Raw genomic sequence first — 55817 nt, 5'->3', positions numbered from 1 at the left:
CAAGTCCACGTTGCTTCAGTGCGCGGCCGGTCTCGACCGGCCGGACGGCGGGACCGTCACCGTCGACGGCGAAGAGCTGACCGGCGGCGGCGAAGCGGCGCTCACCAAGTTCCGGCGCACACGGATCGGGTTCGTGTTCCAGCAGTACAACCTCCTGGACACCCTCACCGTGGAGCAGAACACGGCCCTGCCGCTGCGACTCGCCGGGCGGCGCGTCGACCGGGCGCGGGTGCGCGAGATGCTGCGGCAGGTGGGACTCGCGGAGCGTCTCGCGCACCGTCCCGCCGAACTGTCCGGCGGGCAGCGCCAGCGCGTCGCGATCGCCCGTGCGCTGGTCGCCGAACCGGCCGTGGTCTTCGCCGACGAGCCGACCGGCGCGCTCGACACCCGCAGCGCCCGGGAGGTCCTCACCCTGCTGCGGGAGGCGGCGCGCCTGCACGGCCGCACCGTCGTGATGGTCACGCACGACCCGGTGGCCGCCTCGTACGCCGACACGGTGCTGTTCCTCGCGGACGGACGGCTCGTCGGGCGTCTCGACGCCCCGAGTGTGGACGCCGTCGCCGAACGGCTCGCGCACCTCGGGGACCGCCCGAAGGCGACCGCCACGACGAACGCCACGGCGAACGCCGCGCCCCACACCGCGATGGAGGTGTGAGCGCATGTTCTCCCTGGCCCTGCGGTCCGTGCGGCACCGCCCAGGACGGTTCGCCGCGACGCTGCTGTCCGCGTTCCTCGGCGCGGTGATCGTCATGTCCTTCGACTCGCTCTACGACACCGCGGCCCAGGCCGGCGTCGACGACACCAGCGCCGAGACACTCACCACGTCCGCGAGCGTGGTCGGCGGATACGGCACGCTCCTGGTGTTCTTCGCGATCGCCTCCACACTGACCGTGAACGTACGCCAGCGCGCCGTGGAACTGTCCCTGCTCCGCAGCTGCGGAGCGACACCCGCGCAGATCAAGCGCATGGTCGTCGGCGAGGCGACCGTGATCGGAGTCGTCGCGTCGCTGCTCGCCATCGGGCCCGCGGTGCTCGGCGGGCGCGCGCTCGTGGGTGCCTTCCAGGACACCGAGCAGGTCGCCCGCGGTGTCGATCCCGTGTTCGGCGCGGTCGCGGCGGGCAGCGGCGCGGCGGTGACGGTGCTGGCGGCGACCGGTGCCGCGTTCCTCGCGGTGCGCCGCGCCACCCGGCAGCAGGCCGGCGGGCGACGGCCGCGCGGACGCCTGCGGACCGTCGGCGGGACGGCGGCGCTCCTGCTCGGTGTCTGCTCGGCGAGCGCCACCTTCGCCTTCGACACCACCGATCCGGCGCTGATGGCGCTGCCCGCCTACGGCGCGATCCTGCTCTCCATCGGCTTCGCCGTGTTCGCCCCCACGCTGCTGCGCGCCGCACTCGCGGTGCTCACCTGGCCGCTCCTCTCGCTGACCGGAGCGAGCGGGTATCTGACGGTCCACAACCTGCGACAGCGCGCCAAGGACCTCTCCGCCGTGCTGATGCCGTTGATCCTGTTCATCGGCGTGGCGACGGCGACGCTTTCCATGCAGGCCGTGGAGAACGACGCGGTCGCGGCCTCCGGCCTCGCGCGCGGCGTCGACGACAAGAACCTCGCGACGCTCAACTTGATCGTCGTCGGCATCATCGTCGTCTTCGCCTGCATCATGCTGATCAACAGCCTCTACGCGGCGACCGTGCACCGGCGCCGCGAATTCGGCGGCCAGCGGCTCGCGGGCGCGACCCCGGGGCAGGTCCTCATGATGGTCGGCGCGGAGAGCGCGGTCCTGACGATCACCGGCGCGGTGGCGGGGACGATCGCGGCGCTCGCCGGGCTCGTGCCGTACACCATGGTGCGCGCCGACGGAGCGCTGCCGGGGGAGGCGCCGTGGATCTGGGCGGCCACGGTGGCCGTCGCCGTCGCGGCGACGTTCGGCACCGGCCTGGCCACGACACGGCGGGTGCTGCGCGCCCCGGCGGTGGAGGCGGTGGCCGTTGCCGCCTGAGGCGCCGGGGGCGGCCCGGCATAATCGGAGCGGAACGGGCCTGCGGGGCGGCGGACGGATCACCGACATGCACGTCACATCGATGACACGGATGACACGGATGACACGGAACGAACGGACCACACGGGTCGAACGGACCGCGCGGATCAAGGGAGCGGCACTGGCCGGGGCCCGCGGCCTCGCGCTGTCCCTGTTGGCGCTCGCCGGTTCCCTCACCCTGCTGGTGGTGTGCGTCGTCTCCATCGTCTGCACCGTGGTCGGCGTCGGCCTGTTCACGACCCCGCCGCTGCTGCGGCTCGTCCGCTCCCACATCGACGTACGGCGCACGCTGGCGGCGCGCTGGTGCGGTGTGACGATCCCGCGGGCCGTATACCGGCGCCGGCCCGGCGACCGCCTGCCCGGTCCGCTCGGGCAGCCGGACGCGTGTCTGCGGATGCTGCGCGACCCGGCGACCTGGCGGGACCTGCGCTGGCTGGCCGCCGACATGATCGCCGGCTTCGGCACCGCGCTGCTCCCCGCCGCGCTCGTCGTCTACCCGATCGAGGGGTACGCGCTCGCGGCGGGGCTCTGGCGCGTCCTCGGCGAGGGAGCGTGGTGGTACGGCTTCATCCCGGTCAGCGGCCAGGGCACCGCGCTGGCCGCCGCCGTACTCGCCACCCTCATCGCCGTCGCCGCCTACTACGCGGCGGAGCCGACGCTCCGCTTCCACTTCACCCTCACCGGCCGGCTGCTGGCCCCGCGCGGCGCCGAACTGCGGCACCGCGTCGAGGAACTCGCCCGGACCCGGCACGACGCCGTCGACGCCTCCGCCGCCGAACTGCGCCGCATCGAACGGGACTTGCACGACGGCGCGCAGGCCCGGCTCGTCGCCATGGGCATGCACCTCGGCACCGTCGACGCACTCATGGAGAGCGACCCGGCGACCGCCCGCGCCCTGCTCGACAGGGCCCGCGCCGACTCCGTCCGGGCGCTTGAGGAACTGCGCGAACTCGTCCGCGGCATCTACCCGCCCGTCCTCGCCGAACGCGGCCTCTCCGACGCGGTCCGCGCCCTGGCCCTGCGGATGCCCGTCACCGTGGAGCCCCGGACCGAGCTGCCGGGCCGCCCCGAGGCCGCCGTCGAATCCGCCGCCTACTTCGCGACGAGCGAGGCGCTGACGAACGCCGCCAAACACGCCGCCGCCACCCGCGTCCTCCTCCAGCTCTCCCACCGGCACGGCGTCCTGCGCATCGACGTCACCGACGACGGCCGCGGCGGCGCCGACCCCGCGGGCTCCGGCCTGCGCGGCATCGCCCGCCGCCTCGACGCCTTCGACGGCACCCTCACCGTGCACAGCCCCGACGGCGGGCCCACCAGCGTCACGATGGAGATCCCGTGCAGTCTGCTCCCGCCCGGTAGCGTGGCGTGAGCCGATTGCCGAGAGCCCCGCGGGAGCCAGTGTGCGCGTAGTGATCGCCGAAGACCTCTTCCTGCTGCGTGACGGACTCGTCCGCATGCTGGAGGCGTTCGGCTTCGAGGTGCTCGCCGCGGTGGACAACGGACCGGACCTCGCCCGCGCGCTCGAGGAACCGGACCTGGAGGTCGCCGTCGTCGACGTCCGGCTCCCGCCGACCCAGACCGACGAGGGCCTGCGGTGCGCACTCGCCGCCCGCCGCGCCCGTCCAGGCCTGCCGATCCTGGTGCTCTCCCAGCACGTCGAGCAGCTGTACGCGCGTGAACTCCTCGCCGACGGCAGGGGCGGCACCGGCTACCTCCTCAAGGACCGCGTGTTCGACGCCGCGCAGTTCGTCGACGCCGTACGCCGCGTCGCCGCGGGCGGCACCGCGATGGACCCCGAGGTCATCTCCCAGCTCCTGGCCCGCAACTCCACCCGCGACCGCGCCGTGAATCGCCTCACGCCCCGGGAGACCGAGGTGCTGGAACTGATGGCCCAGGGCCGCTCCAACGCCGCCATCGCCGAGAGACTCGTCGTCACGGAACGCGCGGTGTCCAAGCACACCGCCAACATCTTCCAGCGGCTGGAGCTCACCCCGTCGGACGACGACAACCGGAGGGTGCTCGCGGTCCTGGCGTATCTGGACCGGGGGTGAGGCTTCCTCCGAAAACTGGATAATCTTTCGCCCATCGAGCGTGTCGCCGAGCGAGAGGAAGACCCCGTGTCCCTGTCCGCTTTCGACCTTGCCTACGACGAACTCCTCGCCCGCTGGCCGGAGTTGACGGAAGAGCGCGATGTCCCCACGCCGTACGGGCGCACCCGGGTCCATGTGTACGGGCCGGCCGACGGCAGTCCGCTCGTGCTGCTGCCCGGCGGCTCGGCGACCGGCCTGGTCTGGTACGCCAACGCGCCCGCCCTCGGCAAGCGGTACCGGATCCACGCGGTCGACCTGCTGGGCGACGCGGGCCGCACCCAACGAGGTGGCACGCCGCTCAAGAACGCCGACGACCTGACAGCCTGGCTGGACGCACTGCTGTACGGGCTCGGGCTCACCCGCACACACCTGTGCGGCCACTCGTACGGCGCCTGGCTGGCCGTCAAGTACGCGCTGCGCGCGCCGCGGCGCGTCGACCGGCTCGCCCTCGTCGACCCCACCCAGGTCTTCGCCGGCTTCCGCCCCGGATACCTGCTGCGCGCGCTCCCCACCCTGCTCCGCCCGAGCGAGGACCGCGCCCGGGCGTTTCTTGCCTGGGAGACGGGGGACGCCCAGCCGGACGAGGCCTGGCAGCGTCTGTACGCGCTGGCCGACACGGTCCCCGGCCGCAAGCTCATCGCCGGCGGCCGAGCCCGGGCCGCCGGCCTCCGCATGCCGGTGCTGACCCTGCTCGCGGAGCACGGCCGCGCCCACGCCGTCGACAAGGTCGCCGACAAGGCCCGCCGGACGCTGCCACAGGGCGAGGTGACCGTACTCCGCGGCGCCACACACCACTCCCTGCCGCTCACCGCGCCACAGGAACTGAACGACCGGCTGACGGACTTCCTGGGGTGACGGTGCGGCCTGCTTCACCCTTCCCGTGCCGTCAACTGCTCCACCACCGCGCTCAGCAATCCGGCCGGTACCCGCAACGCATGCAGTGCCGAGATCTTCGAGGTCAGCGGCCCGGGGGTCGTCACGATGCGCCACATCTCCAGCTTCGTGGGGTTGTCGAACTGGGCCGCCGCGAGGATGCCCTGGATGGTGACCCGCGTGCGGTCCGGGTGGAGCGGCGCGGCGAGCTTCACCTCGACCGTCGTGGCGGATGAGGTGGCCGCGACCTCGGCCGTGACGCTGAAGCGGCCCGGCCCGCCTGTGACCTCCGCCGGTTCGCCGTCGATGAGAGTCGGGCCCGTGGGGAGGTCTGCCAGGAAGGTGACCGTCCAGGTGCGGGCGGCGGGGACGATGCCGTCGGGGCCGGCTGCCGGGCCGATGCGCAGGGTGCCGGACTCGGCGTTCCACTCCAGGGGCGTGGTGACCGTGCGCAGGTTAGTGCCGTCGCCCTGGCCGTCGTCCTCGATCAGAGTGAACGTGCCGCTGTCCGAAGGTGCGACGAGCAGTTCCAGGTGGTCGGGATTGCGGGTGGCGTCCAGGTCGTCCGGGCCTGCCAGCGGGAGGATGCCGCCGCCGCGCAGCAGGGCCGGCACGCCGTCGAGGCCGCGGTGCAGTTCGATGTGGCGGTCGCCGTCGTACACCGTGCCGGTGAAGATGTCGGTCCACGTGCCGGGCGGCAGCCAGGCCGATGTGGAGGAGAGCAGTGTCACCTCGTCCCGGCGGGTGGTGATGGGGGCCACGATCAGCTCGCTGCCGAAGGTGAACTGGTTGGGCACGTCGTACGCCTCGTGGCGCTCCGGCTGGACGTGGTACATCGGGCGCACCAACGGCGTGCCGGTGGCCGCGCGATGGTTCATGGTGTGCAGGTACGGCACGAGCCGGTGGCGGAAGCGCAGGGCCTCACCCATCGCCTGCCGGGGCTCGGAAGGGAACTGCCACGGCTCCTTGCGGATGAACGGGTTGTTCGCCGAGTGCAGGCGGAGGATGGGGGAGAAGACCCCCAACTGGAGCCAACGCGTGGCCAGTTCGTCGTCGCGGACGCCGCGTGTGTGGCCTCCGATGTCGTGGCTCCACCAGCCGTAGCCGATATTGGCCGACGATGCGGTGAACTCGGGCTGGAAGGCGAGGGATTCCCAGGACACCACCGTGTCTCCGGAGAAGCCGACACCGTAGCGCTGGCTGCCGGGACCGGCGTAGCGGGAGAACGCCATCGGGCGGCGGCCCTCGCGTCCGGAGTCCAGGAAGTGGAAGTGGTTGAGGAGCCAGAGTGGGTCCACGTCCGGGATGCGTGATGTGCTGCCTTGCTGCCAGTCGACCCACCAGAAGTCGACGCCCTGGTCCTCCAGCGGGTGGTGCAGGAGACGGAAGTAGGCGTCGAGGAACGCCCGGTCGGTGAGGTCGAACGGGATCGTCGCGTCGGAGGCCGGGTCGACACCCACCGCCCGAGCCATCTGCGGGTACGCGTCCTCGAAGGGGCGGACTCCGTCGGCGGGGTGCAGGTTCAGGGTGGTCCGCAGGCCACGGCGGTGCAGCTCGGCCAGGAAGGCCTCCGGGTCGGGGATGAGCTCCCGCTCCCACGAGTAGCCCGTCCAGCCGGTCCCGTACTTCGGGGGCACCGAGCCGACGCGGTGCCAGTCCATGTCGATGACGGCCACGGAGAACGGCAGCTTCTCCGCGTCGAAGCGGTCGAACAGCTCCAGGTACGTGTCGGTGGTGTACGCGTGGTAGCGGCTCCACCAGTTGCCCAGCGCCCAGCGTGGCAGCACCGGCGGGCGCCCCGACAGCGCGTACAGCGCCTCGACCGCCTCGGTGTAGTCATGGCCGTACGCGAAGACGTACAGGTCGAGGCGGCCGGGCTCGCGCGATGCGACCCAGCCCTCGTCGTCGAAGAGGAACGACGCCGAGTCGTCGATGGCGGCGATCCCGTCGCGGGCGGCGACACCGTCCTCCAGCGGGATGCGGCCGTCCGCGTCGTCGAGGGTGCGGGCCGTGCCGCCCAGGTTGTCCGGGCGCCGCTCGCCGAAGCGCCAGCGGCCACCGGACGGGGACGTGACGACCAGACCGTTCGCGCTGAACTCCCGGCGGTCGTACAGGAGATGGAGGCGGCTCGTCGACACCTCCAGGGCGTCGTCGGTCTCCCGGACCGTGAACTCGGGTGTGGGTCGGTCGCGGTGGAGCGCGAAGCTCGACGCGCGGTCCTCGAACCCGCCGTCCTCGGACCACTCCAGACGAAGCAGCCCCTCTGTGAGCACGGTGACACGCCAGCGGTCGCCGCGCAGGACCGAGGCGTCCTGGGCGCGGGGGTGGGACGGGATCCTGCTGAGCGCGGTGTCTGTGGCTGTGCGTGTGTCTGTCGTTGTCATGCCTTGACTGCCCCTTGGGTGACTCCGCTGATCACCCAGCGCTGGGAGAACAGGTAGACGAGTACGGTCGGTGCCATCGCCATGAGATACGAGGCGAAAGCGACGTTGTAGTTGGTGTCGAACTTGCTCTGGAAGATGCTCTGGAGGACCGGCAGTGTCTGCAACCCCGGATCCGATGTGATGAGCGAGGGCAGCATGAAGTCGTTCCACGAGGCGAGGAACGCGAAGATGCCGACGGTCGCGTTCATCGGCCCGAGCAGCGGCAGGATGACGCGCCGGAAGATCTGTCCGGTCGTGGCCCCGTCCATGCGCGCGCTCTCCTCCAGCTCCATCGGGATCGAGCGCAGATACGCGGTGTACAGCAGCACGCTGAACGACAGCTGGAAGACGATGTGCAGCAGGGCCACGCCCACCGGACTGTCGATGCTCAGCAGCGCGGTCAGCTTGATCTGCGGCAGCGCCACCACCGGGAACGGCAGGAACATCGCGCCCAGCAGATAGAAGAACGACCAGCGGAAGACCCGCCGGTCCCAGTTGCGGGCGATGGCGTACGCGGCGAGCGAGCTGAGCGCCAGCGTGCCGAGGACCGAGGCCGCGGCCACCGCAACGGAGATCGTGAACGAGACGGGGAAGTCCGTGATGCGCCAGGCGTCGGCGAAGCTGCTCAGGTCGATCGGCCACGGCAGCGCGAAGGCATCGCCCTCGGCCGCCTGGGCGGAGGACTTGAGGGCCATGGACACGGTGACGTACAGCGGGACCAGGACCGTCAGCGAGGCCACCACGAGCAGCAGGGTGACCGGCCGGCTGGTGGCGTCCTTGCCGCGGCGGCGGGCGCGCGCGACGGCCTGCCGCAGTGGTGGTGTGTGCCGTGTGGTGTGCTCGGACGGCGGGAGAGTGGTGGTCATGAAAGCCGAAGCCCCCTTCCGCGGGTGGCCAGGAGTTGCAGCAGGGACACCACGACCGTGAGCACGAAGAAGACGGTGGCGTTGGACATCTGGTAGGCGTAGTCGCCGCTTGAGTACCCGGTGAAGATCTTCATGGCGACGCTGTTGGTCGCGGTGCCGGGACCGCCGTCCGTGAGGCCCTTGATGATGTCGTAGGCGTTCAGATAGCCCTTGACACCGAGGATCGTGTTGATGACGAGGTACCCGGACACCAGGGGCAGCGTGATGGACCGGAACCTGCGCCAGGCCGAGGCCCCGTCGATGGAGGCTGCCTCGTACAGCTCGCCGGGGATCGACAGCAGACCGGCGATGTATATGAGCAGCGCGCCCGGGATCGTCTGCCACGCGGAGACGACCATGATGGAGATCCAGGCCAGGTCGGGATTGCCGAGGATGCTCTCCTCCAGCGGACCGAAGCCGAGCGAAGTGGCCAGCGAGGGAAGGGTGTTGGCGAAGAGATAGCTGAAGACGTACGCGGCGACGATCCCGGAGATCACCATCGGGATCACGAAGACGCTCCGCAGGGCCGTCAGGAACCGCACGCGGCTCGTCAGACCGAGCGCGAGCGCCAGCGCGACGCTCTGCGCGAGCAGCACGGTCACCAGGGCGAGCCCGAGGGTGAACTTGTACGAGTCCCAGATCGCCGGGTCGGAGAAGAGCGCGATGTAGTTCGTGAAGCCGGTGAACTGCCACTCGCCGAAGCCCACGTAGTCGGTGAAGCTGTAGAAGATGCCGACCAGGGCGGGCCCCAGGACAAGCCCCGTGAACAGTACGAGAGTCGGCAGCAGGAACCAGTAGTAGATGGGTTCGACCCGGCGCCGCCTTCGGGAGGGTGGCGCGGCGGACGCACCTCTTGGGAGGGTTGGAGGCACAGCCATGAGGTCTCCTACTTCGTGGAGGAGCGGATCGCGATCCGCCGCCAGTCGGCGTCGAGCTGCCGGAGCATCCCGTCGAAGTTCCCGGTGGCGATCGCGGTCTGGAGATAGTTGCCCACGGGGATCGACGGCGGGATGAAGGTGCCCGCGCCGAGGTAGAAGGCCGCCGAGTCGACGTAGGGCTGCAACCCGGAGAGCCGCGGGTCCTTGGCCGCCGGCGCGTCCTTGGTGACTCCGTACGCGAGGTTGTCCCGGTTGTAGGCGTCGATGATCTCGGGCCGCATGAGGAAGTCGACCAACTCCTTGGCCTCGTCGGGGTGGTCCGCCCCTGTCGGGATCCACAGCGCGAGGTCGATGTTCACGCGCGCCTTGCGGTCGGCGGCCCGCTCCGTGACGGGCAGCGGGAAGGTGCCGATGTCGAGGCGCGGATCGACCGCGGCGATCTGTGTCAGTGCCCAGGGCCCCTGGAGATACATGGCCGCACGGCCCTTGCCGAAGGCTAGGTTCCCGTCCGGGTACGAGCGGGTGGCGGCGTCCCGGTTGTAGAACTTCGTGAGCGTACGGGCCCGGTCCATGGCCTCGGCGAAGTCCTTCTGGAACGAGACGGGCGAGGACGCGCCGACGTCCGTGCCCTGCTCCCGCAGCTTGCGGAAGAACGCCGCGGTGTCGACGAGCCCACCGGCGCAGTAGTCGAAAAGGCCCTGCCAGACCGTCCACACCTCCTTGCTCGTCGCGTAGATCGGTGTGACCCTCGCGGCCTGCAACTCCTCGCAGACGTCGACGAATTCGGACCACGTCGTCGGCACCGGAAGGCGGTACTTCGCGAAGATCTTCTTGTTGTAGATGACTCCGGCGGCCGCCAGCGAGTACGGCAGGACGCTGGTCCGTCCCGGGTACGTCGCGTACTGCTTGGCGAGCTGGGCGACGCTGCCGGTGATGCGGCGGGCCGCGGGCCGGTCCGACACGTCGGAGAGCACGCCGCGCTCGATGTACCGGGCCAGTTCCAGGTTGTTGTTGAAGCAGCCCACGTCGGCGGGCTGGGCACGGACGAACTGCGGCGCGATGGCATCCGTCGTGTCGTGCACCACCCGCACCCCGGGCCGGCTTCGCTCGAATTTCCCCAGCACCTTGTCGAAGTAGGCGATGACCTCACGCTTCTGCAGATAGAAGCGCATGGTGGTCCGTGACTGCCCGGCCGCGTCACCCCCGCAGCCGGTGAGCCCGAGGGCGCCGAGCGCGGCTCCGGCCCCGGCCGCGGCGAGGAGGCCGCGCCGGCTCGGACCGCGGGCACCCCGGATCGTGGCTCGCTCTGGTCCGATCGTCACCTCGTCGCCTCCTGAGAGTGGTGTCACGCGACCTCGGGGCGTGCGGGCCCCGAGGCATGTGCGTTCAGTTACGAGCAGAGCGCGGCGAACTTACAGCGCTGTAAATTTGGGTGTCAACAGATAAGGTTCGGCGTGCAGTTCGGCGGAGTGTCCCACCAGGCGCGGACCCCGCGTCAGTCCACGCGGTCCCCGCGCAGGTCCACCAGGAGGCGAAGTGCCCAACGTCCGTCTGAGCGATGTCGCCCAGCACGCCGGCGTCTCGACGAAGACGGTCTCGAACGTCGTCCACGGCTATGTGCACGTCCGCGAGAGCACCCGCGTCAAAGTGCAGCGTGCCATCGACGAGTTGGGCTACCGGCCGAACCTGCGCGGCCGCAGCCTCGCCACCGGCCGCACCGGAATGATCGCGCTGGCCTTCCCCGACCTGCGTATCCCGTACTTCGCCGAACTCGCCCACGTTCTGTCGCGAGCGGCCGGTGAGCGCGGGTACCGGCTGCTGCTTGAGGAGTCGGGCGACGCCCCGGACGTCGAGCGCGCCATGCTGTCCGCGCAGGAGGCGGGTGTCGTCGACGGTGTGCTTCTGCAGCCGTCCTGGCTGAGCTCCACGGAGATCGCCCAGCACCGCAGGGGAGTTCCTGTCGTGCTCCTGGGGGAGAGTCCCGCGCCGCTCACCCTCGATCACGTACGGATAGACAACATCGGCGCGGCCGCGCAGGTCGTCGAGCATCTCGCCGCACTCGGGCGCCGCCGCATCGCCTTCCTGTGCGCCGAGGAATCGGCGCCGAGCGAGACCTCACGCCAGCGCCTCATCGGCTACCAACAGGGCCTGGAGGCCTGCGGGCTTCCGGTCGAGACCGCCCTGATCGTCACCGGGCGGGTGGCCGACGCGCACTCCGCCGCACGGACCCTCGGGGCCGCGCTCGACGACGGCATGGCGCCGGACGCCGTCTTCTGCCGCGACGACCTGGTCGCGCTGGGTGCGCTGCGGGCGCTCGGGGAGCGGGGGTTGCGGGTGCCGGAGGACGTCGCGGTCACGGGCTGGGACGACAGTACGCTCGCGTCGGCGGTGCGGCCGAGCCTGACCTGCGTACGGGCCGACGAGGCCGAACTGGCCCGGCGCGCGCTCGACTTGCTGATCGAGCGCATCGAGGGCTTCGACGGGCTCGGACGCCATGAGGTCGTCGCGCACTCGCTGGTGGTTCGGGAGAGCGCGCCGCAGCCGGCTGTCTGAGCGGTGCGTGCGGCGGGCGGCCCGGCAGTTTCTCCGGTTCTCATTTACAGCGATGTAAAACGGTGCTGAGATATGCGTCGGCACCCGTCATGACGACCCAGGAGAGTGCATGCGCCAGGACCTTCCCCGCCCGGAGTACCCGCGCCCCGGCTTCGTCCGCACCGACTGGCTCAACCTCAACGGCCCGTGGCAGTTCGCCCGGGACCCCGGCGACAGCGGTCTCGAACGCGGCCTGGTCGACGCCGAGTTGCCCGAGCGGATCACCGTGCCGTTCTGTCCGGAGTCGGAGCTGTCCGGCATCGGTGCCACGGACTTCCACGCCGCCGTCTGGTACCGCCGCACCGTGCGGGTGCCCGCCGAGTGGGCCGGGCGCAGGGCCGTGCTGCACTTCGGTGCGGTCGACCATGACGCGACGGTGTGGGTGAACGGGCAGGAAGTGGCCCGGCACAGCGGCGGGTTCACCTCGTTCAGCGCCGACCTGGGCGATGCGGTGCGGCCCGGCGAGGATGCCACGATCGTCGTGCGGGCGAGGGACAGTGCCGAGGGCCCGCAGGCGCGCGGCAAGCAGTCCGACCGCTACGCCAACTACAGCTGCCTCTATACCCGTACGACCGGTATCTGGCAGACGGTGTGGATGGAACCGGTCGCCGACACCCACCTCGGCCGCCCCCGCATCACCCCGGACCTCGCCGCGGGCTGCTTCCACCTCGAACTCCCGCTGTCCGGGAGCCGCGCGGGCCACCACGTCCGCGCCCGCCTCACCGACGCACAGGGCGCCGTGTCCGAGGCCTCGGTCGCCGCGCACCTCGACCTCGCGCCACGCCTCGTGCTGCCCATCCCGCCCGATCGGCGCAGGAGTTGGTCGCCCGAGGACCCGCACCTGTACGAGATCCACCTCGACGTCGTCGACGCCTCCGGCGCGGTCGTCGACTCGGCGGTGTGCACGGCGGGCCTGCGCTCGGTCACCGTCGACGGCAAGCGGGTGCTGCTCAACGGCGACCCCGTCTTCCAGCGCCTCGTCCTCGACCAGGGCTGGTACCCGGACGGCCTGATGACGGCCCCCGACGACGCCGCGCTCGTCCGCGACATCGAACTCTCCCTCGCCGCCGGCTTCAACGGGGCACGGCTGCACCAGAAGGTCTTCGAGGAGCGCTTCCTGCACCACGCCGACCGCCTCGGCTACCTGGTGTGGGGCGAGTTCGGCGACTGGGGCGCGAGCACGGGCCCCGTGAGCACCGACAATCAGCGGCCCACCAGCGGCTTCGTGGCGCAGTGGCTGGAGGCCGTCGAGCGCGACTACTCCCACCCGTCGATCATCGGCTGGTGCCCGCTCAACGAGACACGCCAGCGGCTCTCCGACCGGCAGGGCGTCCTCGACGACGTCACCCGCGCGATGTTCCTCGCCACCAAGGCCGCAGACACCACCCGCCCCGTCCTCGACGCCTCCGGGTACGCACACCGCGTACCGGAGACGGACATCTACGACTCGCACTGCTACGAGCAGAACCCGGAAGTCTTCGGGAAGCTGATGAGCGGCCTGGCCGAGGACGAGCCGTTCGTCAACCCGCAGGACGAGGCACCGGACGACACCTGGTCCGTCCCCTATCGCGGACAGCCGTACTTCTGCAGCGAGTTCGGCGGCATCTGGTGGAACCCCGACGAGGCGCAGGCCGCGGGCGAGGACCGCGAGGTGTCATGGGGCTACGGCCAACGCCCGCGCGACGAGGAGGAGTTCCACCACCGCTTCGCCGGGCTCACCGGCGTACTCCTGGGCGACCCGGACATGTTCGGCTACTGCTACACGCAACTCACCGACGTCTTTCAGGAGCAGAACGGCATCTACCGCTTCGACCGCTCCGAGAAGCTGGACGTGGCGCGCGTGCGCGCGGCGCAGGTGCGGCCCGCCGCCATCGAGGGGGACGGGCCGGCCTGAGTCGGCGAAGTCGGCGGGCGGCGCATGCCACCCCAGAAGAATGTCGCAGTCATCCGGATGACTGCGACACTTTTCTGAGCAGGCTCCGTTCTGCGGGGCGGAAGGCTGAATTCGCCGACAGTGTCCTTGGAGGCACCGCGTGACCGGAACACCCATGCAGATCACCGCCCTCGTCGTCGACGCCGAGGACCCCGAGCGGCTCGCCGCGTTCTGGTCCGAGGTGCTCGGGCGGCCGATCGAGAGCCGGCCGGGCCCGTACGTCTGGCTGCGCCGGGAGGGCGGCCTGGTGTTCGGGTTCCAGCGGAATCCGCACCCCACGCCCGGCAAGGACCGTATGCACGTCGACCTGACCTCGCCCGATCTGGCCGCCGAGCAGCAGCGGGTCGAGGCCCTCGGCGGGCGGCGGCTCGAAGAGTACGACGAGGGCGGGTTCCTGGTGATGGCGGACCCGGAGGGCAACGAGTTCTGCATCCTGCCCGAAGGGTCCGTGGACATGGACGACGACGGGCGTGCCCACTACCTGGAGTGATCCGGCTCGCCGGCGTGTTCACCCGGTTCGCGAGCGGCCGGGACCGCTCCCCGCACCGCCGTACTGTCCGGCAGGGTCCCCGCCGTCTCGTACCGCCGGGCCCCGAACCGGTACACCACCACCAGCACCGCGAAGAACGGCAGGCCCGCCTTCCAGGAGTCGTCCAGGCCCTCGATGAACACGGTGGAGACCAGGATCGCCGCCAGGGCGAGGGCCGCCGCGACGGTGGTGAAGGGCGCGCCGCGCAGCCGGGCCGGTGAGGCGGGCAGGCCGTGCCGGGTGCGATGGCGGCGGAAGGCCAGGTGCGTGGCCAGGATGAGGATCCACACCACCAGCGCGCCGAACACCGAGATGCCGAAGAGCAGGATGTACGCCGTGTCCTCCGAGTGGACCGAGAGGAGCGCGGCCGCCGCCAGGCCGATGCCGGAGACGGCGAGCGCGCGGTGCGGGACGCCGTGCGCGCTGACCCGTGCGAACAGGCGCGGCGCGTGCCGGTCCACCGCCAGGGAGTGGATCATGCGGGTGGCCAGGTAGGTGTTGGCGTTCGCGCTGGAGAGGGCCGCGGTGAGGACGACGAAGTTCATGATGCCGGCCGCCGCCGGGATGCCCGCGACGTCGAAGAGCTGGACGAAGGGGCTCGCCGTGACGTCGCCGCCCTTCGCCGTGCGCGTCCACGGCACGACGGTGACGACGATCGCCATGGCCAGGACGTAGAACAGCGCGAGGCGGACGACCATCCGCCGGGCCGCACGGGGGATGTCCCGTACCGGGTTCTCGGACTCGGCCGCGGTCACCGCGATGATCTCGGTGCCGATGTAGCTGAAGATGACGAAGACGAAGGCGGTGGCGAGGCCGCTCATGCCGTGCGGGAGTAGTCCGCCATGGCCGGAGAGGTTCGAGGTGCCGACCGCGGGGTGTCCTGGCAGGCCGAGGAACACGTACGCGCAGCCGAGCAGGACGAAGACGCCGATCGCGGTGATCTTGATGGTGGAGAACCAGTACTCCAGGCGGCCGAACACCCCGACGCTCAGCGCGTTCGCCGCGAGGAGCAGGAGCGAGAACGCCACCACGGGGAGCCAGAGCGGGAGTTGGGGCCACCAGAAGCGGATATAGATGCCGGCCGCGATCACCTCGCCGCCGATCGCGATCACCTGGATCGTCCAGTACGTCCAGCGGATCACGAAGCCCGCGAGCGGGCTCAGATAGCTCCGCGCGATGCTGCCGAAGGAGCCGGCCGCCGGGTGCACGGACGTCATCTCGGCGAGCGCCCAGCCGATCACCAGGGCGATCAGCGCACACACCACGTAGGCGATCACGGTGGCCGGGCCCGCGGCCGAGATGGCGAGACTCGAACCGAGGAACAGGCCGGTGCCGATGGCGCCGCCAAGCCCCATCATGCTGAGCTGACGCCCGGTCAGGGACCGTTTCAGGCCGTGGTCTTGCGGTGGCACCGAGTCGGTGCGCGGGTCGTCGGGCATGTCACTCGCTCCGTGGTGGGTGCGGTGTTCCTGGAGGTGCTGCTACTTGGCGCGTACCTCGCCGAGCGCGGCGATCAGCGCGTCGACGTCGGAGAGGGTGTTGTAGTAGTGGAACGAGACGCGGAGCAGGGTGCCGCGCGGACTGGTGACGATGCGGCGCTCGGCGAGCGCGGCGGCCAGCGTGTCCGGGGCGGGGTCGGTGATCGCCACCTGCGGTCCGCGCAGTTCGGGGTCCGCAGGCGAGGCCAGGGTCTCGCCGGCTTCGGTGAGGCGCTGGTGTGCGTACGCGGTGAGTTCGCGGATGTGCGCCTCGACGTTCTTGGCGTCGACCTCCGCGAGTGTGCGGAGCCCGGCCGCGGCGGCGTACGCGGAGGGGATCGACGGCGTGCCGGTCTCGAAGCGCCGCGCGGTGTCGGGGAAGTCGAGCGTACGGGGATCGAAACCGAAGGGATCGACCCGCCCGAACCATCCGGTGAGCTGCGGCGCCACCTCGTCGCGCACGCCGCCCCGCACGTACAGGAAGGCGATGCCGGGGACTCCCAGCAGATATTTCAGCGCGCCGCACACGAGGTAGTCGCAGTCCAACTCCCTTACGTCGACGGGGAGTACGCCGAGGCCCTGATATGCGTCGATGAAGACGCGGGCCCCTGCGGCGCGCGCCGCGCGGACGGTTTCGGTCACCGGCAGCCGGACGCCGTTGCGGTACGACACCAGGGGGATGGAGACGAGGTTCGTGGTGGCGTCGATCGCGGACGTGTATCCGGCGGCGGGGACGATCCCGTCCTCGTCCGCAACGTGCCGCACCTGCGCGCCCCGGCCGCCCTGCGCCAGCCACACATGCGCGATGGACGGAAACTCCATGTCCGTCGTGACGAGCCCGGGGCGGCGCGACCAGTCCAGCGTGGACGCCACCTGGTACGCCCCTTCGGAGGCGCAGCTCACCACCGCGATCTCGTCCGTGGAGGCACCGATGTGTGCGGCGAACGCGGACCGCGCGGCGTCGACCTGCACCATCCACTCGCCCCATGGAGCGCCGTGGCTGCGCATGGACCACTGGAATTCCTGGAGCGCGGTGAGTACGTGCTCGGACGCCGCTCCCTGGCTGCAACTGGCCAGGTGGACCGTGTCCTTGAGGGAGGGGAACCGGGCGCGGAAGCGTTCGGGTGTGTCCAGTGTGTCGATCGGCACGGGGGCGACTCGCATTCAATCCCGGTGAACGTGTTCAGTGCGGGTGATCGAACCAGTCCAGTGCGGGCCGCGTCAATGGGTGCGCGGGCACGGGTACTTGTGAGCAGCGGTCACCGGCTCGGCGGCGTCACGCTCACCAGGAACCGCGCGGTCTCGCCGCCCTCGTTCACGTAGCGATGCGGGACGCGGGAGTCGAACGTACAGCTGTCGCCCGGTCCCAACTCGTAGCGTTCGTCGCCCGCTTCGACGACCAGGCTGCCGGTCAGCAGCAGCACGCACTCCTCGGACGGATGGCTGTAGCGCGCGTCGGAGGACGCTCCGCCCGGCTCCAGCGTGCCTTCCAGGACTTCGAGCCGCGCCGACCCGGCCGACACCCGCGTGTACTCGATCCCGCCCTGGGGCGAGCGCACCTGGATCCGGCGCTCCCGCCGCACCACCGCGACCTCCTCCGCCTCGTCCTGCCGGAACAGGTCGAACAGCGGAAGCCCGAGCGCGGCGGAGAGCCGGCGCAGCGTCTCCAGGCTGGGGTCGGTGAGCCCGCGCTCGACCTGGCTGACCAGCCCGGTCGACACACCGGCCGCCGCCGCCAGCTCCCGCACGGTCATCTTGTGGGCCTTGCGCAGCTCACGTATCCGATTGCCGATCACGGGGCGAGGTTAGACCACCGCGGCTCGTCCTCCGAGAGGCCGGTCAATTGATGTGCCGCGCAGTGCCTGCCCATGCCTTCTCCCGCAGTACGTACTTCTGGATCTTCCCGGTCGAGGTCTTGGGGAGGTCGGCGAAGGTCACCGACTTCGGGGCCTTGAAGCGGGCGAGGTGGGTGCGGACGTGGTCGATGATGTCCGCGGCGGTCGCCGAGGCGCCGTCCCGGAGGGTGACGTACGCGGCCGGGACCTCGCCCCAGCGTTCGTCGGGGACCGCGATCACCGCCGCTTCCAGGACCGCGGGGTGGTCCATGATGGCCTGTTCGACCTCGACCGACGCGATGTTCTCGCCGCCCGAGACGATGACGTCCTTGGAGCGGTCGCGGAGTTCCACGTAGCCGTCGGGGTGGACGACGCCGATGTCGCCGGTGCGGAACCAGCCGTCAGGGGCCGCGGCCGCGGTCGCCGCCGGGTCGTCCAGGTAGCCGAGCATGACGTTGTTCCCGCGCAGCGCGATCTGGCCGGTGGTCGTGCCGTCGGCCGGGACGTCGGTGCCGTCGTCGGTGATCACGCGGGCCGTGCAGGAGATCATGTTGCCCACGCCCTGGCGGGCCTTGAGTCGGGCCTGCGCCGCGCCGTCCAGGGTGTCCCATTCGGGGCGCCAGTCGCACAGCATCGCGGGGCCGTACGTCTCCGTGAGCCCGTACAGGTGCGTGACGTCGAAGCCCAACTCGCCCATCCTGCGCAGGATCGCGGGGGAGGGCGGGGCGCCGCCCGTCGCCATGCGGATGGTGCGTCCCTCGGGCAGCGGGCCCGCCTCCGGGGCGTAGGCGATCATCGAGAGGACCGTGGGCGCGCCGTTGAGGTGGGTCACGCCCTCCTCGCGGATCAGCCGCCACACCTCGGCGGGGTCGAGCTTCGGCAGGCACACGTGCGTGGCCGCCGCCGCGGTCACCGCCCAGGGGAAGCACCAGCCGTTGCAGTGGAACATCGGCAGGGTCCACAGGTGCACGGCGGATGGGGTGAGTCCCGTGTGGCCGACCATGGCGACCGATTGCAGGTAGGCGCCTCTGTGGTGGTACATCACGCCCTTGGGGCGGCCCGTCGTGCCTGACGTGTAGTTGACGGCGAGGAGGGAGCGCTCGTCGGACGGGGTGTGGTGGAGGGGGGCGGCGCCGGTCAGCAGTGACTCGTACTCCTCGCCGGCCCTGATGCGGCGGGGCGGGGTGTCCAGGCGGGCCAGCGCGTCGTCCACCAGGACGTCGAACGACGGGTCGTGGATCAGCACGGACGCCTTCGAATGGCTCAGGATGTACGCCACTTCGGCCGCCGCGAGCCGCGTGTTCACCGCTACGAGAGGAACGCCCGCCCACGGCACGCCGTAGTGCGCCTCAAGGAGTACGTGGGTGTTCGGCGCGAGCACCGCCACCGGACGCCCGTCGGCCAGCGGTGCGAGAGCGCCCGCCAGACGGGTGCAGCGGTCGTGCAACTCCGCGTAGGTCCACCGCCGTTCACCGTCGACGACACCGATCCTGTCGCCGTGCGCCGAGGCGACACGGTCCAGATACGCGGTGGGGGTCAGCGGCTCGAACGACAGGGCGTCGAGCCCGGTGACGGCTTCCGGCATGGCGGCCTCCTGGGGGGAGCGGGTTCCCGAACCGGCTCTACCCCGTCCGATGCCCGCCAAGTCGTGGGAACAGCGCCCGCCGCGCCTCTCCCGCGAGGTCGTGCACGAGCGGCGCCAGCTCCTTGAAGTCGACCGCCTGCTGGTCCCCGCACAGGGACAGCGCCGCCGTGGCCGGGCCGCAGCCGCGCAAGGGCGCGGCGATGCAGCGGATGCCCGACAGGGTCTCCTCGTTGTCGACGGCCAGGCCCTCACGCCCCCGGACCCTGGCCAGTTCCTGGCGCAGATCCGCGGCCGTGCGCAGGCTGCGCGCGGTGCTCTGGGGGAGCGGGCCGCGGTACGCCGAGTCGACCAGGCCGGGTTCGAGGGTGGCGAGGATGGCCTTGCCGACGGCCGTCGTGTGTGCGGGCAGCCGGGCGCCGAGCCGGGTGGGGAGCCGGGCGGCGGAACGGCCGCCCGCCTTGTCGAGGAAGACCACCTCCCGCCCGTCGAGGACGGCGAGGTGCCCGGCGAGTCCGGTGCGCCGGCACATCTCGTGCAGCAGCGGCGTGACGATGTCCCGGATCTCGCTGTGCCCGGCGGCCCGCCCGCCGAGCTCCAGCGGGCGCATGCCGAGGCGGTAGCCGCCGGTGGAGTGGGTGAGCCAGCGCAGCCGGATCATCTGGTCGAGGATGCGGTGCAGCGTCGAGCGTGGGAGCCCCGTGCGGTCGGCGAGGTCGAGCAGGGACAGGCTCGGGGTGTGCGGGTCGAACGCGTCGAGGATGACCGTCATGCGTTCGATCATGGAGATCGGGGCGGGGGACGGGCCGCCGGGTTCTCCTGTGTTCGTGTCTACCGTCGCCGGTGTCGTCATGGTCGCCTCCCTGGTGGGTGTGCTGACCGGGATCGCCAAGTGTCGACCGTACGCGGGGGTGCGGGGGAGTCCCTTGCGGGGCTCCTGCCACGCATATACAGAATCCTCACTTCTTCACAGGCCCCGCCCGGGTGCGGTCGTCCGTCGGTGAGTCCCACTGAGCGGGAGTGCCGGGCCCGGTGAGCGGGATGCGGCCGTCGGCCCCCTTCCGGGTGGGGCCGCGCGCCCACAGAGTGCGGCAGGTCAGTCGAATCTGACGGTCTGTCAAATACGGCTGAGTCAGAAGGCCATGTCTACGTGAAGGGCATCGATGACCGTGCGAGGATCCCACGCCGTCCCCCGGCGGACCCGCGCGCTCTGCGGGGCGGGCACGGCCGCGCTTCTGGTGCTGCTGCCCACGGCGGCCGGTCCGGCGGGCGCCGCCGAACCGGAGGCGGCCGAGGGCGAGGACTGCCCGGTGACCGCGATGGCGCAGGGCGTGCAGGTGACCGTCAGCGCGAGCAACGACACACTCCTGTCCGCGCCCGCCGGGGTGGGCATCCCGGTGGCCAAGTCCTGTGTGAACTACGCCGTCGGCGAGTCCTCGGGGTGGGCGAGCAGCCCGTACCCCGGAGAGACGGTCATCTCCGCCCCCGCGCTCATCGGCAGTCAGACCGGGCAGAAATTCCCCGACTACCCGCTGTACGCGACCTCCAAGTACCCGTCCGAGGGCAGTGCGAAGACCGGCCAGGACCCGCACGTCATGCGGGCGCGCAGCGCCAAGACATCCACCGAGGCGCAGGCCAGTACGGTCCTGGGGCAGGACGGGACGGGGGCCTCCACCAAGGCGACCGCCGACTCGTCCGTCGACCCGGACGCGCTCACCGGCAAGGCGGAGGCGAGCGCCGACACCCGGCCCTGGTCCGTCAACGGCGTCCTGGAGATCGGCCGCATCCTCAGCTCGGCCGGCGCCGCAGTCGACCGGTCCGGCAAGGTCGTCCGCGAAGCCGAACTCACCATCGGGCGCACCGAGATCGCGGGCCAGGGCGTCGAGATCACACCGGACGGACTCAAGGCCGCGGGGCAGGCACTGAAGCTGCCCGGCGGTGGCGGTGGCGGATCCGACCCGGCCGAGGCGCTGACGCAGGCCCTCGCGAAGGCAGGCGTCAAGATCCGCTACCTGGACGAGAAACGCACCAAGCACGGCATCGTGTCCGCCGGACTTGAGGTGCGGGCCCGCCAGCAGGACACCCGGTCCGGGTCCGTCTACACCGTCACCTACGTCTTCGGCCGCGCCTCCGCCACCGCCGGCCGCGTCGAGGCACCTCCCGGCAGCGGCGACATGCCCCCCGCCCCGGCCCCGCAGGCCCCCTCCGGGACGGGAAGCGGCGAGGGCGCGGGCGCCCCCGCACCCGGCGGCGCCGGAAGCGGCGCCGACACCCCGAAAACGCCGCCCGACAGCGGCGGAGCGTCCCGCCCCACGGACACCCGGCCCGTCCAACTCGCCACCAATCCGACCGACATGGGCGTCACCGGCCTCTACATCGTGCTCGCGTTCGGCGCCGTGGCCACGTTCGCCGCCGGCACCCTGCTGCGCCTGTTGGGAGTGAAGACTCGATGGACCTCGTGACCCGGATACGCAGCCAGTGGGACCGGCTGACCGCCGCGCTCACCGCGCTCGCGGGCGCCGTGACCCTCGTCCTCGGCTGGCGCGGGGTGAGCGGCACGCCGTATCCCGCCGAACAACTGCCGTACGTGGTCAGCGCCGGGCTCGGCAGCCTCTTCCTGCTCGGCCTGTCCAGCGCGCTGTGGCTCTCCGCCGATCTGCGCGACGAGTGGCGCAAACTCGACCGGATCGAACAGGCGCTGCGCACGGGCGGCGGGGCGACACCCGGCGCCGGGCCGTCCGCCGAGACCCCTGGCGGCGACGAGACACCGGCTCCCGCGGCTCCCGTGCCCGAAGGGAGCCTGCGATGAACGGCGTCGACGCACGCACCGTGCCCTGGCGCGACCGCGACGTCGTCACCGTCTGCGGCACCAGCCTCGCCGGGCTCGCCCTGATCGTGACCGCGTGGTTCGGCGCGAGCGCCACCGTGTCGACCGCGCGGCAGGCGGCCTGGCTGAACCTCGGTGTCGCCGGATTCGCGGTCGGCGCGGGCGGGCTCTGCCTGTGGCTGCTGCGGGCACGCCGCACGCTGGGGGAGCGGCGCGTCCAGCTGATCGCCCTCGCGCCCGCGGACGACGCCGAGGACACACGAACCAAGCCCACCCGTCGCACCCGGAGCACGGACGACACGCTCGCCCTGCCCCTCGTGCGCGCCGAGGGCATGGACCGCCCGCACCAGCCGGACTGCCCGTTGGTCGCGGGCAAGGAGGTGACGCCGGCGCCGGTCGGCGCGGGTGAACCGTGCGGGGTGTGTGCGCCGTGAACGAACTGCTGCCGTTCCTGGTCGTCGGCGTCACCACCGGATCCGTGTACGGACTCGCCGCCATGGGCCTCGTCCTCACCTACAAGACCTCGGGCATCTTCAACTTCGCGCACGGAGCCATCGCCGCGATCTCCGCGTTCGTGTACTACGACCTCCGGGAACTGCGGGGCCTGCCCTGGCCCGTGGCGCTCGCCGTCGCCGTGGTCGTCGTACCGCCGATCATCGCGCTGCTCATGGAACGCGTCACGCGGACGCTCGCCGCGGCCACGGTGGCCACGAAGGTCGTCGCCACCGTCGGGCTCCAACTCGTCGTCACGAGCGCGCTGATCGCCGGATACGGCAGCTCGGCCCTCGACTTCCCAGGCTTCCTGCCCACCGACACGGTCACGGTGATCGGCGTACACGTCGGCATCGACCAGCTGACCTCGGCGGTCGTGGCGGCGGCCGGGGCGCTCGGGTTCTTCGTGTTCTTCCGGCTGTCCTCGATGGGCGTACGGATGCGGGCGGTCGTCGACGACGCGGACCTGCTGGAACTCTCCGGCACCAGCGCGTTCGCGGTACGCACCCGGGCCTGGCTCATCGGCTGCTGGTTCGCCGCCGCGTCCGGCGTCCTACTGGCCCCCCAACTCGGCCTCGACGTCCTCCTGTTGACGCTCCTGGTGGTGCAGGCGTACGGGGCGGCGGCCGTCGGCCTCTTCTCCAGCCTCCCCCTCACCTACGCGGGCGGACTGCTCATCGGCGTACTCTCCGCCCTCGCCACCAAGTGGGTCTCCACGTCCGAGACACTCTCCGGCCTGCCGCCCGCGATGCCGTTCGTGGTGCTCTTCGCCGTGCTGCTGCTCGTCGGCCGGGGCAGGCTCGCCGAGATCGGCGGACACCGGCCGGCGCCCGCGTCGAAACCACTGGTGAGCCGCGCGACCGGCCGGATCGTGGCCGTGGTCGCGGTGGTGCTCGCGGGCTGCGTACCCCTCGTCGCGGCGTCCAAACTCCCCGTCTACTCCTCGGCGTTGGTGTACGTCCTGGTCTTCGCCTCGCTGCAACTCCTCGTCCGCACCTCCGGGCAGGTCTCGCTGGCGCACGCCGCGCTGGTCGCCGTCGGCGCCTCGACGTTCTCGCATCTCGCGGTCGGCGCCGGACTCCCGTGGCTGCTCGCCGTGCTCCTCGCCGGGGTGGTCGCCGTGCCGGTCGGCATGCTGGTGGCGATCCCCGCGATCCGGCTCTCCGGCCTCTATCTCGCCCTGGCCACCTTCGGGTTGGGCCTGCTCCTGGAACGGGCGATCTACGGCACGTCCTGGATGTTCGGCAAGACCAATACACTGCCCGCGCCACGCCCCGGCCTCTTCGAGGGCGACGAAGCGTTCTACTACGTCCTGCTGGCCTTCGCCGTCGCGGGCTCCCTGCTCATCGCCCTCGTCGCACGCAGCCGCCTCGGACGGCTGCTGCGCGCGATGGCCGACTCACCCACGACGCTCTCCACGCTCGGCCTCGGGGTGAACGTCACCCGTGTCACGGTCTTCACCATCTCGGCGTTCGTCGCCGGCGTCGCGGGCGCCCTGTACGCCTCCCAGGGCCGCTCGGCGACGGGCGCGCCCTTCCTCTCGTACACCTCGCTGACCTGGCTCACCGTCCTGGTCCTGTGCGCGGGCCTGCGCTCGGCGGGACCGCCCCTGGCCGCGGTCCTGGTCGCGGTCGTCCCCGCCTACCTCACCAACGACACCTTCGCCCAGGCCCTCCCGGTGGTCTTCGGCTTCGGCGCGCTCCTCGTCGCCCTGTACGAGGCGGGGGCATCGAAACGCCACGGCACGGGAGCGCCCCCGGCCGCTGAGCCGCACGGCTCACGCTCCGACGAACGCCTCGGGTCACCTGGCCCGGCGGCGCAGCGCCTGACGACGGCGCGGAAGTCGCGGGCCGCGCGGACGGCACCGGCGCGGGTCCGGGTCGGATCGGGTCTGAGGAAGGAGACGGCGCGATGAGCACGAGCAATAGCCAGGGCCGGGACGGACCGGGGACGGACCCGACACGATCGTCTGCCAGGGAACCGTCGGGCCCGGACGGCGGTGCCGAGACGACCCCGCCGCCCGGCGGCGCCGAGAGGAACCCGCAGGCCGTGGACTCGTCGGCCGCACAGTCCCGGGGCCCGGCCTCGGACCCGCTCTCTCCCCCGGATCCGACCGGCCCGTGGGCCGACGTCTCCACGGCCCCGCACACCACCACCCCCGCCGGCCTGGAGATCGGCGGCCTCACCATCCGGTTCGGTGGGAACACCGCCGTCGACTCCGTCACCTTCGCCGCCCCGCTCGGCCGCGTCACCGGGCTCATCGGGCCCAACGGCGCCGGGAAGACCACCACCTTCAACGCCTGCTCCGGACTGCTGCGGCCGTCCCAGGGGCACATCCGGCTCTTCGGCAAGGACATCACCGGGCGGCCGCCCGCCGCTCGCGCCCAACTCGGTCTCGGGCGGACCTTCCAGCGCATGGATCTGTTCGACTCCCTCACGGTCGAGCAGAACATCGCGCTCGGACGGGAGGCGGGCCTCGCCCGCGGCAACCCCCTCAAACAGCTCCTGGCCACCCCCGCCGAGACGAGGGCCGTGCGGGCCGCCACCGAGGAGGTGCTCGAACTGTGCGGTCTTCGCGCCCTGCGCCACGAGATCGCCGGCTCGCTCTCCACCGGCCAGCGCCGCCTCGTCGACCTCGGCCGCGTCCTCGCAGGAGACTTCGGACTGCTGCTGCTCGACGAGCCGTCCTCGGGCCTCGACACCGCCGAGACGGAGAAGTTCGGCGCGATCGTCACCAGGGTCGTCGCCGAACGCGGCTGCGGCGTGCTCCTCGTCGAGCACGACATGGGTCTGGTCATGTCGGTCTGCGACCACCTCTACGTACTCGACTTCGGCCAGATGATCTTCGAGGGCACCCCGGCCGAGGTGCGCGCGAGCCCCGCCGTGCGCGCCGCCTACCTGGGATCGGAGGCCGCGTAGTGCTCGAACTCGACGACATCGACGCCGGATACGGCGGCGCCCGCGTCCTGCGCGAGGTGAGTGTGTGGCTGCCGCCGAAGTCCGTCGTGGCGCTGCTCGGCACCAACGGCGCCGGAAAGACCACCCTGTTGCGCGTCGCGTCCGGGCTCCTCGCGCCCACCTCCGGGCGCCTCGCCATCGACGGCAAGGACCTCACGGGCAAGCGTCCGCACGCCCTGGCACGCGCAGGTGTCTGCCATGTCCCCGAAGGGCGCGGCGTGTTCCCGACCCTGACCGTCAAGGAGAACATCCTCATCCAGGCGGCGGGCGGCAACATCGACGAAGCCGTCGAACGCGCCGTCACCGCCTTCCCGATTCTCGGTCAGAAACTCGGCCAGCTCGCGGGCTCGCTCAGCGGCGGCCAGCAGCAGATGCTCGCCCTCGCCCGCGCCCATGTCACCGACGCCGACTACGTACTCCTCGACGAGGTGTCGATGGGCCTCGCCCCCGTCGTCGTCGACGAGATCTTCGAGTTCCTCGGCAGGCTGGCCGAGGACGGCCGCGCCCTGCTCCTCGTCGAGCAGTACGTCTCCCGCGCCCTCGAACTGGCCGACTACGTCTACCTGATGAACCGGGGCCGCATCGAATTCGCCGGAGAACCGGGCGAGTTGGACAGCGACCGGCTCGTCGCCCAATACCTGGGCTCCCACGCCTGACCCGCGCACACCCGCTTCGTACCTGCTCCGGAGGAGAACCATGACCCCAACCCGTACACGCGCCACCCTGGCGGCCGTGGCGGCGCTGAGCCTGGTGCTCGCCGCCTGCGGCAGCCGGGTCGACCACGACACCGTCGTACGTTCCGTGGGCAGCGGCGGGAAAGTCGCCACCGACGCCGCGGGCTCGGACACCGGAGTCGGCGCCGACGGCTCGTCCGACACCCCCGCACCGGGCGACGAAGGGAAGACCGACGGTGAGCCCGGCAGCGGCACCGGAACCAGTGTCGGTGGTGGCTCCGCCTCCGGCGGCGGAGGCGATGGCGGAAAGACGGGAGGTGGCAAGTCCGGCGGTGGACCCATCGTCATCGGCAGTGTCGGCACGACATCAGGACCCGGCGGCGTCGCCTTCGCCCAGGGCCCGCGCGCCCTCCAGGCCTGGGCGGCGAGCGTCAACGCGGCCGGCGGCATCGACGGCCGCAAGGTCCAGGTCCTCGTCATGGACGACGGCGCCGACGCATCCAAGGGCCGCAGCCAGATGCAGGAGCTGATCGAGCAGCGCAAGGTCGTCGCGATCGTCGCCTCGTTCACCACCACGCAGACCATGAACGCCTGGAAGAGCTACGTGGAGAAGAAGCAGGTCCCCGTCATCGGCGGCGACTGCTCGACCACCGCGTGGACCGCGAGCCCAATGCTGTTCAGCGAGTGCCCCGGCACCAACTCCGCGCTCGACGGCCTCGCCCAGATCGGCGCGAAGTACGGCAAGGGCAAGAAGCTCGGCGCCCTGTTCTGCACCGACTCCGACGCCTGCACTCATGTGCACGAGCGGTTCTTCGGCAGCGGGAACGCCGCCAAGCGCCACGGCCTCGACCCCGTCTACAACGCGAAGATCTCCGTCACCCAGCCAGACTTCACGGCCGAGTGCATCCAGGCGCGCAACGCGGACGTCGACCTGATGCTGGTCACCGGCGACCCCAACACCGTGAACCGGGTCGCCTCGTCGTGCAGCCGGCAGAACTTCACCCCGCAGTTCCTGCAACCGGGCGCCACCGTCGACGGCACCACCGCCTCCAAGCCGGGCCTGAAGAACGTCCTGGCGGCGACCCCGGTGTTCCCCTTCAAGGGATCGTCGGCGGCCGGCTTCGGCCAGTTCGACTCCGCCTGGAACAAGTACGGCGGCGGCAAGGCGCCGGGCCCCTCGGCCGCGCAGGGCTGGGCCTCGGCGAAGGTGTTCGAGAAGGCGGCGCGCGGCGCGGGCGACATCACGCGGGCCGGACTGATCAAGGAGCTTCGCACCTTCCGCGGCCAGCGCCTCGACGGCCTGACCGTCCCGCTGACGTACACCAGCAAGGGCTCGAACGACACCAAGTGCGCCTTCGGGATGCGCGGTTCGGGCGGCCGGTGGACGGCGATGTCCGGTGGAAAGGCGTTCTGCTGGTGAGCCGCCGCAGTCTGCTCTGGAACCAGATCCTCACCGGGGCGGTCGCCGTCGCGGCGACGGGCGGCATGGCGACGGCGACGGTCTGGCAGCTGGCGGACATGGCACCGGTGTCGGCCACGAGCGCCCCGCCGCCCGGCTCGCAGGCGGGCGGCGGCAGCCCGCCGCTGTACCCGCAGACGCCCACGGAGATACCTGGGACGCGACCGGTGCCGTTCAAGAGCGAGAAACGCGACGGCGGTCAGGCCCCGAATGCGCTCCCGGCCCTCCCGACGACGCACGGGATCCCCGGCCGTGTCCTCGCCGCCTACCGGGCCTCGGTCAAGGACCTCGCGGCCGAGTCACCCGAGTGCGGGGTACGGATGCCGCTGCTCGCGGCGATCGGCCGGGTGGAGTCCGGGCACGCACGCGGCGGCGCCCTCGACGGGACAGGACGTACGCGAACTCCCATACTCGGCCCGCGACTTGACGGCAGCCCGGGCGTGGCCGCCATCCATGACTCGGACAACGGCGCCTGGGACGGCGACCGGACCTGGGACCACGCCGTGGGCCCCGCCCAGTTCATCCCGTCCACATGGCGCCGTTGGGGCAGCGACGGCAACGGCGACGGCGTGCGCGACCCGCACCAGATCGACGACGCGTGGCTGTCGGCGGGCCGCTACCTGTGCTCGGCGGGCGGCGACCTGACCCGGGACGCCGGAATCCGCAGGGCGGTGCTCGCGTACAACCACTCCGATTCCTACCTGGAGTTGGTGCTGAGCTGGATGCGGGTCTACGGGGACGGCGCGGTGCCGACGGCGGGAGCACCGGGAAGCGGCGACAGGCCGGGCGAGCCCGGGACCTCCGAGAGGCCGGACAAGGGCAAGGGCAAGGAGAAGGGAGGCGGCAAGCAGAAGGGGGACGGAGGCAAGGGGGACGGAGGCAAGGGTGGCAAGGAGTCGGGCTCCCCCTCGTCCACGCCCAGCCCCTCGCCGTCGGAGCAGCCGTCGGACGGTGGCAAGCGCCCGTCGAAGCCCAAGCTGCCGAGCCTGCCCACCTTCCGGCTGCCGACCTCCGGCCACACACCCTCGCCACTCTTCCCCTCACACAAAGCCGGAGCCGAAGCCGAGGCCGAACCCGACCGGACGTGAGGTCAGGCGTCGGCGAGCTCCGTGTCCAGCGCCGCGAGGAGCCAGTCGTGGGCCGTGCCCGGAGTCGGCTCAGGGCGGGCGCCGTCCGGGGTGGTCAGCTCCGCCACCAGGTCCCAGTACCGGTCGAGGCGCGGATCGGCCGCGAGCTGCCGGGCGAGGCCGCGGCGGAAGGCCGGTGTGTCGCGGGACCCGGTCACACTCGCGTACGTCGTGACGAAGCAGTCGAGCGCCTCGCCCGGAGCGGGGGCGCCGCCCGCCCGCATCGGCTTGGCCGCCAAGTCGTACGACTCGGCCAGCCCCGCGTACAGGACAGCGGATTCACGCGCGCCCACCGTGCTGTGCGCGGCGGGCTGGGTGGGCGCGGCTCCCGGCGTACACGGGCGTGACACCAGCGCGCACAGCCGGGCGAAGGCGAGCACCTGGGCCGGGGACGGGGAGTCGGGAGGGGCCGGAACGGTCGCCTCCAGGAAGGCCGTTCGAGACGCGACCGGCATTCTCGGCGGCAGCCAGGCCCGCCAGAACCTGGCCAGTGGCGCCGTGCTCGGCGGCGTATCCAGAGCGCCGACGAGCCGCAGCCGGTCCGCCCGCTCCTGCGGCGGGCACTCCTGAACGAGGCGCAGCGCCGCCTCCTGCCAACGCAGCGCGCTGAGCCGGGAGCCGAGCGTGCGCAACTGCCCCGCGACAGCGTCCTCCAGCGCCCCGTCCGCCCCCGCCCGCTCGTCGACGATGCGACGCACCTCGGGGACGGGCAGGCCCAGACCGCGCAGCGAGCGGATCATCCGGAGCCGCTCCAGGGCGTCGGAGCCGTACCGGCGGTGCCCGCCCGTGCTGCGGGCGCGCTCCGGGAGCAGACCGTTGTCGGAGTAGAAGCGGACGGTCTTGACGGTCGCGCCCGCCTGCTCGGCGAGCTCACCGATGCTCCACAGTCCGTCGGATGGTGCTGTCCCGGGCACTTGAACCTCCCTCAGGGGGAGTTCCTAACGTACCTCCCACCACCGACAACCACAGATGGAGGACGTGGAGATGACGGAGTTCGTGCTGGTACCTGGCCTGTTCACGGGCCCGGACGCGTGGCGGGAGACGGCCGGGAAACTGACGGCCGAGGGCGCGAAGGTCCACGTGGTGGACCTCGGCGCGGCCACGGACCTGGAAGCGCATATCGCGAGGGTCGTCGCGGCCGTCGACACCATCACAGAGGGGCAGGACATCGTCCTCGTCGGACACGACTACGGTGCGTATCCGGCGGTGGGCGCGGCGGACCGGCGGGCCGAGCGGATCGCACGGATCGTGTACCTCGACACGGGACCGGTGCAGGACGGCGCCGTCGCCCTCGCCGCGGTCCCCGACCAGGAGCTGCGCGAGCGCCTCGCCGAGGAGGGGGCAGGCGGGGGAGAGCTGGCGGCCCCCTCCCGTTCCCGGGAGGAGTGGCGACGGTGGGGGAGCACCGCAGGTGTGTCGGACGAGGCCCTGGACCGGCTGGCCGCGCTCGCCTCGCCCCAGCCGCTCGCCACCCTGCTGCAACCACTGCGTCTGACCGGCGCGGGGAAGGGCCTGCCGACAACAGGGGTGCTCTGCGCGGACAGCGGAGCGACCATCGACACTCTCCGCATGCTGCTCAGCTTCGGCGACCCGACGATCAAGGCGCTCGTCCGCCCGGACGTCACCTTCTTCGAACTGCCCACCGGGCACTGGCCGATGCTGTCCTGCCCGGACGAGCTCGCCGACGTGCTCCTGCGGGCGGCGGCCGACGAAGGCACCCGGCTCGAAGCCGTGGACGAGGAGGAAGCGGCGCAGCCCGGATACCTCGGGCCGTTCCTCCTGGACGTACCGGAGATCCCGCGCGAACGGCGCGGTGCCATCGACCTGTACGTCCCCGAGGGCGCGTCGGCGGAGCCCCGCCCGGCGGTCGTGATCGTGCACGGCGGGCCCGTGCCGGAGGACGCGCGACCGACACCGCGTGACTGGCCGACCCTGATCGGGTACGCCCGCCTCGCGGCATCACGAGGCGCGGTCGGCGTCACCCTCGACCACCGGCTGCACGCGGTCACCGCGTATCCGACGGCGGCCGAGGACGTGGCCGCCGCGGTGGCCGAGGTGCGCGCCGATCCGCGGGTCGACGCGGACCGGATCGCGCTGTGGTTCTTCTCCGGCGGCGGCCCGCTGACGGCGCCCTGGCTGAGCGAGGCCCCTGCGTGGCTGCGCTGCCTTGCGGCGGGCTACCCGATCATGGCGCCGCTGCCCAACTGGGGCGTGAACGACCCCCGGTTCCGGCCTGCGGACGTGGTGGCGCGCGGGGGGACGCCGCCGTTCGTCCTCGTCCGGGTCGGCCGCGAGGCCCCCGCGGTGGCGGCGACGGTCGCCGAGTTCGTCCGGGCGGCAGAGGCGGGCGGCGCGCCGGTCGAGGTGATCGACGTACCGGACGCGCCGCACGCTTTCGAGGGCCTCGACCACAGCGACCGCGCGCAGGAGGCGGTGCGGGAGGCGATGGGGCGGGTGCTGGGGCGCTTGGGACTGGAGTGAGACTCGGGCGCGCCCGGGGTCAGCCGCCGTACAACTCGCCGAGCAGCGCGATGGCCGCGTGCGTACTGGGATGGGGGTCCCGCTCCTTCCATATCACCCGCACCGGTACCGGATCCGCGCCCGACACCGGGCGGAAGACGACGCCCTCGCGCCGGTACTGGGCGACGGTGGCCTGCGGGGTGACCCCGACGCAGCGGCCGGTGGCGATCGCGGCGAGCCAGTCGTCGACGTCGGCCGTGTACTCGACGTCGCCGTGCGGGTCGCCGGGCCACAGGTCGGTGGTGGTCGTCCCGGTGCGCCGGTCCACGGCGACGGTGCGTTCGCGGATGTCCGCGAGGGGGATGCGGCGGCGCCCGGCCCAGGGGTCGTCGGTGGCCATGACGGCGTAGCGGGGTTCGTGGCCGACGACCGCCGAGGCGTAGCGCCTGCGCAGGTCGGCCCGGTGGCGTACGACGGCCAGATCGCAGGCGCCCTCGGCGAGCCCGCCGGTGGGGCTGTTGTGCCGCACCAGGAGCAACTCGACGTCGGGACACCGCTGGTGCCAGCGGCGCTGGAACTCGGTGGTGTGCCGCCCGAACGCTCCCCAGGCGTGCCCGATCCGCAGCCGCGTGTGACCCGTGGTGGCCTCGCTCACGAGGTTCTCGGCCTCGGTGAGCAGTTGCCGGGCGCGGTGGACGACGCGGATGCCGGTGGTGGTGGGTGTGACGGTGCGGCTCGTGCGGTGCAGGAGGCGTACGCCGAGCACGGTCTCCAGCGCGTGCAGGGTGCGGGACACCGAGGCCTGGGAGACGCCGAGCTGGATCGCGGCGTCGGTGAAGCTGCCCGTGTCGACGATCGCGAGCAGACAGCGCAGATGCCGCAGCTCGAGCCCGGCGAGGCCACGTCCTTCATCCATACGCCCAGCGTATCCGAGCGACACCGTATGCATTTTGCGTATGCGCCGGCCGGGTCGAACCTCACACCATGTCGACCCCACCCCACCCCTCCTCCTCGCAGCCGACCCGCTCCGCCGGTGTCGCGCTGATGCTCGGCAGCGGCCTGTCGAACCAGGCCGGCGCGTCCCTGGGAGCCCTGGCCTTCCCCGTACTCGGTCCCGCGGGCGTCGTGGCGGTACGCCAATGGGTCGCCGCCGTGGTGCTGTTGACGGCGGGCCGCCCGCGCATACGGAGCTTCACCGCCTCGCAATGGCGCCTCGTCCTCGCCCTCGCCGCGGTCTTCGCCACGATGAACCTGACGCTGTACGTCGCCATCGACCGGATCGGCCTGGGCCTCGCGGTCACCCTCGAATTCCTCGGCCCGCTCACCGTCGCCCTCGCCGGAACGCGGCGCCGCCTCGACCTGCTCTGCGCCCTGGCAGCGGCGGCGGCCGTCGTCGTGCTCACCCGCCCGCGGCCGAGCACGGACTACCTCGGCATCACGCTCGCCCTGGTCGCAGCGATGTGCTGGGGCTGCTACGTCCTGCTCAACCGCGCCGTGGGCCACCGTCTCCCCGGCCTCCAGGGCTCGGCCGCGGCGGCCGGTGTCTCCGGCCTGCTCTACCTGCCGATCGGCATCACGGTCCTGTACCTGCACCCGCCGACCCTCACGGCACTCCTGTGCGCCCTGGCGGCGGGCATCCTGTCCTCGGCGGTGCCGTTCCTGTCCGACCTCCTGGCACTGCGCCGGGTCCCCGCCCGCTTCTTCGGCGTCTTCATGAGCGTCAACCCGGTCTTCGCGGCCCTCGTCGGTCTCCTCGTCCTGGGCCAACACCTCGACCACGCCGCGTGGTTGGCGATTGCCGTGATTGTGGGGGCGAACGCGGTGGTGGTGGGGACTTCCACCACTCGTACGTAGGTTGCTCAACGGCCATCAATGGGAGGAGGAGGGGCGGACGCCGGGCAACTCGTCCCACGCGGCCGTCACGGCAGCCCGCTCCCGCCACTGCCGTGCACCCGGCCCGTCCGCCTCCCACCGCTCGCAGAACCGACGGAGCTCCTCGCACCAGGCCAGATCCTCCACCGGAGTCCCGAAGTGAGCGAACTCCCAGTCGACCACAGCTGTGGCCTCGAAGGTGCCGGGGTCGAGGAGCAGGTTGTTGGGGCCGAAGTCGCCGTGTACGAGGACCTCGCCCGCTCTGCGGGTGCCCAAGTCCCTTACGGGCGGCGTGAGTGCCTGGATGCGGCGCAGGAGCTTCCCGCAGCTCGCCATGACCTCCGCGGCGTGCCCGGCGTCCAGCAGTTCCTGGCCCGGGGTACCGGCCAGGAACCCGAGTTTCAGGGTGGTCGCGGTCGCGCCGAGTACCGGAGGTGCGGGCAACTGGTCCTGGAGGTGGGGGAGAAGCGCGCGCTCGCGGCGCAGTCTCAGTGCGGCGTCGGGGCCGGCGTAGGACTTCTTCACGACCGTGCCGTCGGCGAGCGTGCGGTTGGTGTAGCCGTGTTTCAGCGGACGCATGTGCAGATCATCCGCCAGAGGTGGTGCGTCGGCCACGGGATTGTGGCGGGTCAGTTGATGTCTCGCATCTCGCGTTCCAGAAGCGCGCGGAAGCTGCGCGGGGGACGTCCGGTGATGCGCTGGACGGTGTCGGTGGTGCGGTCCTCCGCTCCCTCGGCGATCGCTCGGTCCATGGCGGCCAGCATCGCGGCGAACTCTTCCGGGATCTCCGTCGCGAGGCGGTCGCGCTGCTGCTCGTAGGAGAGTTGACGGTGGGTCACAGGGTGGCCGGTGACCTCGGTGAAGAGGGCGGCGACGTCACCGTAGGCAAGGGACTCGGGGCCGGTGAGTACGAGATCGGTGCCGGGCGCGGCGTCGTCGGTCAGGGCGCGGACGGCGACGGCCGCGATGTCCTCGGCGTCGACGAAGCCGACCCGGCCGCTCCCGGTCGCGGTCCGGATGACGCCCTCCTCGCGGATGCTCACGGCGTGGGCGTGCGTGCCGGTGAAGTTCTGCATGAACCAGGAGGGCCGTAGCACCGCCCAGTGGTCGAAGAGCTTGGGCAGCTCCTGGTGGACCGCGCCGACCGCCGGTCCGCCCTCGGGGATGGCCGAGGAGCTCAGCAGCACCGCGCGGTGGACTCCGGCGGCGCGGGCCCGATGGAGGAACGGCAGCATGACCGCCGCCGGGTCGGGCTCGCCCACCGGCGGTACGAGGTAGACACGGTCGACTCCGTCGAGGGCGGCGTCGTGGGTGGTGGGCCGGTACCAGTCGAAGGCGACCGGCTCCGTGCCGGGGACCGGGGTCGCGCGACGGCTGGCGGTCTTGGTGCGGTGGCCGGCAGTTGTGAGGTGCGCGGCGACGCGGCTGCCGGTCGTGCCGGTGGCGCCGATGACCAGTGTGGTGGCGGTGGCGGTGGTCATCGGGCGCTCCCGGCGAAGTCGGCGCCGTCCTGTTGGACGGCGAGGGGGTTCCAGTAGTCGCGGTAGGACGTGATGTGTCCGTCCTCGACCGTGACGACGGCGATGTAGGTCATGTCGAAGGGGCCGTCCGTCTCCACCAGGCGTCCGACGCCGCGCATCTCGACCACGATCGTCCGCGGGTCGGTGGTCTGGAGGATGTGCAGTTCGGGGAACTCGTGCAGGTCGATGTGGTCGGGATAGTGGCGCATGTACGACGCGACGGCCTCCCTGCCGTCCAGTCGCCGCGGCCAGCCCGGGGGAGCGAAGGGGAACTCCATCACGCCGTCCTCGGCCCACAGGCCGACCCAGTCGGCGATGTTCTTGTCCAGGAGCAGTTTCAGGCTGTGGCGGAAGAGCTCCGCCGGAGCGGTCGGTGCGGACATGGGTGTCTCCGTCTCATAAGCTCGTAGAATACGGACCGGGGGTCCGGTTTCAATGTAGCGGACCGTGGGTCCGTTTCGCAATGAGAGGAAGAAGCGCATGCCCGAGCGCAAGCCACGCAAGGATGCCGCCCGTAACCGGGAGGCCGTTCTTGCGGCCGCCGACGCGCTGTTCGCCCGGGGTACGAGTCCCGAGGACGTCACCATGGCCGACATCGCGGCGGAGGCCGGCGTCGGCAAGGGCACGCTCTTCCGGGCCTACGGCGACCGGTCCGGGCTGCTCCGCGCGCTGTACGAGGCGCGGCTCGAACCGGTCACCGAGGCCGTCGAATCCGGCCCGTCGCCCCTCGGCCCCGACACCCCGCCGCAGGAGCGGGCCCTTGCCCTGCTCGACGCCGTGCTGTGTTTCAAGCTGGACAACCGGCGCCTCGCGCTGGCCCTGGAGGGAAGCGGAAGCGGCAGCCCGTACCGGGCAGTGCACTACGAGCGGTGGCACGGCCTGCTCCAAGCCGTGCTGGAGGAGATTCCGGGGCTGAGCGGGGCCGGTGACTTCACCGCCCACGCCCTGCTGGCCGCCACGCGGGCCGACCTCGTCGAGCACCTGGCCGGACAGGAGCACGTGGAGCGTGAGCGGATTCGGACCCAACTCGCGGACTTCGTCGCCCGCGTCACGGCCGGCGCGTCGAACGGCGGCTGAGGCGCGGCCGCCGTCTCAGCGCAGCGCCTGCGCTCCTATGACGGACAGCAGTTGCAGCTTCTCGTGGCTCTCGCTGCCAGGGACGGCCGTGTAGACGAGGAGCAGGTGCGACTGGCCAGGGTCGACGAGTGTCTGGCACGTCAGTTCCAGGGCGCCGACCTCGGGGTGGACGAAGTGCTTCACCTCGTGGGGACGGATGCCGACCTCGTGGTCGTCCCACACCCGGCGGAACTCCTCACTCTGCGCGAGCAGCAGGTCGGCGTAGTGGGCCGCGCGGGAACCTGGCCCCCGGAGCGTCGCCACCCCGCGCAGGCCCGAGACGAACATGCGGGTGAGGAAGGCGTGCTCCTCGGGGGCGTAGAGCTGCCGGGTGGTGGGGTCGGTGAACCAGCGGTAGCCGATGCTGCGGGCCGGGCCCGTATAGGCGGTCTGGTCGCCGGTGAGTGCGATGCCGAGGGGGGTCTGGCGCAGTGTCTCGCCGAGCTCGGTGACGATCTCCGCGGGGGTGTCGTGGAGGCGGTCGAGGACGCGCAGCAGGCCGGGGCCGATGTGCGCGCTGTCCGCGCCGCGCGGTGGCGGGGTATGTCCGGCGAGCAGGAACAGGTGGTCGCGCTCGTCGAGGGAGAGGTGGAGGCCCTGCGCGATGGAGGCGATCATCTGCTCGGACGGATGGGGCCCGCGTTCACGCTCAAGGCGTGCGTAGTAGTCGGTCGACATGTGGCACAGCGCGGCCACTTCCTCCCGCCGCAGACCGGTCGTCCTGCGGCGTCGTCCGCGCGGGAGGCCCACGTCCTCGGGCTGCAGCGACTCCCTGCGGCGCCGGAGGAACTCCGCGAGGCCGGTCCTGTCGATCACCCGTGCCTCCGTCGCCGTGTGTGACTGTCCTGACCTCCCTTTCTACCGTCCGCACGGCGCGGTAACCACGGATTGTCGATCCCCCCTTCACCGGTTGCCGTCACCGCGGCGCCGGTCGAAGCTCTGGGCATGCCACGCAAACCCATCGACATCACCGTCCCCGACCTGTCCGGCAAGCGCGCCGTTGTCACCGGAGCGAGCGACGGCATCGGGCTCGGCCTCGCCACGAGGCTCGCCGCGGCCGGCGCCGAAGTGCTCCTGCCCGTGCGCAATCCGCGCAAGGGTGAGGCCGCGCTCGCCACGATCCGCGAGAAGGCCCCGCACGCGAACGTGTCGCTGCGCGAACTCGACCTGTCCTCGCTCGAATCCGTCGCGGCCCTCGGCGACATCTTGCGGGAGGAGGGCCTGCCGATCCATCTCCTCATCAACAACGCCGGCGTCATGACCCCGCCCGACCGGCAGACCACCACCGACGGCTACGAGCTGCAGTTCGGCACCAACCACCTCGGCCACTTCGCGCTGGTGGCCCACCTGCTGCCGCTGCTCGGCGCCGGCCGGGCACGGGTGACGTCACAGGTCAGCGTCGCGGCCAACCAGGGCGCCATCAACTGGGACGACCTGAACTGGGAACGCTCCTACGACGGCATGAAGGCCTACAGCCAGTCGAAGATCGCGTTCGGTCTCTTCGGCCTCGAACTCGACCGCCGCAGCCGGGCCCACGGCTGGGGCATCACCAGCAACCTCTCCCACCCCGGCGTCGCCCCGACGAACCTGCTCGCCGCACGCCCCGAGGTCGGCCGTGCCAAGGACACCATGGGCGTACGCCTGATCCGGACGCTGTCCGCCCGCGGCATCGTCGTCGGGACGGTGCACACGGCGCAGCTTCCCGCCCTCTACGCCGCCACCTCCCCCGGCGCCGAACGCGGCCGGTTCTACGGGCCGCGCGGAATCGGGCACATGGGCGGCCCGCCCGCGGAACAGAAGCTCTACTCGCGTCTGCGCGGCACCGAGGAGGCGCAGCGGGTCTGGCAGATCTCCGAAGAACTCACGAAGGTGACCTTTTCCTGAGGTGACCAGGGGCATGCGGACGACAGCGTACGTAAGCTGGCTCGCATGCGTACCCGCCCCACCCTGACCTGGGAACCGTCCGGCGATCTGCCGCCCGCCACGACCGACCTGGCACCTGTCGTCGAGGCCGTGCGCGCGGGTGGGGTGGTCGTGCTGAGCGGGGCCGGGCTCTCCACCGAGTCGGGCATCCCGGACTACCGCGGGGAGCACGGATCGCTGCGGCAGCACACCCCCATGACGTACCAGGAGTTCACCGGCAGCGAGCAGGCCCGGCAGCGGTACTGGGCCCGCAGTCAGCTGGGCTGGCGCGCCATGATCAGGGCCCGGCCCAACGCCGGCCACCTCGCCGTCGCCGAGCTGGCCGAATCCGGCCTGGTCACGGGCGTGATCACGCAGAACGTCGACGGCCTGCAACAGGCCGCCGGCGCCCCGGACGTCATCGAACTGCACGGCAGCCTGACCCGCGTGCTCTGCCTGCACTGCCGCGCCTTCACCACCCGCGCGGAAGTCGACCGGCGACTGCGCGAGGCCAACCCGCACTTCGAGGCCGGAGCCGAGCGGCACCGGTCCGCTCGGGTCAACCCGGACGGCGACGTGGAGCTCCCCGACGAGGCCGTGCGCGACTTCCGGGTGGTGCCGTGCGCGGCCTGCGGCGTCGGGGTACTCAAACCCGACGTCGTCTTCTTCGGCGAGAACGTTCCGCCCGACCGGGTCGCCGCCTGCCGCGAGCTCGTCGCCGGGGCCACCTCGCTGCTCGTCCTGGGCTCCTCGCTGACCGTCATGTCCGGCCTGCGCTTCGTGCGCCAGGCCGCGGACGCCAGAACCCCGGTCCTGATCGTCAACAACCAGCCGACCCGCGGCGACCGCTGGGGTGTGAGGGTGGAGCTGCCGTTGGGGGAGGCGCTCAAGGATGTGGTGGCGGGCGTGCGCGAGTCACGCTCTTCTTCAGGGTGAGTCGCGCCCCACTCCTCGCGCCAAGGACCCCGTGGCGAGGGCGGCCTTGCCGGTCGGACGGCCTGCGCCGGTCATGACGGCTCCTTCGCCAGCAGGGGGCGGACGAACCGTGCGACGACGTCGAGTGTTTCCGCCGACGCCGGCAGATCCAGGAAGACGCTCGGCCACGCGTGCGGCACCCCGGGAACGTACGAGGCGGATGTCGCCACACCGGCCCGGGCGAGCGCCGAGCCGAAGGCTACGGAGTCGTCGAGCAGCACCTCGTCCGTGCTCGCGCACAGCAGTGTGGGAGGGAACGCGTCGAGGTCGCCGAGGAGCGGGGAGGCCAGAGGATCGTCCGCCGGATGCCCCTGAAGGTACTGGTCCGCCGCCTGCCGGGCCGCGTCGAGGGAGAACAGCTGGTCCGTCGCGGCCCGCGAGCGGTAACTCCCCGCCGCGCAGCGCAGATCGAGCCACGCGGACAGCAGTACGAGCCCGCCCGGGACGCTCACGCCGGACCGCGCACACGCCACCACGAGCGCGGCCCCGAGCCCACCGCCCGCCGAGTCACCGAGCACCACGGGAGGGGCGTCGGACTCGGACAACAGCCGCTCGTACACCTGCGCAGCGTCGTGCGGCGCCGCCGGGAAGGGATGTTCCGGCGCGAGCCGGTAGTCCGCGGCCACCACCCGGGCGCCCGTCGCCACGGCGAGCCGCGCCGCGAACGCCGTGGACAGGGCGACGGACCCCAACCGGTAGCCGCCGCCGTGGAGGTACAGCGCGGTGCCGCGCGCCTGGGGCGGCGCACACACCACGCAGGGCACGTCCCCGTACCGCACGTCGCTGATGTCCACACCGGGGTGCGCGGGCCGGGGCAGGGAATCCATCGACGCACGCCGCTCGGCGAGTTCGGGTGGCGTCGCCTGCGTGGACGTCCTGACCGGCGGCAGCTGCCAGGTGTACGAGGAGGGGGCTCCGGTGGATGTCATGAGTGGGGTCCCTTCGTGATGTGCATCGGTCGTCTCCATGAAAGATTCTTCGGCAGGACGAAATCCCTGGTAAATGCGATACGTTGCAGCGATCTCCGGAGGAGGACGTGATGGCGCGACCGGCACCCGCCGCCGCGAAGGCGCTGAAGATCATCGACCTGCTGGTGTCGCACCGCGGCGAACAGTTCACGATCTCCGACATCGCCCGGCGCACCGGGAGCAGTCTCGGCTCCGCCCACGCGGTGCTCGCCGTCCTGGAGGAGAGCGGCTATCTGACCCGGCACCCGGGCCGCCGGACCTACGGACTGGGACCCGCCCTGGTGAGCGCGGGCATGGCGGCCCTTGAGCAGCATCCGGCGATCCGGGCCGCCGCCGAGCGGATCGGACCGCTCGCAGCCGAGCTCGACGCCGATGTGGTGGTGAGCGCGGGGACCCCCACCGAGATCGTGTCCGTCGCCGTGGGCGGGACGGGGTCGCGGTACGGGCCCGGATTCCGGGAGGGCGAGCGCGTGCCGCTCATGCCGCCGCTCGGCCTCGTGTTCATGGCGTGGGCGCCTCGTCCGGAGGTGGAGTCGTGGCTCGCGCGCGCCCCGGAGGCGGTGGACCGCGAGCGGGTCGAACTGGCGCTGACAGTGGTGCGCGAGCGCGGCTATGCGCTCGGTCTGGCGCCGTCGGCCCACCGGGCACTGAAGGGCATGAAGGCCGAGGACCGGCCGGCGGACCGGGACGCGTGGACCGGGACGGCGTCCTTCGACGACGACTACGACCTGCCGTCCGTCGATCCCGAGGGGGAGTACGACCTCGGGATGGCGTCGGCGCCGGTCTTCGACGCCGACGGGCGGGTGCTCGTCGCCATCACGGCATCCGGGTTCTCGCCCGGCCTCAGTGGCAGGGAGACCGTCCGCGTCGCCGAGTGCGTGCGGGCGTGCGCCACCGTGGTGACCAAGCAGACGCGCGGCCGGTTCCCTCTGTAGCGCCCGTCCGCTCTGGTCAGGCACCGCCGAAGAGGGCCTCGTAGTCCACTCGGTGGCCCCGCCGCTCCAGCTCGGGGATGACGCGGGTGCCGAGAAGTTCGAGGCTGCGCATGACCTTCTCGTGCGGCAGCGTGCCGAACTGCGTGTAGCACAACAGCTGGTCGACACCGGCCTGTTCGTACCTCAGGATCTTCTCCAGGCACTCCTCGGGCGTCCCCACGATGATCATGTCCTGCTCCGTGTACTTCGCGAGGTCGATCTCGCCCCGCATGGTGGGCCGCAGCAGCGGGAACGCCTTCTCCTTCTCCTCCTCGGGCAGATGCGCCAGCTCCCATTCGAGGGTGAACTCGGCGAGGTTCTGGTACCACCACTTCACCGACTCCCACAGCCCGTAGCGTGCGGCCTCCTCAGGGTCGTCCGTGCAGTGCACCAGCGTGTAGGCGCCGACCCGGTCGTTGACGGCCCGGGGCAGCGGCGCCACGCACTCGGCCTGGCCCGCGCGGTACACGGCGATCTGCTCGGCCATCTTCTCCACGGGCTGCATCAGCGCGAACGACAGCAGTCCGAGACCCAACTTCCCCGCGTTGTGGGCGGATTGGGAGCTGGCGGCGGCCAGCCACGCCGGCGGGTGCGGGTCCTGGAAGGGGCGCGGGGTGATGAAACGCTCGGGGAAGTCGATCGTCTCGGACTTCCACTTCAGCTTCTCGTGCGTCCACGCGGCGATGACGAACTCGAAGGCCTCCCGCCACATGTCCCGGGAGCGGTCGTCGGCCGGGACGCCGAACGCGAGTTGCTCGTTGGGTGTCGAGCGGCCCGATCCCCATTCCACCCGGCCGCCGCTGAGTACGTCGACGGTGGCGACTTTCTCGGCGACGCGCACCGGATGCTGGAACCCGGAGGGGAGCAGGACCACGCCGAAGCCGAGCCGGATGTTCTCGGTGGCCTGGGACAGCGCCCCGAGGATGGTCTCGTTGGACGGGGACGCGGACCGGCCCTTACGGAAGTGGTGCTCCACTACCCACGCGGTCTGGAAACCGAGCCGGTCGGCGAACTTGATCTCCTCGATCGCCTCGGCGTACGTCTGCTGCTCGGCCCGCTTCTGCCCGAGCGGGAACGGCTCGGCGGAGGGGCCGATCTTCGGCTGGAACTCGTAGAGCAGATCGAGCTTCATCGCATCTCTCCTTCGCGAATTCGCCACCGGTCTCGACCGGGAGAGGCCACGTGCTTTTCGCTATTGCGAAACAGCCTTCGCTGACGAGGTGAGTGTGTGACCCTCACCGTCAACTGTCAAGAAGAGACGGCCGCATGGGGCCGAGGCGGCGGCGCCGCACGTGTGATCAGCCGAGTGCCGCGCGCAACCGGCCGAGCCACTCACGGCCCATGCGCCGCCCGCCGGGGTACTGATCGTCCCGGTCCCAGCGCCATGTCGTGACGATGGCGAGCACCAGGATCCGACACGCGCGCAGCACCTCCCGGTCGACTCCCGGGTAGTGTGCCGCGACCTCCTCGGGCGCATGAGCGAGGTCGAGTTCGACCGGCCCCCGGCAACATGTCTCCAGGTCGATGAAGAGGATCCCGTCCCGCGTGCCGAGTACGTTGCCGGGATGCGGCTCCCCGTGCAGCAACTGGTCGCCGCCGCCGCGCTCGCCGATCGTCCGCACCGTGCTTCGCAACGCATCGGTGAGCAGCTTGCGGTCCGCGTCGCTGAGATCCGGCGTGCGTTCACGGTCCGCCAACAGCCGCTGCGCGTGGGCGACACGATCCGTGAAGTGCGGTGCCTGCGCGTCGGCCTCGCGCATGCCGGCATGCAGTCGCGCGAGCGCGTCGGCGTAGTCGACCGGCGGGAGATCAGGCGGCGCGACGGACTCGTAGTAGGTCCACAGCGTGACGACGAACCCGTCCCGTTCGTACGTACGCGGCTCCACCCGCGGTTCGAGCGCGGCCACCGGACACCCGGCCCCGGCAAGCCGCTGCGCCAGCTCGACCTCGAACTCGGCGACCTGATCGTCGACCGGTGCCACCCGGGCCAGCACGTCACACGGCAGCAGCCGCAAGCTGAGCTTGTTCGAGTCGTGCAGAACGACCGCGTCGGCGATGTCCAGCCCAAGTGACGAGGCAACCGACCTGGCCGCGTTCACCGCACGCGAGGCTTCGGATCTCTGCATCCTCAGACGGTATAGCCGCCATCCACCGCCAGGTGCTGCCCCGTGATGAACCCGGCCCGGTCCGAGGCCAGGAACGCGGTCGCCTCCGCGATGTCCTGGGCGTCGCCGAAGCGGCGCAGGGGGATGTTGCGGCGGGTCACCTGGAGCGCGGCGTCGTCGAGTTCGCCGTCCTCGATGAGGCGGGCGGCGATGCCGTCCGTGAGCATGCCGGGGCCCACGCAGTTGAAGCGCACCCCGTAGCGGCCCTCCTCGGCCGCGAGCGCCCGGACCACCGCCTCCACGGCGCCCTTCGTGCCCGAGGACAGTCCGTCGCGGACGGGGTAGCGCCGGGTCGCCGCCGTGGTGATCGCCACGACGCTGCCGGCGGACGCGCGGAGGGCGTCGAGTGCCGGGTGGACCAGGTTGTAGAAGGCCAGAGTGTCGGCGTGCAGTTGGTGCCGGTACTGGGACGGCGGGACACGGCTCAGGTGCACCATCGGGACGTGCGGGCCCGCGGCGTGCACGAGCGTGTGCAGCGCGTCGAACCGGTCCACGGTCGAGCGGACGGACGAGGCCGCGTCGTCCTCGTCCGTCAGGTCCGCCCGCACGTACTCCACCTGCGCGCCCTCCGCCCGGAGTTCGGCCGTGAGGGCCTCGGCGGACTTCTCGTTCGAGTGGTACGTGAACACCACCCTGCTGCCGCGCCGGGCCAGCGTGCGGACGATCGCCGCGCCGATGCCGCCGGTGCCGCCCGCGACGAGCGCGGCGCCCTCGCGGGTGCCGAAGTCCTGGTTGCCGTCGTCCGTCAACTCGTCAACTCCCTCACAGGTTCAACGACTTCGCGGTGATCGCCTTCATGACCTCGCTGGTACCCGCGCAGATCCGCATGATGCGCGCGTCCGCGCCCGCGATCCTCGTACATCCTCGTACTGTGCGAACCGGGGGGAGCGCACCTGGGACCCGAGCGGTGGAACCGGCCCCACAATCGCGTCATGAAGGACACCATGGGGAGCAGACCCCGCCCGTCAGCGGGTGGGCGACCGCACGCACCCCACGGAGGACTCGACATGCTGCTCGCCGCCGACAAGGGCGACATCACCACGATCATCGGGGGCATCGCCCCTGACTGGGGCCCGTTCGGGACCCTGGGCGCCGAGGCGAAGACGATGATCCAGGTCGTCATGGCCGTCGCGATCCTGCTCTGCCTCGGCGTCGCGATCTGGGGCGCCGCCAAGCAGCGGATCGGTGCGACCGCGCTGCGCGACACCTTCAGCGCCGAACAGGGCAAAGGCCTGATCATCGCCGGGCTCACCGGGGTGTTCATCATCGGCTCGCTCGGCACCGTCTTTACCATCGTGTACGGCATGGCCGTCTGAACGCCGACGAGGGGGCCCTCGACGAAGGAGCGGATGTGGAGTCGCCGACGAGCAGCGTGGCCGAACAGGTCGTCCGTGCGCCCAGGGGCGGCCGCCCGCGCGCCACGACCCGGCCCGACCTCGAACGGATCGGCTTCGAACTCTTCGCCCGACAGGGCTACGAAGCGACGACGGTGGACGACATCGCGGGCGCGGCCGGCATCGCGCGGCGGACCTTCTTCCGCTACTTCGCGTCGAAGAACGACCTCGTGTGGGGCGACTTCGAGCAGCAACTGGCCGGGTTCCGTGAGCTGCTGAACGCCACTGGTGCCAGCGTGCCGGTCATGACGGCGCTGCGCGCTGCCGTCGTCGACTTCAACCGGTTCGACGCCACCGTCGTGCCCTGGCACCGGCAGCGCATGCAGCTGATCCTGACCGTGCCCACCCTCCAGGCCGACGCCACCCTGCGGTACAGCTCATGGCGCGCCATCGTCACGGACTTCGTCGCCCGCCGCCTCGGCCTCACCGCGTCCGACGCACTTCCCCGCCTCTTCGGTCACACGGCCCTGGCGGCGGCGGTCACGGCGTACGAGCACTGGCTCGCGGTGCCGGAGGCGGAGTTGAGCGAGCTGCTCGACACGGCGATCCGGCGGCTCGAGGACGGGCTCGGGGCGGCATCGTCCGCGTAGTCGGCGCGCTCAAGTCAGCTCGTGGCGCATCGCGTCGGCGATCAGCTCCCCGATCAGCACAGCCGTCGCGGCCGGGCCACGGTGTGGTGTGTCCGGCAGCATGGACGTGTCCGCCACCCGCAGCCCGCGTATCCCGTGCACCTGCCCGTACTGGTCGACGGCGGCATCCTCCGGGTCGTCGGCGGGGCCCATCGGGACGGTTCCGCAGGTGTGTTGGGCCGTACCGAGATGGTCGTCGACCCATGCGTCGAGCGCGCGGTCGTCGCGGAGAACCTCGTGCCCGGGAGCGAGCAGACCGCCGCCGGAGACCTCGGTGAACGGCGCGGTGTCCAAGAGGTCGGCCGTGACGCGGACGGCCGCGCGGAGGCGCCGAAGGACCTCGCCGTCGCGCAGATAGTCGTAGTCGACGGCGGGGGAGACCGCGGGATCGGCGGAGAGCAGCCGTAGTCGACCGGTGGGGCGCGGTGTCTGGACGGAGGCGAGGAACGAGAGCGGAGCGCCCGGCGCGCGTACGGTCCCGCCGACGAGCCCCGCCATCGGCACCAGTGACTGGAGGACCTCGATGTCGCCGGGGCGACCCGGTTGGGAACCAGGGGAGTTGAGGTTCAGGCAGCCGCCGAGCCAGCTGCTGGTGGGCGGGTCGAAGTCGTCGTGGGGCTGCCAGTCCAGGACCAGTTGCGGATGGTCGGACAGGCGGGCGCCGACAGCGGGCGCGTCGCGGACGACGGGAACCCCGGCCCGTTCGAGATCCGCTCGCGGCCCGATACCGGAGAGCAGGAGCAGATGGGGCGTGACGAGCGCACCGGCACTCAGCACCACGCACCCGGCGTCGAGCGTCTCCCGTCGGCCTTCGCGCTCGACCACGACCCCCGTGGCGCGTCCGCGCTCGACCACCACCCGCCGAACGGAACAGTCACCCCGCACGGTGAGGTTCGGCCGTTCGAGAACCGGCGCCGACAGATAGGCGAGTCCCGTGTTGCGCCGCACACCGGCGACAGAGTTCGACGGCACGGGGCCGAACCCGGGCGGGCCCTGGTCGTTCTTGTCCGGCTCGGCGGTGAAACCCAGCTCCCGGGCGGCGTCGCGGAAGGCCACGGCGGCGGGGTGGGCGAGCGGTTCGCGCGCGACGGGCATCGGCCCACCGCCCCCGTGGACCTCACCCGGGCCGAAGTCGAGATCGTCCTCCATGGCGCGCAGCGACGGCAGCACCCGTTCGTACGCCCACGCGGGATTCCCGGCCCCGGCCCACCGGTCGAAGTCCGCACGCCGGGCCCGGACGAAGTACCCCCCGTTGACCGTGGTGGAGCCGCCCAGCACCCGCCCGCGCGGCACCGACCACGGCCGCCGCGGAGTGAGCCGTACGGCATGGGAGGACGTGGCGGGATGGCCAGGCTGCGCGCCCGGTACGAGCCGCGCGTCCAGCAGTGCCGGATCGAACGCCGCCGACACCGGACCGGCTTCCACGAGCAGCACGCGCCGGTCGGCGTCCTCGCTCAGCCGCGCCGCCAGCACGGCACCCGCGCCACCGGCACCGACGACCACCACATCGTGGCGGGCACGCGGGATCGCAGGCATCGGAACCATTGGAGCCATGGGACGGGATCCAATCCCGCCGCGACGGCAGCGCGCAAGGCCCCGTCGGCGCACGGACCCTTCCTTTTGGCATCGCATGCCAATACTCTCGAACCCGTTCGCGCACACCCTCAACCACCCACCGGTATCAGGGAGTTCCGCATGAACACACAACTCGAAGCCACCCGTGCCCCAGAGGCGCCCGACTCCTCCGCCGCTTCGACCGAAGAACCCCTCATCGAGCCCCTCATCGAGGCCGACGACCTGGTCGAAGAGGTCTCGATCGACGGCATGTGCGGCGTGTACTGACCGTGGCCGCCCCCGTCTCCGCTTCCGCGCTCGATGCCTCCGCGCTCGACCTGGACCGCGCCTGGGACGTGCACCCCCAGGTGTCGGTCAGGCCCGAACCCTTCGGCGCGCTGCTGTACCACTTCGGCACGCGCAAACTGTCCTTCCTCAAGGACCGGGGACTGCTCGCCGTCGTCCTGGCGCTCCCGGACTCGCCCACCGCACGCGCCGCCTGCGCGAGCGCGGGCGTCGCCGACGCGGACACGGCGAGGTACGCGCGCGCCCTCGCCGTCCTGGCCCGCTCGTCGATGCTGGTCGAAAGGAGCCCGACACCGTGACCCCAACTCCCGTGGCAGCCAAGCCCGGTGCACGCCTGGTCGACCTCTTCGAGTACGGCCTCGACGCGCCGATCTGCCTCACCTGGGAACTCACCTACGCCTGCAATCTGTCCTGCGCCCACTGCCTGTCCAGCTCGGGCCGCCGAGACCCGCGCGAACTGTCCACCGCCGAGGCCAAGGCCGTCATCGACGAGCTGGAGGCCATGCAGGTCTTCTACGTCAACATCGGCGGTGGCGAGCCGACCGTGCGCCCGGACTTCTTCGAGCTGCTCGACTACGCCACCGCCCACCACGTCGGCGTCAAGTTCTCCACCAACGGTGTGCGCATCACCCCGGACGTCGCCCGGCGCCTCGCCGCCAACGACTACGTCGACGTACAGATCTCCCTCGACGGCGCCACCGCCGACGTCAACGACGCCGTGCGCGGCCCCGGTTCGTACGACACCGCACTGCGCGCCATGGGACACCTCGCCGACGCCGGCATGAAGAACTTCAAGCTGTCCGTCGTCTGCACCCGGCACAACATCCCGCAGATGGACGACTTCAAGGCCCTCGCCGACGAGTACGGCGCCCAACTCCGCCTCACTCGGCTGCGCCCCTCCGGCCGAGGCGCCGACGTATGGGACGAGCTGCACCCGCTCCCTGCCCAGCAACGGCAGCTCTACGACTGGCTGGTGGCGCACGCCGACCAGGTCCTCACCGGTGACTCGTTCTTCCACCTGTCCGCCTACGGTGAGGCGCTGCCGGGGCTGAACCTGTGTGGTGCGGGCCGTGTCGTGTGCCTCATCGATCCGGTCGGTGACGTGTACGCCTGCCCGTTCGCCATCCACGACGAGTTCCTCGCGGGCAGTGTCCGCGACACGGGTGGCTTCGCCGGTGTGTGGCGGGAGTCGGAGCTCTTCCTGCGGCTGCGTGAGCCGCAACAGGGCGGGGCCTGCGCGTCCTGCACGTTCTACGACACCTGCAAGGGCGGCTGCATGGCCGCGAAGTTCTTCACCGGCCTGCCGCTCGACGGCCCCGACCCGGAGTGCGTCCAGGGCTACGGGGAGCGACTCCTCGCGGATCGCGAGCGGGACGGCGGCACGATCCCGAAGCCGTCCGGAGACCACTCCCACCGCAAGAGCCGCACCGGCCCCGTCGTCGTGCCGCTCACACGGCGGCCACCCGTGTCGGAGTGCGACGAGAGCCCGGTAGCAGGAATCAGCCCGGCCACCTGACGCATTCAGCACGGCCACCTGACGAGGAGACAGCCGCCCCATGGCAAGAAACCCATGGTTCGAAACGGTCGCCGAGGCCCAGCGACGCGCCAAGAAGTACCTCCCCAGCAGCGTCTACGGCGCCCTGGTCGCCGGCTCGGAACGCGGCCGCACCATCGACGACAACATCCGGGCCTTCGCCGAACTCGGCTTCGCCCCACGGGTGGTGGGCCACCACGCCGAACGGAACCTGACGACCACCGTCCTCGGCGTGGAGTCCGCGTTCCCGGTGCTGATCTCGCCGACCGGCGTGCAGGCCGTCCACCCGGACGGCGAGGTGGCCGTGGCCCGCGCCGCCGCCAACCGGGGCGTCATCATGGGACTCAGCTCGTTCGCGAGCCGGTCCGTGGAAGAGGTCGCCGAGGCCAACCCGAACACCTTCTACCAGATGTACTGGATGGGCAGCCGCGACTCCATGGTCCAGCGCATGGAGCGCGCGAAGGCGGCCGGGGCCAAGGCGCTCATCGCCACTCTGGACTGGTCGTTCTCCAACGGCCGCGACTGGGGCAGCCCACCGATCCCCGAACGCGTCGACCTGCGCACGGCCATGAAGTTCGCGCCGGATGTACTGCCGCACCCGCGCTGGCTCCTCGCCTTCGCGAAGTCCCGTCGCGTCCCCGACCTGACCACCCCCAACCTCCGAGCTCCTGGCGGGCAGGCCCCGACCTTCTTCGGCGCCTACGGCGAGTGGATGCAGACCGCCCCGCCCACCTGGGACGACGTGCAGTGGCTGCGCAAGGAGTGGGGAGGCCCGTTCCTGCTCAAGGGCGTCAGCAGGGTCGACGACGCCAAGCGGGCCGTCGACGCCGGTGTCACCGGCATCTCCGTCTCCAACCACGGCGGCAACAACCTCGACACCACCCCCGCCACCATCCGCCTCCTGCCGTCCATCGCCGAAGCGGTCGGCGCCGACATCGAGGTCCTCCTCGACGGTGGTGTGCGGCGCGGCGGCGACGTCGCCAAGGCCCTCGCGCTCGGGGCCCGAGCCGTCCTCGTCGGCCGCGCCTACCTGTGGGGCCTGGCCGCGAACGGGCAGGCGGGCGTGGAGAACGTCCTGGACATCCTGCGCGGCGGCCTCGACTCGGCGGTCCTCGGCCTCGGGCACGCCTCCGTCAACGAGCTGAACCCGGACGACCTGGCCGTCCCGGACGGCTTCACCCGCACCCTCGGAATCCCGCGTGCGTGAACCGGTGGAACCGGCACGGAGCCGCACGACCCTCCCGTACGGGTACGTCGTCGAGCTCGACCGGCACACCCGCGTCCTCGACAGCGGGCGCGCGCTGCTGGGTGGGTATCCGACACGTCTGCTGCGGCTCACACCACGCGCCCGTGACCTCCTGGCCGGGCGCACCCTGCGCGTACGTGACCGGGCGGGCGCGGTCCTCGCCGACCGGCTGCTCGCCACCGGCCTCGCCCACCCGGTGGTCACCGAGCTGCCGCCCGCCGACCCGAAAGGCACGGTCACGTACGTCATCCCCGTCCGCGACCGCCCCGAGCAGCTGGAGCGCGCGCTCGCGAGCATCCGTGCCACCACGGCAGACGCCCCGGTGATCGTCGTCGACGACGCCTCCCACGAACCGGCCCCCGTAGCCGCCGTGGCCGCACGCCACCACGCGCGCGTACTGCCGCTCCCGGCCAACCTCGGCCCGGCCGGCGCGCGCAACGCCGGGCTGCGCGAAGTCACCACGCCGTACGTGGTGTTCGTCGACTCGGACATCGCCCTCGCGCCCGACACGGTGGACGTCCTGCTGCGCCACTTCGCCGACCCGGCCGTCGTGATGGCCGTGCCGCGGATCAGCGCACTGCCCGGACCCGGCGCCGAGCGCTGGCTGGGCCGCTACGAGAGCGCCCGATCCTCCCTCGACCTGGGCCGCCACCCGGCCGCCGTGCGCACCGGCACCCCCGTCTCCTGGGTCCCCAGCGCCTGCATGCTCGTCCGCACCGACGCGCTCACCCAGGCGGACGGCTTCGACGCCGGGATGCGGGTGGGGGAGGACGTCGACCTGTGCTGGCGGCTGACCGCGGACGGCGGACGCATCCGCTACGAACCCGCCGTGCGGGCCGCCCACGAACACCGCGTCGAACTCGCCGACTGGTTCCGCCGCAAGGCCGTCTACGGCACCGGCGCGCACCCCCTGGCCCGCCGCCACCCGGACAACATCGCCCCCGCGGTCCTCGCGCCGTGGAGCGCGGCCATGCTCCTCGCGCTGCTCGCTCAGCGCCGCTGGTCGCTGCCCGTGGCGGGCGGACTCGCCGCCGTCGCCACCGTCCGCAACGCCCGGAAACTGCAGGGCATCGACCACCCCCTGCGGCACGCGGCCCGCCTCACCGCCCTCGGCTCGCTCGCGTCGCTCACCCAGGGCACCGCGCTGCTCACCCGCCACTGGTGGCCGCTGACAGCCGTGGGCTGCCTGGCCTCGCGCCGACTGCGCCGGGCCACGGCCGTCGCTGCGGTCACGGACGTCGCCCTGGAAACCCTCGGACGCGGCCCGAAGACCACCCGCCTCGACCCCGTCCGCTACGCGGCCGCGCGCCGCCTCGACGACCTCGCGTACGGCTCCGGGGTGTGGCTCTCCGCGCTCAAGGGCCGCTCTACAGCTGCGTTGCGCCCTCGGATCGTGCGGGCCGCCGCCCGTCACCGTTCCCCGCTTCCTCAAGAGCGCGCATGTCCCCGTGAAGACGCGCGACCCCGGCGCACACCAGCGGCATGACCAGCGGCGGCAGCAGAAGCAGGGCCACCGCCGTGGGGAAGAGGATCATGAATACGCCGGTCATCCACACGTTGTCGCCGTTGATCCACAACATGCCGAGCCCGGCGTAGTGGTTCAGGGGGCCGGCCGCGAACACGACCACTACGTAGGCGAGCACGGCCGCCGCGCAGGACAGCAGACCCAGGCCGAACGCCCGCAGGCGGGCGCGCCGGGTCAGCACCCAGGAGCGCCACACCGACACGAACGGGTTCCGGCGTTCCAGCACCGTCTCGGCGGTGGCCCCGGACAGCCGGAACCAGACCAGCGGGCCGAGACACCAGATGACGATCGGCAGCACCCAACCCACCAGCGTGTACTGCCAGGACGCGGTCTCGCCCAGGGGAGTGGGCTCGACGCCGGGAACGTCGTGCATGTCGACCAGGGTGAACAGGTACAGGCCCGCGAACACCACCATCGCCACGAACAGGCCGGTCAGGAAGTTGGTCACGACGGCGGCGAACAGGCGTGGACGGGTGCGCCGCCACAACTCGCCGACGGACAGCGACCCGCCGTCGCGCCGCGCGTGAGAACTGCCGACCGCGTACGCGCTGTGGAGCACGGAGACGACGACCAGCGCCAGCAGGAGGAACACCGGCGCCGCCACGACGCCGGCGGCCCGCACCGATTCCAGGCCGCCGTCGGCGTACGCCACGTAGGAGTCCTCGTTGGCTATGTTGCGGTCCGCGTACTCCCGGACGTTTTCGAAGTCGTCCCATGCCGCCGCGAACGCGCCGGCGAGGATCGCGAACCCGAGCACGGCGGTGGCCAGCGACACCCAGAGGGTGAAGCGGTACACCGTGCCTCGGTAGGGCCTGACGTTGTTTTCCATGGTCGGGCCCTACCTCCGTGCGGTACCGCGGTCGTGTGCTTGTGGCGATCAAGACGCACCATGTGACGGGTGAGGTTCCCGTGGGAGCGCATCGGGTTCAACGCGCTCCGTCCTCATGCACCACGTGGTGCCCACGACGCCGAGCGCATGAGCCGCGGCCGTCAGCCCGCGTACGTCGTACCGAACGCCTCCAGGAACTCCAGGGTCGCCGCCGCCGACTCGTGCGGGCACGACACGGCCAACCACGTCACCCCGGCCTTCTCCAGTGCCGCGAACGCCTCCCGGTGCCGGTCCGCGTCGAGGGCCGGCGCCGTGAGGCCTTCGTCGCGGTAGGAGTGCAGTACGTCGACGCTGTCACCGCGTCCGGCGGCGGCCGTGGCGTCGCGCACCTCGCCGATGGCGCCCGCCAGTTCGGACAGCGGACCGAGCGTCGGCGTCCGCGCGGTCGCGCTCAGCTCGGCGCCCCCGGACATCGGCATCCAGCCCTGCGCCCGCTGGGCGGCCCGGCGCCGGCTCAGCCGCGAGTTGCCGCCGATCCACACCGGTATCGGCTGCTGCGCAGGCCGCGGCAGGGCCTGCGCCTCGCGGACGTTGAAATGCCGGCCCTCGTAACTGAACGGCTCGCCGCTCCAGTGCAGCGGCAGCACGTCGAGCACTTCGTCGAACAGGGCGTTGCGCTCCTCGAAGTCGACGCCCAGCGCGTGGAATTCGCCCTTCAGATACCCGGCGCCGAGCCCGAGGATCAGCCGCCCGCCGGAGAGCCGGTCGAGCGTCGCCGCCTGCTTGGCCAGCAGCAGCGGATTGCGGTACGGCGCGACCGCCAGGTACGTGAGCAGCCGCAGCCGACTGGTCACGGCCGCCGCGTGGGAGAGCGCCACGAAGGGGTCGAGCGTCTGGTGTCCGCCGGCACCCAGCCAGCGCGCGCCGGGTGCCGGGTGCTCGCTGAAGGAGAGCCCGGAGAACCCGAACTCCTCTGCGGCTCGGGCCACTTCGGTCAGCGGCCCCGCGTCCAGCAGGTCGCCGTCCGGTCCGTGCGCCTCCGGGTAGTGAAACAGGAATCGCATCGTCACGCATCCTCCGGTTCTGTGCGGAACTGCTCGCCGTACGGCGCCTGTTGTGGGCCTGTCCAGGATCGCACCCACGCGGGCCGCCTGACGCACAATCAGTTCAGAGAATGCCGCGGTCGCCGCGGTTGTCCAAGACGCGTGGGCACCACCGGGTATGCGCGCCCGTGATGAGTCAGGAGCGCGGCCAGGGCTGACCGCTCAGCCGCTCGACGCTGGTGTTGAAGCGCTGCAGATAGCGGGCGAAGGCCTCGACGTCGTCCGCCGACCAGTCCTCGAAGACCTTGTCCAGTTCCTGGACGTGGGTCTCGCGCTCCTCGTCGAGACGCCGCTCGCCCTCCTCGGTGAGCCGGAACTTGCGGGCCATGCCACCGTCCGGGTCGGGGATCCGCTCCAGGAGCCCGGCCCGCATCGCGCTCGCCGTCTGCCGGTTGAGGGTGGAGGCGTCGAGCAGAAAGGCCTCGCTGAGCTGGCCGATCGACATCGGCCCCTGGGCCTGGATCCGGCTGAGCATGATGTAGGCGCTGCGCTCCAGGCGGTCGGCCTGGCGGCGGCGCTTCTCGCTGCCGAGCTGATGTCGGCCCAGCACCATGTGCTCGAACTCGACCAGGTGCGATGGCTTGTTCATGTACGTGCGTCCTCCTGGGCCGACCGTATCGCAGGCTGTATCGCCGGCTGTTATGTGCATCACGCACGCAATATGCACGATACATATCGTGTGTATGATGCATAGCGTTGCACACACTGAAAAGATTGAGGAGCCCTTCATGGATGCGCCCCAGTCGAGCGGTAGGTCGGGCGCCATCGTCGCCACCCTCGCGCTCGCAGGCACCGTCGCCGCGATCATGCAGACGCTGGTGACTCCGCTCATCGCCGAACTGCCGCAGATCCTGGACACGTCGTCCTCGAACGCGGCGTGGGTGGTCACCGTCACCCTGCTCGTCTCCGGTGTGTGCGTACCGGTGTCCGGTCGCCTCGGTGACCTCGTGGGCAAGCGACGCATGATGCTGATCTGCGTCGTCCCCCTGATCATCGGCTCGGTCGTCTGCGCGCTCTCCTCGTCCGTCGTCCCGATGATCATCGGGCGCGGGCTCCAGGGCATGGGCATGGGCATGGTGCCGCTCGGCATCGCGCTGCTGCGCGACGTGGTGCCGAAGGAGAAGCTCAGCGGTTCCATCGCTCTCGTCAGTGCGTCCATGGGCATCGGCGGTGCGATCGGCCTGCCGATCGCCGCTGCCGTCGCGCAGTACGCGAACTGGCGCGTCCTGTTCTGGGGCTCGGCCGTCCTCGCCGTCGCCATCGGCGCGATGATCTACGCGATCGTGCCGGACGTCCCGGCCGCCGCCAAGGGGCAGCGCTTCGACGCTCCCGGCGCCGTCGGCCTCGCCATCGGTCTCGTCTCGCTGCTCCTCGCCGTCTCCAAGGGTGCCGACTGGGGCTGGGGCTCGGGCACCACGCTCGCCCTGTTCGCCGTCGCCGTCGTCTCCCTGCTCGTGTGGGGCCGCTACGAGCTGCGCACCCGCGAGCCGCTGGTCGACCTGCGCACCACCGCCCGGCCCCGGGTGCTGTTCACCAACGCCGCCTCGATCCTCATCGGCGTCGGCATGTACGCCTACATGCTGATCGCGCCGCAGCTGCTCCAGTTCCCGGAGGGCACCGGCTTCGGCCTCGGCCAGTCGATGCTCGCGGCCGGTCTGTGGATCGCGCCCGGCGGCGTCATGATGATGCTGATCTCGCCGCTCGGCGGAAAGCTGATCAACGCCCGCGGACCGAAGTTCGCGCTGATCCTCGGTGCCCTCGTGATCGCCCTCGGCTACGGCGCCGCGCTGCCGCTCATGGGGACGGCCTGGGGCATCATGCTCGCCGGTATCATCATCAACAGCGGTGTCGCCCTCGCCTACGGCTCAATGCCCGCCCTGATCATGAGCTCCGTGCCGCTTTCCGAAACGGCTGCGGCCAACGGCTTCAACACCCTGATGCGCTCGCTCGGCACCACGATCGGCTCCGCCGTGATCGGAGTCGTCCTCGCCCAGATGACCGTGTCCATGGGAGGCGTCCCGATCCCGTCCGAGGGCGGCTTCCGCACCGGCCTGATGATCGGCTGCGGCGTGGCCGTGCTCTCCGCCGCCGTCGCCACGTTCATCCCGGCGCTGCGCAAGGGTGAGGACGAGCCGGCGGGCGAGCAGCAGCCCTTGACCGATGAGGCCCCGGCCCGCGCCTGACCGCCGGACGGGGCTCCGGGGGAGTGGGTGCGGGCGCAGCGCCGCAGCGACGAGCTGTGGGCGTGGAGATGGGGCCGCCCTGCGCGCCGCAGGTCTGAACGACGCCGAGGACGGCAGGTTCCGGCGTTCGGCCCTCGCCACGCTGCTCGCCCTCGACGAGGCGGGCAGCGTGCCCGGCGGTCACCTTTACCGCGGGTCCTGGGCGACCCACTCGCGTCCGGCGGCGCCTCGCGCACGGTGGCGCCGGGCGCCCACGCGGACCTGTGCCTGCTCCACGTACCCCTGCGGGAGGCGCTCGATGACCTGCCGGCGGACTGTGTACGGACGGCGTTCGTGGGCGGCCGGGTCATATCCGTGTGAGCTGCCCCGCGGACCGTTCCGGGCATCTGCCCCGCGCATACGTGATGGGGTGATTGTGGTGCGGGGCTCCGGGCAGGAGTGGTACAAGGTCACTCGGGTTCCCGGACCAGGTACGGCACTTGGAGGTGCACCGTGATGCTCCCGGCTCGCCGACGCGCAGCGCAGGCTGCCCGCGAGAGAGTGGCCCGGACCGCCGAACTCGAGGCACAGGTCGAGCAGTTGAAGGAGGCAGTGACCTCGCACGCCGAGGTCGACCAGGCCATGGGGGTCGTGATCGCGGTGGGCGCCCTCTCGCCCGCGGAGGCGTGGGACGTGCTGCGCGAGGTCTCCATGCGCACCAACACCAGGCTCCGCCTGGTCGCCCGGCAGCTGATCGCCTGGCCACGCACCCACGAACTCGATCCGACGATCCGCGCCGAGCTGGAGCGGCAACTCGCCCAGCGCCGTGAGGCGGAGAGTCCTGTGGCTCCGGAACCCTGCTGAAACCCCGCTCCCCGGCGTGGGCCGACAG

At 71.6% G+C, this 55817-nt stretch carries 54 protein-coding genes (1 of these 54 running past the window's edge); 31 read left to right on the top strand and 23 right to left on the bottom strand.

Annotation, left to right across the window (positions count from 1 at the left end):
• The 5 genes from ACFYWS_RS01720 to ACFYWS_RS01700 all read left to right on the top strand — a co-directional run.
• On the top strand, positions 1 to 655 hold the 3' portion of the coding sequence (locus ACFYWS_RS01720) for an ABC transporter ATP-binding protein (protein ID WP_389268374.1). 185 nt of this gene lie to the left of the window's left edge; the window shows 655 of its 840 coding nt (coding positions 186–840); its start codon lies beyond the left edge, outside the window; its stop codon occupies positions 653 to 655.
• Between the two features lie 4 nt (positions 656 to 659).
• A complete protein-coding gene (locus tag ACFYWS_RS01715; protein WP_389268372.1) occupies positions 660 to 1997 on the top strand; it encodes an FtsX-like permease family protein in 1338 nt (445 codons plus the stop codon).
• Between the two features lie 100 nt (positions 1998 to 2097).
• Positions 2098 to 3405, top strand: coding sequence for a sensor domain-containing protein (locus ACFYWS_RS01710; RefSeq protein WP_389268370.1), 1308 nt, complete (start codon positions 2098 to 2100; stop codon positions 3403 to 3405).
• Positions 3406 to 3436: 31 nt separating this feature from the next.
• Complete coding sequence (locus tag ACFYWS_RS01705) at positions 3437 to 4087, top strand: LuxR C-terminal-related transcriptional regulator (RefSeq protein WP_389268368.1); 651 nt, start codon at positions 3437 to 3439, stop codon at positions 4085 to 4087.
• A 66-nt stretch (positions 4088 to 4153) separates the two neighbouring features.
• Positions 4154 to 4981 (top strand): alpha/beta fold hydrolase, encoded by an 828-nt coding sequence (locus tag ACFYWS_RS01700; protein ID WP_389268366.1) that lies wholly within the window; start codon positions 4154 to 4156, stop codon positions 4979 to 4981.
• A gap of 14 nt (positions 4982 to 4995) precedes the next feature.
• Here ACFYWS_RS01700 and ACFYWS_RS01695 read toward each other — a convergent pair whose 3' ends face one another.
• From ACFYWS_RS01695 to ACFYWS_RS01680, 4 genes are read right to left on the bottom strand one after another with little or no spacing between them, the layout of a single operon-like run.
• Entirely contained in the window at positions 4996 to 7383 is a 2388-nt protein-coding gene (locus tag ACFYWS_RS01695; protein ID WP_389268364.1) for a TIM-barrel domain-containing protein, read from the bottom strand.
• Positions 7380 to 8288 (bottom strand): carbohydrate ABC transporter permease, encoded by a 909-nt coding sequence (locus ACFYWS_RS01690; protein WP_389268362.1) that lies wholly within the window; start codon positions 8286 to 8288, stop codon positions 7380 to 7382. Before ACFYWS_RS01690 ends, ACFYWS_RS01695 begins: the two co-directional genes overlap by 4 nt.
• The gene (locus tag ACFYWS_RS01685) at positions 8285 to 9205 is read right to left on the bottom strand and encodes a carbohydrate ABC transporter permease (RefSeq protein ID WP_389268360.1); all 921 of its coding nucleotides are present in this window, start codon (positions 9203 to 9205) and stop codon (positions 8285 to 8287) included. The genes ACFYWS_RS01690 and ACFYWS_RS01685 overlap by 4 nt, the downstream gene beginning before the upstream one ends.
• Positions 9206 to 9213: 8 nt before the next feature.
• Positions 9214 to 10527 carry an ABC transporter substrate-binding protein gene (locus ACFYWS_RS01680; protein ID WP_389268358.1) on the bottom strand — a complete coding sequence of 438 codons (1314 nt, stop codon included), beginning with the start codon at positions 10525 to 10527 and terminating at the stop codon, positions 9214 to 9216.
• A gap of 214 nt (positions 10528 to 10741) precedes the next feature.
• Between ACFYWS_RS01680 and ACFYWS_RS01675 the strand changes: the two genes are divergently transcribed.
• The 3 genes from ACFYWS_RS01675 (at position 10742) to ACFYWS_RS01665 (ending at position 14220) form a co-directional block, all read left to right on the top strand.
• Entirely contained in the window at positions 10742 to 11758 is a 1017-nt protein-coding gene (locus ACFYWS_RS01675; protein ID WP_389268356.1) for a LacI family DNA-binding transcriptional regulator, read from the top strand.
• Between the two features lie 109 nt (positions 11759 to 11867).
• On the top strand, positions 11868 to 13691 hold the full coding sequence (locus tag ACFYWS_RS01670; RefSeq protein WP_389268354.1) for a glycoside hydrolase family 2 protein: 1824 nt from the start codon (positions 11868 to 11870) through the stop codon (positions 13689 to 13691).
• 154 nt (positions 13692 to 13845) lie between these two features.
• Positions 13846 to 14220: a VOC family protein gene (locus tag ACFYWS_RS01665; RefSeq protein WP_389269441.1), complete on the top strand. Its 375-nt coding sequence runs from the start codon at positions 13846 to 13848 to the stop codon at positions 14218 to 14220.
• Here the strand turns inward: ACFYWS_RS01665 and ACFYWS_RS01660 are convergent.
• The 5 genes from ACFYWS_RS01660 to ACFYWS_RS01640 form a co-directional block, all read right to left on the bottom strand.
• On the bottom strand, positions 14208 to 15698 hold the full coding sequence (locus tag ACFYWS_RS01660) for an amino acid permease (protein WP_389268352.1): 1491 nt from the start codon (positions 15696 to 15698) through the stop codon (positions 14208 to 14210). The genes ACFYWS_RS01665 and ACFYWS_RS01660 overlap by 13 nt on opposite strands.
• A gap of 42 nt (positions 15699 to 15740) precedes the next feature.
• Positions 15741 to 16886 (bottom strand): aminotransferase class V-fold PLP-dependent enzyme, encoded by a 1146-nt coding sequence (locus ACFYWS_RS01655; protein ID WP_389268350.1) that lies wholly within the window; start codon positions 16884 to 16886, stop codon positions 15741 to 15743.
• Between the two features lie 110 nt (positions 16887 to 16996).
• A complete protein-coding gene (locus ACFYWS_RS01650) occupies positions 16997 to 17533 on the bottom strand; it encodes a helix-turn-helix domain-containing protein (protein WP_389268348.1) in 537 nt (178 codons plus the stop codon).
• Positions 17534 to 17576: 43 nt separating this feature from the next.
• On the bottom strand, positions 17577 to 19157 hold the full coding sequence (locus ACFYWS_RS01645; RefSeq protein WP_389268346.1) for an AMP-binding protein: 1581 nt from the start codon (positions 19155 to 19157) through the stop codon (positions 17577 to 17579).
• A 37-nt stretch (positions 19158 to 19194) separates the two neighbouring features.
• Positions 19195 to 20007: an IclR family transcriptional regulator gene (locus tag ACFYWS_RS01640; RefSeq protein ID WP_389268344.1), complete on the bottom strand. Its 813-nt coding sequence runs from the start codon at positions 20005 to 20007 to the stop codon at positions 19195 to 19197.
• 310 nt (positions 20008 to 20317) lie between these two features.
• On the opposite strand from ACFYWS_RS01640, the gene ACFYWS_RS01635 reads away from it, so the two are divergent.
• Genes ACFYWS_RS01635 through ACFYWS_RS01600 form a run of 8 tightly spaced genes read left to right on the top strand, consistent with a single transcriptional unit; the run spans position 20318 to position 28652 of the window.
• The gene (locus ACFYWS_RS01635; protein WP_389268342.1) at positions 20318 to 21616 is read left to right on the top strand and encodes a hypothetical protein; all 1299 of its coding nucleotides are present in this window, start codon (positions 20318 to 20320) and stop codon (positions 21614 to 21616) included.
• Positions 21604 to 21963, top strand: a complete 360-nt coding sequence (locus ACFYWS_RS01630) for a hypothetical protein (protein WP_389268340.1) — start codon at positions 21604 to 21606, stop codon at positions 21961 to 21963. Before ACFYWS_RS01635 ends, ACFYWS_RS01630 begins: the two co-directional genes overlap by 13 nt.
• A complete protein-coding gene (locus tag ACFYWS_RS01625; RefSeq protein ID WP_389268338.1) occupies positions 21960 to 22415 on the top strand; it encodes a hypothetical protein in 456 nt (151 codons plus the stop codon). The genes ACFYWS_RS01630 and ACFYWS_RS01625 overlap by 4 nt, the downstream gene beginning before the upstream one ends.
• Entirely contained in the window at positions 22412 to 24388 is a 1977-nt protein-coding gene (locus ACFYWS_RS01620; RefSeq protein ID WP_389268336.1) for a hypothetical protein, read from the top strand. Before ACFYWS_RS01625 ends, ACFYWS_RS01620 begins: the two co-directional genes overlap by 4 nt.
• Complete coding sequence (locus ACFYWS_RS01615; protein ID WP_389268334.1) at positions 24385 to 25392, top strand: ATP-binding cassette domain-containing protein; 1008 nt, start codon at positions 24385 to 24387, stop codon at positions 25390 to 25392. The genes ACFYWS_RS01620 and ACFYWS_RS01615 overlap by 4 nt, the downstream gene beginning before the upstream one ends.
• Positions 25392 to 26087 (top strand): ABC transporter ATP-binding protein, encoded by a 696-nt coding sequence (locus ACFYWS_RS01610; RefSeq protein WP_389268332.1) that lies wholly within the window; start codon positions 25392 to 25394, stop codon positions 26085 to 26087. The genes ACFYWS_RS01615 and ACFYWS_RS01610 overlap by 1 nt, the downstream gene beginning before the upstream one ends.
• Positions 26088 to 26127: 40 nt before the next feature.
• Positions 26128 to 27525, top strand: a complete 1398-nt coding sequence (locus ACFYWS_RS01605) for an ABC transporter substrate-binding protein (RefSeq protein WP_389268330.1) — start codon at positions 26128 to 26130, stop codon at positions 27523 to 27525.
• Positions 27522 to 28652 carry a lytic transglycosylase domain-containing protein gene (locus ACFYWS_RS01600; RefSeq protein ID WP_389268328.1) on the top strand — a complete coding sequence of 377 codons (1131 nt, stop codon included), beginning with the start codon at positions 27522 to 27524 and terminating at the stop codon, positions 28650 to 28652. Before ACFYWS_RS01605 ends, ACFYWS_RS01600 begins: the two co-directional genes overlap by 4 nt.
• A gap of 2 nt (positions 28653 to 28654) precedes the next feature.
• On the opposite strand, the gene ACFYWS_RS01595 is transcribed toward ACFYWS_RS01600, so the two are convergent.
• On the bottom strand, positions 28655 to 29605 hold the full coding sequence (locus ACFYWS_RS01595; protein ID WP_389268326.1) for a MerR family transcriptional regulator: 951 nt from the start codon (positions 29603 to 29605) through the stop codon (positions 28655 to 28657).
• A 70-nt stretch (positions 29606 to 29675) separates the two neighbouring features.
• Between ACFYWS_RS01595 and ACFYWS_RS01590 the strand changes: the two genes are divergently transcribed.
• Positions 29676 to 31172 carry an alpha/beta fold hydrolase gene (locus ACFYWS_RS01590; RefSeq protein ID WP_389268324.1) on the top strand — a complete coding sequence of 499 codons (1497 nt, stop codon included), beginning with the start codon at positions 29676 to 29678 and terminating at the stop codon, positions 31170 to 31172.
• A 19-nt stretch (positions 31173 to 31191) separates the two neighbouring features.
• Here the strand turns inward: ACFYWS_RS01590 and ACFYWS_RS01585 are convergent, their stop codons facing one another.
• Positions 31192 to 32067 (bottom strand): LysR family transcriptional regulator, encoded by an 876-nt coding sequence (locus ACFYWS_RS01585; protein ID WP_389268322.1) that lies wholly within the window; start codon positions 32065 to 32067, stop codon positions 31192 to 31194.
• A 68-nt stretch (positions 32068 to 32135) separates the two neighbouring features.
• On the opposite strand from ACFYWS_RS01585, the gene ACFYWS_RS01580 reads away from it, so the two are divergent.
• Positions 32136 to 33005, top strand: coding sequence for a DMT family transporter (locus tag ACFYWS_RS01580; RefSeq protein WP_389268320.1), 870 nt, complete (start codon positions 32136 to 32138; stop codon positions 33003 to 33005).
• A gap of 15 nt (positions 33006 to 33020) precedes the next feature.
• Here the strand turns inward: ACFYWS_RS01580 and ACFYWS_RS01575 are convergent, their stop codons facing one another.
• The 3 genes from ACFYWS_RS01575 to ACFYWS_RS01565 are packed head-to-tail and all read right to left on the bottom strand — an operon-like array spanning position 33021 to position 34926.
• On the bottom strand, positions 33021 to 33602 hold the full coding sequence (locus ACFYWS_RS01575; RefSeq protein ID WP_389268318.1) for a phosphotransferase family protein: 582 nt from the start codon (positions 33600 to 33602) through the stop codon (positions 33021 to 33023).
• 50 nt (positions 33603 to 33652) lie between these two features.
• Complete coding sequence (locus ACFYWS_RS01570; RefSeq protein ID WP_389268316.1) at positions 33653 to 34504, bottom strand: NAD(P)H-binding protein; 852 nt, start codon at positions 34502 to 34504, stop codon at positions 33653 to 33655.
• Positions 34501 to 34926: a nuclear transport factor 2 family protein gene (locus ACFYWS_RS01565; RefSeq protein ID WP_389268314.1), complete on the bottom strand. Its 426-nt coding sequence runs from the start codon at positions 34924 to 34926 to the stop codon at positions 34501 to 34503. Before ACFYWS_RS01565 ends, ACFYWS_RS01570 begins: the two co-directional genes overlap by 4 nt.
• 97 nt (positions 34927 to 35023) lie before the next feature.
• On the opposite strand from ACFYWS_RS01565, the gene ACFYWS_RS01560 reads away from it, so the two are divergent.
• Positions 35024 to 35620, top strand: a complete 597-nt coding sequence (locus ACFYWS_RS01560; RefSeq protein WP_389268312.1) for a TetR/AcrR family transcriptional regulator — start codon at positions 35024 to 35026, stop codon at positions 35618 to 35620.
• Positions 35621 to 35635: 15 nt separating this feature from the next.
• Here the strand turns inward: ACFYWS_RS01560 and ACFYWS_RS01555 are convergent, their stop codons facing one another.
• Positions 35636 to 36475, bottom strand: coding sequence for a helix-turn-helix transcriptional regulator (locus ACFYWS_RS01555; protein ID WP_389268310.1), 840 nt, complete (start codon positions 36473 to 36475; stop codon positions 35636 to 35638).
• 129 nt (positions 36476 to 36604) lie between these two features.
• Here ACFYWS_RS01555 and ACFYWS_RS01550 point away from each other — a divergent pair, with 129 nt between their 5' ends.
• Positions 36605 to 37543 (top strand): SDR family oxidoreductase, encoded by a 939-nt coding sequence (locus ACFYWS_RS01550; protein WP_389268308.1) that lies wholly within the window; start codon positions 36605 to 36607, stop codon positions 37541 to 37543.
• A 45-nt stretch (positions 37544 to 37588) separates the two neighbouring features.
• Positions 37589 to 38497, top strand: coding sequence for an NAD-dependent protein deacetylase (locus ACFYWS_RS01545; protein WP_389268306.1), 909 nt, complete (start codon positions 37589 to 37591; stop codon positions 38495 to 38497).
• Between the two features lie 71 nt (positions 38498 to 38568).
• Here the strand turns inward: ACFYWS_RS01545 and ACFYWS_RS01540 are convergent, their stop codons facing one another.
• Complete coding sequence (locus ACFYWS_RS01540; protein WP_389268304.1) at positions 38569 to 39465, bottom strand: alpha/beta hydrolase; 897 nt, start codon at positions 39463 to 39465, stop codon at positions 38569 to 38571.
• A 110-nt stretch (positions 39466 to 39575) separates the two neighbouring features.
• Here ACFYWS_RS01540 and ACFYWS_RS01535 point away from each other — a divergent pair, with 110 nt between their 5' ends.
• Positions 39576 to 40439 (top strand): IclR family transcriptional regulator, encoded by an 864-nt coding sequence (locus ACFYWS_RS01535; RefSeq protein WP_389268302.1) that lies wholly within the window; start codon positions 39576 to 39578, stop codon positions 40437 to 40439.
• A gap of 16 nt (positions 40440 to 40455) precedes the next feature.
• Here the strand turns inward: ACFYWS_RS01535 and ACFYWS_RS01530 are convergent, their stop codons facing one another.
• From ACFYWS_RS01530 to ACFYWS_RS01520, 3 genes are all read right to left on the bottom strand, one after another.
• A complete protein-coding gene (locus ACFYWS_RS01530) occupies positions 40456 to 41610 on the bottom strand; it encodes an LLM class flavin-dependent oxidoreductase (protein ID WP_389268300.1) in 1155 nt (384 codons plus the stop codon).
• A gap of 166 nt (positions 41611 to 41776) precedes the next feature.
• Complete coding sequence (locus ACFYWS_RS01525) at positions 41777 to 42604, bottom strand: phosphotransferase enzyme family protein (RefSeq protein ID WP_389268298.1); 828 nt, start codon at positions 42602 to 42604, stop codon at positions 41777 to 41779.
• A 2-nt stretch (positions 42605 to 42606) separates the two neighbouring features.
• Positions 42607 to 43392, bottom strand: a complete 786-nt coding sequence (locus ACFYWS_RS01520) for an SDR family NAD(P)-dependent oxidoreductase (protein WP_389268296.1) — start codon at positions 43390 to 43392, stop codon at positions 42607 to 42609.
• Between the two features lie 258 nt (positions 43393 to 43650).
• Here ACFYWS_RS01520 and ACFYWS_RS01515 point away from each other — a divergent pair, with 258 nt between their 5' ends.
• Together ACFYWS_RS01515 and mftR are read left to right on the top strand one after the other, a co-directional pair.
• A complete protein-coding gene (locus ACFYWS_RS01515; protein WP_327674687.1) occupies positions 43651 to 43959 on the top strand; it encodes a hypothetical protein in 309 nt (102 codons plus the stop codon).
• A gap of 35 nt (positions 43960 to 43994) precedes the next feature.
• Positions 43995 to 44627: a mycofactocin system transcriptional regulator gene (gene mftR / locus ACFYWS_RS01510; protein ID WP_389268293.1), complete on the top strand. Its 633-nt coding sequence runs from the start codon at positions 43995 to 43997 to the stop codon at positions 44625 to 44627.
• 9 nt (positions 44628 to 44636) lie between these two features.
• On the opposite strand, the gene mftG is transcribed toward mftR, so the two are convergent.
• Entirely contained in the window at positions 44637 to 46202 is a 1566-nt protein-coding gene (gene mftG, locus ACFYWS_RS01505; protein WP_389268291.1) for a mycofactocin system GMC family oxidoreductase MftG, read from the bottom strand.
• Between the two features lie 159 nt (positions 46203 to 46361).
• Here mftG and mftA point away from each other — a divergent pair, with 159 nt between their 5' ends.
• From mftA to mftF, 5 genes are read left to right on the top strand one after another with little or no spacing between them, the layout of a single operon-like run.
• Positions 46362 to 46508 (top strand): mycofactocin precursor MftA, encoded by a 147-nt coding sequence (gene mftA, locus ACFYWS_RS01500; RefSeq protein WP_389268289.1) that lies wholly within the window; start codon positions 46362 to 46364, stop codon positions 46506 to 46508.
• Positions 46493 to 46825 carry a mycofactocin biosynthesis chaperone MftB gene (gene mftB, locus ACFYWS_RS01495; RefSeq protein ID WP_389268287.1) on the top strand — a complete coding sequence of 111 codons (333 nt, stop codon included), beginning with the start codon at positions 46493 to 46495 and terminating at the stop codon, positions 46823 to 46825. The genes mftA and mftB overlap by 16 nt, the downstream gene beginning before the upstream one ends.
• Positions 46822 to 48042 (top strand): mycofactocin radical SAM maturase, encoded by a 1221-nt coding sequence (gene mftC / locus ACFYWS_RS01490; RefSeq protein WP_389268285.1) that lies wholly within the window; start codon positions 46822 to 46824, stop codon positions 48040 to 48042. Before mftB ends, mftC begins: the two co-directional genes overlap by 4 nt.
• Positions 48043 to 48082: 40 nt before the next feature.
• A complete protein-coding gene (gene mftD, locus ACFYWS_RS01485) occupies positions 48083 to 49267 on the top strand; it encodes a pre-mycofactocin synthase MftD (protein WP_389268283.1) in 1185 nt (394 codons plus the stop codon).
• A complete protein-coding gene (mftF, locus tag ACFYWS_RS01480; RefSeq protein ID WP_389268281.1) occupies positions 49260 to 50792 on the top strand; it encodes a mycofactocin biosynthesis glycosyltransferase MftF in 1533 nt (510 codons plus the stop codon). The genes mftD and mftF overlap by 8 nt, the downstream gene beginning before the upstream one ends.
• Here the strand turns inward: mftF and ACFYWS_RS01475 are convergent.
• The 3 genes from ACFYWS_RS01475 to ACFYWS_RS01465 all read right to left on the bottom strand — a co-directional run bounded on the left by ACFYWS_RS01475 (position 50674) and on the right by ACFYWS_RS01465 (position 53352).
• A complete protein-coding gene (locus tag ACFYWS_RS01475) occupies positions 50674 to 51660 on the bottom strand; it encodes a hypothetical protein (RefSeq protein WP_389268279.1) in 987 nt (328 codons plus the stop codon). The two genes, mftF and ACFYWS_RS01475, sit on opposite strands and share 119 nt — an antisense overlap.
• Positions 51661 to 51821: 161 nt before the next feature.
• The gene (locus ACFYWS_RS01470) at positions 51822 to 52724 is read right to left on the bottom strand and encodes an LLM class F420-dependent oxidoreductase (protein ID WP_389268277.1); all 903 of its coding nucleotides are present in this window, start codon (positions 52722 to 52724) and stop codon (positions 51822 to 51824) included.
• Positions 52725 to 52899: 175 nt separating this feature from the next.
• Positions 52900 to 53352, bottom strand: a complete 453-nt coding sequence (locus ACFYWS_RS01465) for a MarR family winged helix-turn-helix transcriptional regulator (RefSeq protein ID WP_389268275.1) — start codon at positions 53350 to 53352, stop codon at positions 52900 to 52902.
• A gap of 139 nt (positions 53353 to 53491) precedes the next feature.
• Between ACFYWS_RS01465 and ACFYWS_RS01460 the strand changes: the two genes are divergently transcribed.
• Together ACFYWS_RS01460 and ACFYWS_RS01455 are read left to right on the top strand one after the other, a co-directional pair.
• Positions 53492 to 54946, top strand: coding sequence for an MFS transporter (locus ACFYWS_RS01460; RefSeq protein WP_389268273.1), 1455 nt, complete (start codon positions 53492 to 53494; stop codon positions 54944 to 54946).
• Positions 54947 to 55441: 495 nt separating this feature from the next.
• A complete protein-coding gene (locus ACFYWS_RS01455; RefSeq protein ID WP_389268271.1) occupies positions 55442 to 55789 on the top strand; it encodes an ANTAR domain-containing protein in 348 nt (115 codons plus the stop codon).
• The last annotated feature ends 28 nt before the right edge of the window (positions 55790 to 55817 follow it).

The organism is Streptomyces sp. NPDC002795 (genome assembly GCF_042888725.1).
Classification (GTDB): Bacteria; Actinomycetota; Actinomycetes; order Streptomycetales; family Streptomycetaceae; genus Streptomyces.
The sequence above is the reverse complement of the archived record's forward strand: the minus strand, read 5'-3'. Positions and strand labels throughout refer to the sequence as shown.

Coding starts and splice junctions, on each gene's coding strand:
- ACFYWS_RS01585 (WP_389268322.1), bottom strand. CDS start 32,067: ATGGATGAAGGACGTGGCCTCGCCGGGCTCGAGCTGCGGCATCTGCGC.
- ACFYWS_RS01540 (WP_389268304.1), bottom strand. CDS start 39,465: ATGACATCCACCGGAGCCCCCTCCTCGTACACCTGGCAGCTGCCGCCG.
- ACFYWS_RS01640 (WP_389268344.1), bottom strand. CDS start 20,007: ATGACGACACCGGCGACGGTAGACACGAACACAGGAGAACCCGGCGGC.
- ACFYWS_RS01465 (WP_389268275.1), bottom strand. CDS start 53,352: ATGAACAAGCCATCGCACCTGGTCGAGTTCGAGCACATGGTGCTGGGC.
- ACFYWS_RS01715 (WP_389268372.1), top strand. CDS start 660: ATGTTCTCCCTGGCCCTGCGGTCCGTGCGGCACCGCCCAGGACGGTTC.
- ACFYWS_RS01560 (WP_389268312.1), top strand. CDS start 35,024: ATGCCCGAGCGCAAGCCACGCAAGGATGCCGCCCGTAACCGGGAGGCC.
- ACFYWS_RS01575 (WP_389268318.1), bottom strand. CDS start 33,602: ATGCGTCCGCTGAAACACGGCTACACCAACCGCACGCTCGCCGACGGC.
- ACFYWS_RS01710 (WP_389268370.1), top strand. CDS start 2,098: ATGACACGGAACGAACGGACCACACGGGTCGAACGGACCGCGCGGATC.
- ACFYWS_RS01535 (WP_389268302.1), top strand. CDS start 39,576: ATGGCGCGACCGGCACCCGCCGCCGCGAAGGCGCTGAAGATCATCGAC.
- ACFYWS_RS01635 (WP_389268342.1), top strand. CDS start 20,318: ATGACCGTGCGAGGATCCCACGCCGTCCCCCGGCGGACCCGCGCGCTC.
- ACFYWS_RS01645 (WP_389268346.1), bottom strand. CDS start 19,157: ATGCCGGAAGCCGTCACCGGGCTCGACGCCCTGTCGTTCGAGCCGCTG.
- ACFYWS_RS01475 (WP_389268279.1), bottom strand. CDS start 51,660: ATGGAAAACAACGTCAGGCCCTACCGAGGCACGGTGTACCGCTTCACC.
- ACFYWS_RS01525 (WP_389268298.1), bottom strand. CDS start 42,604: ATGCAGAGATCCGAAGCCTCGCGTGCGGTGAACGCGGCCAGGTCGGTT.
- ACFYWS_RS01685 (WP_389268360.1), bottom strand. CDS start 9,205: ATGGCTGTGCCTCCAACCCTCCCAAGAGGTGCGTCCGCCGCGCCACCC.
- ACFYWS_RS01550 (WP_389268308.1), top strand. CDS start 36,605: ATGCCACGCAAACCCATCGACATCACCGTCCCCGACCTGTCCGGCAAG.
- ACFYWS_RS01605 (WP_389268330.1), top strand. CDS start 26,128: ATGACCCCAACCCGTACACGCGCCACCCTGGCGGCCGTGGCGGCGCTG.
- ACFYWS_RS01570 (WP_389268316.1), bottom strand. CDS start 34,504: ATGACCACCGCCACCGCCACCACACTGGTCATCGGCGCCACCGGCACG.
- ACFYWS_RS01580 (WP_389268320.1), top strand. CDS start 32,136: ATGTCGACCCCACCCCACCCCTCCTCCTCGCAGCCGACCCGCTCCGCC.
- ACFYWS_RS01530 (WP_389268300.1), bottom strand. CDS start 41,610: ATGAAGCTCGATCTGCTCTACGAGTTCCAGCCGAAGATCGGCCCCTCC.
- ACFYWS_RS01625 (WP_389268338.1), top strand. CDS start 21,960: ATGAACGGCGTCGACGCACGCACCGTGCCCTGGCGCGACCGCGACGTC.
- ACFYWS_RS01615 (WP_389268334.1), top strand. CDS start 24,385: ATGAGCACGAGCAATAGCCAGGGCCGGGACGGACCGGGGACGGACCCG.
- ACFYWS_RS01665 (WP_389269441.1), top strand. CDS start 13,846: ATGCAGATCACCGCCCTCGTCGTCGACGCCGAGGACCCCGAGCGGCTC.
- ACFYWS_RS01630 (WP_389268340.1), top strand. CDS start 21,604: ATGGACCTCGTGACCCGGATACGCAGCCAGTGGGACCGGCTGACCGCC.
- ACFYWS_RS01565 (WP_389268314.1), bottom strand. CDS start 34,926: ATGTCCGCACCGACCGCTCCGGCGGAGCTCTTCCGCCACAGCCTGAAA.
- ACFYWS_RS01695 (WP_389268364.1), bottom strand. CDS start 7,383: ATGACAACGACAGACACACGCACAGCCACAGACACCGCGCTCAGCAGG.
- ACFYWS_RS01590 (WP_389268324.1), top strand. CDS start 29,676: ATGACGGAGTTCGTGCTGGTACCTGGCCTGTTCACGGGCCCGGACGCG.
- ACFYWS_RS01545 (WP_389268306.1), top strand. CDS start 37,589: ATGCGTACCCGCCCCACCCTGACCTGGGAACCGTCCGGCGATCTGCCG.
- ACFYWS_RS01460 (WP_389268273.1), top strand. CDS start 53,492: ATGGATGCGCCCCAGTCGAGCGGTAGGTCGGGCGCCATCGTCGCCACC.
- mftA (WP_389268289.1), top strand. CDS start 46,362: ATGAACACACAACTCGAAGCCACCCGTGCCCCAGAGGCGCCCGACTCC.
- ACFYWS_RS01515 (WP_327674687.1), top strand. CDS start 43,651: ATGCTGCTCGCCGCCGACAAGGGCGACATCACCACGATCATCGGGGGC.
- ACFYWS_RS01470 (WP_389268277.1), bottom strand. CDS start 52,724: ATGCGATTCCTGTTTCACTACCCGGAGGCGCACGGACCGGACGGCGAC.
- ACFYWS_RS01660 (WP_389268352.1), bottom strand. CDS start 15,698: ATGCCCGACGACCCGCGCACCGACTCGGTGCCACCGCAAGACCACGGC.
- ACFYWS_RS01455 (WP_389268271.1), top strand. CDS start 55,442: ATGCTCCCGGCTCGCCGACGCGCAGCGCAGGCTGCCCGCGAGAGAGTG.
- ACFYWS_RS01690 (WP_389268362.1), bottom strand. CDS start 8,288: ATGACCACCACTCTCCCGCCGTCCGAGCACACCACACGGCACACACCA.
- mftD (WP_389268283.1), top strand. CDS start 48,083: ATGGCAAGAAACCCATGGTTCGAAACGGTCGCCGAGGCCCAGCGACGC.
- ACFYWS_RS01670 (WP_389268354.1), top strand. CDS start 11,868: ATGCGCCAGGACCTTCCCCGCCCGGAGTACCCGCGCCCCGGCTTCGTC.
- mftG (WP_389268291.1), bottom strand. CDS start 46,202: ATGCCTGCGATCCCGCGTGCCCGCCACGATGTGGTGGTCGTCGGTGCC.